We start from the raw sequence: 56121 nt of genomic DNA, 5'->3' as shown, positions 1-56121 counted from the left end.
ACACTTCGGGCTGGATGTCCTGAGGCAACCGGGCCAGCGCCTCGGGCAGCAATTTGTTCAATGGCTCCGCGCCCAGACTGCCGCCCAGTACCAGCAGACGCGCCTTGCGCCCGGCCAGCGTCTGACGCGGTGTTTCCAGAAACAGCTCGACACGCACCGGATTGCCGGTGGTGCGGCGTTTGGACGAGGCCGCAAAGGTGTTCGGGAACGCCTCGCACACGCGGCTGGCGAACGACGCCAGGCTGCGATTGGCTGTACCGGCAACGGCGTTCTGCTCGTGAATGATCAACGGTACGCCTGCCAGCTTCGCCGCCAGACCACCAGGGCCGGTGACATAGCCACCGAAGCCAACCACGCAGACCGGCTTCACCTGACGGACAACCTTGCGCGCCTGCATCAGGGCCTTGAGCAACATGAACGGCGCCTTGAGCAGCGACAGCCGGCCTTTGCCACGCAGCCCGGTGACATTGATCAGGTGCAGCGTCAAACCGGCCTGCGGGACCAGTTCGTTTTCGATTCCGCGTGGCGTGCCCAGCCAGTGGACCTTGTAGCCACGTGCCTGAAACTCGCGTGCACAAGCCAGCGCCGGGAATACATGCCCGCCGGTGCCGCCAGCCATGATCAGCACATTAGCGTCCATGGGGCGTCTCCTCGGCGAAGTCGCTTTCCTTGAACTCGGCTTCTTCACTGCCCATGTTGTTGCGCGATTCCCACTCGATGCGCAGCAGCAGGCCAAGACTCGCGCAGCAGATCACCAGCGAGCTGCCGCCGTAGCTGAGGAATGGCAGAGTCAGACCCTTGGTCGGCAGCAGACCAACGTTCACACCGATGTTGATCAGGAACTGACCGATCCACAGGAACGAAAGACCGTAGGCCACGTAGGCCCCGAAGAACTGCTTGGCGCGCTCGGCCCACATGCCGATGTACATACCGCGAATACTGACAAACAGAAACAGTGCGACGGTGATCAGCGAACCCACCACGCCCAGCTCTTCTGCAAGCACCGAGAACACGAAGTCGGTGTGCGCTTCCGGCAGATAGAACTGCTTCTGCACGCTGTTGCCCAGCCCGACGCCGAACCACTCGCCACGACCGAAGGCGATCAGCGCCTGGGTCAATTGATAACCGGAACCGAACTGGTCAGCCCACGGGTCGGTAAAGTTGGTCAGACGCGCCATCCGGTAGGGCTGGGCCTGGACCAGCACCACCACAGAAGCGACCGCCAGCACCACCATCAGCGAGAAGCGGAACAGGCCGACACCGCCGAGAAACAGCATGGCTGCCGCCGAGCCCATCATTACCACGGTCGCACCGAAGTCAGGTTCCATGAGCAGCAGCCCGGCCATCGGCAGCAGCACGATGAACGGCTTGAAAAAGCCCATCCAGCTTTCGCGAACTTCCTGCTGCTGACGGATCAGGTAGCCGGCAAGGAAGATCACCACGAATACCTTGGCGATTTCCGACGGCTGCACGTTGAACGCGCCGAAACCGATCCAGCGCATCGAACCGTTCACCTCGCGCCCGATTCCCGGCACCAGTACCAGCAGCAACAAGCCGAACGCGCCGAGCAGCATCATCCAGCCCAGACGTTGCCAGGTGGCGACCGGGATCATCATGGTCACGCCACAAGCACCCAGGCCGATCAACAGATAAACCAGGTGGCGGGTCATCATGTACAGCGTGTTGCCCGACTGAACTGCAGCAACTTCCGACGAGGCGGAAGTAATCATTACCAGCCCAAGGCCCAGCAACGCCAGACAGCCGACCAGCATCGGGAAGTCGAGGTCAATGCCGCGCCCGCTGATCAGTGGCGATGGATAAGGCTTGATCACACCGAAGATCATGACAAGCACTCCACTGCCTGCGCGAACACACGTCCGCGCTCTTCATAATTCTTGAACATGTCCAGGCTGGCGCATGCAGGCGAAAGCAATACCGCATCGCCCCGCTGCGCCAGCTTTGCACTGTGCTCGACAGCAGCCTGGACGGTGTCGACACGCACCAGAGGAACGGCATCACCCAATGCCTGGGCAATCAGCTCGGCGTCGCGGCCCAGTAACACCGCAGCGCGGCAATGCTCAGCGACTGGCGCACGCAATGCGCTGAAGTCAGCGCCTTTGCCATCGCCACCAGCGATCAGTACCAGCTTGCCGTCGATATCCGAACCCAGACCTTCGATGGCAGCCAGTGCGGCACCGACGTTGGTGGCCTTGGAGTCGTTGTAGTAATGAACGCCGTCATGCTCACGCAGCCACTGGCAGCGATGCTCCAGGCCGGTGAATTCGCGCAGGCTTGCAAGCATCGCATCGAACGGCAGGCCAACCGCATGCCCAAGCGCCAATGCAGCAAGGGCGTTGGCCTGATTGTGAGCACCACGAACTTTCAGCTCACGTACCGGCATCAGGTTTTCAAACTGGAACGCCAGGTATTTTTCGCCGTTTTCTTCACGCAGACCAAAGCCGTGGAAATCAGGCTTGTTGAGACCGAACGTCCAGCAAGGCAGGCCTTCACCAATCAGCGGACGGGACAGGGCATCCTGACGATTGACCACCACTTGCCGCGCGCCACGGAAAATCCGGTGCTTGGCCAGGTGGTAAGCCGGCAGGCCGCTGTAGCGGTCCATATGGTCTTCGCTGATGTTCAGCACGGTTGCCACTTCAGCATTGAGCTGGTCGGTGGTTTCGAGCTGAAAGCTGGACAGCTCCATTACGTACAGTTCGACATCGTCGCTGAGCAGGTCCAGCGCCGGAGTACCGAGGTTGCCCCCGACCGCAACGCGTTTGCCTGCAGCGACGGCCATTTCACCCACCAGCGTTGTCACCGTGCTTTTCGCATTCGAACCGGTGATGGCGATGACCGGCGCCTTCGCGTAACGCGCGAACAGCTCGATGTCGCCGGACAGCTTGACGCCACGCGCGTGCGCCTGCTGCAGGGCCGGGGTGGCCAGCGCCAGACCGGGGCTGACATACAACTCGTCGGCACGGCAGAGGAAATCCACGTCCAGCTCGCCACAACGCACTTCCACCTGCGGATAGTCACGACGCAAGGTCGCCAGCTCAGGAGGATTCTCCCGCGTGTCGGCCACGGCAAAGGACACGCCCCGGTTCGCCAGGAAGCGAACCAGGGACATGCCACTTTTGCCAAGCCCCACAACAATGCGGAAGCGGTCGGAGACGATCAGGGACACTCGTTCTACCTCAGTTTCAGTGTGGCAAGGCCAATGAGCACCAGAATCACGGTGATGATCCAGAAACGGACGATCACGCGTGGCTCGGGCCAGCCTTTGAGTTCAAAGTGATGGTGAATCGGCGCCATGCGGAACACGCGGCGACCGGTGAGTTTGAAAGACGCAACCTGAATGACCACTGAAAGGGTTTCCATCACGAACACGCCGCCCATGATGAACAGGACAATTTCCTGACGCACGATCACGGCCATGGTGCCGAGTGCAGCGCCCAGCGCCAGCGCACCGACGTCGCCCATGAATACCTGCGCCGGATAGGTGTTGAACCAGAGAAACCCGAGCCCCGCGCCAATCAGCGCACCAGAGAAGACAATCAGCTCGCCGGCCCCCGGTACGTAGGGAATCAGCAGGTATTCAGCAAACTTCACGTTACCCGACAGGTAGCAGAAGATGCCCAGCGCACCGCCCACCATCACCGTCGGCATGATCGCCAGACCGTCCAGGCCGTCAGTCAGGTTGACTGCGTTGCTGGAGCCGACGATCACGAAATAGGTCAGCACGATGAAACCGATACCCAACGGGATGCGCACATCCTTGAGCATCGGCACGATCAGCGTGGTTTCGGTAGCCGACGGTGCAGTCGTATAAAGGAAGATCGCTGCACAGAGGCCGAATACCGACTGCCAGAAATACTTCCAGCGGCTCGGCAGGCCACGCGAGTTCTTTTCGATCACTTTGCGGTAGTCATCGACCCAGCCGATGGCCCCGAACAGCAGTGTCACCAGCAACACAACCCAAACGTAACGATTGCTCAGGTCAGCCCACAACAGCGTACTGATACCGATGGACGAGAGGATCAGCGCGCCGCCCATGGTCGGCGTACCCGATTTGGACAAGTGCGACTGCGGACCGTCGTTGCGGACCGACTGGCCGATCTGGCGCATCTGCAAGGTGCGGATCATCCACGGGCCCAGGCACAGCGACAGCGTCAGTGCAGTGAGCACGCCAAGGATCCCGCGCAAGGACAGGTACTGAAAGACCGCGAAGCCTTTGTAGAACTGTTGTAAAAACTCGGCCAACAGCAGCAGCATTAATGTTTCTCCAGGCTAGAACCGCACAAGGCAGCCACGACGTTTTCCATCGCAGCGCTACGCGAGCCCTTGATCAATAAAGTGGTATTAGGGTCCTGCTCGGCGCCCAGCGCCGCGATCAGCTCTGCCTGACTGGCAAAGTGGTAAGCATGTTCACCAAAGGCGCTGACGGCATGAGTCATCAACGGGCCGACGGCATACAGCGCCGAGACCTTGCCAGCGGCATAGGCCCCTACGTCGCGATGGCCTTGTTCGGCCCACTCGCCCAGCTCGCCAATATCGCCCAGCACCAGCACGGTACGACCGGTAAAACCGGTAAGGATGTCGACGGCCGCGTTGATCGAGGCAGGGTTGGCGTTGTAGGTGTCATCAATGACGCGCGTGCCGTTGCTGGCGATTTGCGCAACCGCACGGCCCTTGACCGGCTGCACGTTGTTCAGGCCCGCAACAATACCTTCCAGCGTCACGCCCAGAGCGCAGGCTGCAGCCGCAGCTGCCAAAGCGTTGGCCACGTTGTGCGCGCCCAACAGATTCAACTGAACCTGGGCGACGCCGAGCGGGCTGTTCATGGTGAAGCCCGGGCAGCCGCGGGCATCACGACTGAGTTCACTGGCGTGCAGATCCGCCGCAGGGTCAGCCAGTGCGAAGGTCAGAATGTTGCGATTGCCGGCACGCTTGCGCCAGACAGGGAACGCCTTGTCTTCCAGATTCAGCACCGCAGTGCCGCTGGCATCAAGACCTTCCAGAATCTCGCCCTTGGCTTCGACAATTTTGTCCGGCCCGCCAAACTCGCCGACATGGGCGGTTCCGGCGTTGGTAATGATGGCAACGTGTGGCTTGGTCAGGCTCACGGTGAAGGCAATTTCGCCCACCCGCGATGCGCCCAGCTCGATGACCGCCGCACTGTGCTCTGGAGCCAGCTCCAGTAACGTCAATGGCACGCCCAGCTCGTTGTTCAGATTGCCACGAGTGGCCAGCACAGGTCCGCGCGTACGCAGGATGCTCGCGAGCATTTCCTTGACCGTGGTCTTGCCGCTGGAACCGGTCATCGCTGCAACCGGCTTGTCGATGAACGCATTGCGGTTCATTGCGCCCAGTTGCGCGAGCGCCTTGCGGGTATCGAGCACGACCAGTTGCGGCAGGCTTGCGCCCTGCACTTCGCGCTCGACCAAAGCACCTACCGCACCTTTGGCAGCCACCTGCTCAAGGTACTCATGGCCGTCGAAGCGCGGTCCGGTCAGGGCCACAAACAGCTGGCCCGGCTCGATGCCACGGCTGTCAGTGCTCACGCCGTCAAAGCTGCAGTCGCCAGCGACCAGACGGGCGTCAAGTGGCACGACCAGTTCGCTGAATGTCATTGGCTTAATCATTCGCAGGTCCCCATGCAGCAAGCGCCTTGGAAGCTTCTTGCAGGTCAGAGAACGGATGGCGCTGACCGTCGATTTCCTGATAGTCCTCGTGCCCTTTACCGGCCAGCACCACGACATCATCGGCACTGGCGCTGGCAATCAGCTCGGCAATGGCCTGGCCGCGACCTTCGATGAAGCGCACCTTGTCGACAGCAGTGAAGCCAGGGCGAATATCGTCAAAAATACTGGCTGGCGATTCGGAGCGCGGGTTGTCGTCGGTGACCCACGCACCGTCGGCCAGGCGTTCGACCACTTCAGCCATCAGCGGACGCTTGCCGCGATCACGATCACCGCCGCAGCCGAACAGGCACAGCAGGCGGCCTTTGGCGTGCGGGCGCAGTGCTTCGAGGACTTTTTCCAGCGCATCCGGAGTATGCGCGTAATCGACAACCACCAGCGGCTTGTCGGCACCACCCAGACGCTGCATGCGCCCGACCGGACCTTCGAGTTTCGGCAGCACCTTGAGAATTTCGTCCAGCGCGTAATCCAGGCCCAGCAAAGCACCGACCGCAGCCAGCACGTTGCTCAGGTTGAAGCGCCCCAGCAGGCTGCTGCGCAGGAAATGCTCGCCCTGAGGCGTGACCAGCGTAGCGCGCACGCCATCGTCATCGAATTTCGCATCGCGGCAATACAGGTAGGCCGAGCTGTCCAGCTGGCTGTAGGTGATCAACCGCGACTCTTGCTTGATACCGGCCAGTTCACGACCGAAAGCATCATCCAGGTTGATTACCCGGCATTTCAGGTTGGACCATGCAAACAGCTTGGCCTTGGCGGCAGCGTACGCTTCCATGGTGCCGTGATAATCCAGGTGATCACGGGACAGATTGGTCAGCACCGCCACATCAAACGCCAGCGCCGTCGCCCGCCCTTGATCCAGCCCATGAGACGAAACTTCCATCGCCACTGCACGCGCCCCGGACTTTTTCAGATCGGTCAGCGTCGCCTGAACGGCAATCGGGTCAGGCGTGGTATGACGGCCGCTTTGCAATGCGCCGTAGAAGCCTGTGCCCAGTGTGCCGACAATGCCGCAATGCTGACCCAGTGCATCAAGCGCCTGCGCAACCAGCTGGGTGACGCTGGTCTTGCCGTTGGTGCCGGTAACACCGACCAGATTCAGACTGCGGCTCGGGTCGCCGTAGAAGCGGCCGGCAATATCGGACAACTGCGCGGCGAGCCCCTTGACCGGGATCAGCGGCACGTCGGTGATCGGCAGAACGGTCGAGCCTTCGACTTCGTACGCCACAGCCGCAGCGCCACGCTTGAGCGCGTCGGCAATATGTGCACGGCCATCGACCTTGATACCCGGTATGGCTAGAAACAGATCACCCGGACGGACATTGCGGCTGTCGAGAGTCAACTCGCGAATCAGCGCATCGCGATCGGTGTGAGCGAAAATCTTGCTCAGATTAAAGGCCATCAACCACGCCCTCCTTTGGCTGCCGGTGCTGCATTGACTTGTTCCGGTGGGGCAAGGTTGTCAGGAGTGACGTTCATCAGACGCAACGTACCGGACATGACTTTGCTGAATACCGGAGCCGAAACCAGACCACCGTAGTAACCGCCCTTGCTCGGCTCATCGATGACCACGACGATGGCATAACGCGGGTTACTCATCGGGCCGAAACCGGCGAACAGGGAGCGATAGGAGTTCTCCGCATAGCCCTTGGTGCCGATCGACGTCTTACGCGCCGTACCGCTCTTGCCGCCGACGTGATAGGACGGCACACGGGCGCGATAAACGCCGCGCGGGTCTTCGATAACCTGCTGCAACATACCCTGCAGAGTCTTGGCGGTTTTCTCGGGAATAGCCTGGGTCGATTCCGGCTCTTTATCCGTTTTCAAAATGGTCAGTGGCACGATGCGGCCGTTATTGGCCAGCGCGCCATAGGCGTGTACCAGCTGCAAAGCGGTGACTGACAGACCGTAGCCATAGGACAGCGTGGCGGTTTCAGCCTTGCGCCATTCGCGGTAGTTGGGCAGGTTGCCGACGCGCTCGCCAGGGAAGCCGAGGCCGGTGTACTGACCAAAACCAACGCGTTGCATGGCACGGAAGATCGCTTCGCCGCCCACATCGAACGCGACCTTGCTCATGCCGACGTTACTGGAGTTGATCAGGATGCCGGTCAGATCGAGGATCGGGCCCTCGGTCTTGGTCACGTCACGAATAGTGTATTTGCCGATCTGCAGGGTGCCTGGATAGACCTCGACCTTGTCGGTAGGCTTCCAGCGGCCACTGTCCAGCGCTGCGGTCATGGAGATCGGCTTCATGGTCGAACCAGGTTCGAACACGTCAATGATGGCCCGGTTGCGCATGGCAGCAGGCACCATGGTGCGGCGATTGTTCGGGTTGTAGGTCGGCTGATTGACCATCGCCAGAACTTCACCGGTCTTGACGTCCATGATCACCATACTGCCTGCCTTGGCCTCGTTTTCCACGATGGCGTTGCGCAGCTCACGGGTTGCCAGGTATTGCAGGCGCAGGTCAATAGACAAAGCCAAGGTCTTTCCGGCCTTGGCATTCTTGGTCACCTGAACATCCTTGATCAGTCGGCCGCGCCGGTCCTTGATGACCTGACGCTTGCCGGGCACTCCCGCAAGCCAGTCGTCATATGCCAGCTCGACACCTTCGCGACCGTGGTCATCAAGGTCGGTAAAACCAACCATGTGCGCGGTAACATCCCCTGCCGGGTAGAAACGGCGGAACTCTTCGATGCCGTAAACGCCAGGGACTTTCAGATCCAGCGCTGCCTGACCCTGCTCCGGCGTCATGCCACGAACGAGGTAGATGAATTCCTTGGTGGATTGCGATTCCAGGCGATCAGTCAACGCTTTCAGATCCTGCCCGGTAGCCGCTGCGAGCATCGGCCACTTGGACTTGTCCTGCTGCATTTCGCGCGGGTTGGCCCACAGCGTCGTCACCGGAGTACTGACGGCAAGCGGCTCGCCATTGCGGTCGGTGATCAGGCCACGGTGAGCCGGAATCGGGATATGCCGCAGGCTGCGGGCATCGCCCTGCTCCTTGAGAAAGGTGTGGTCGATAACCTGCAGGTCAACGATGCGCCAGCAAATGGCGAGCACGAGGGACACCAGCAGCCCCACGACCACGCGAAAACGCCACGGATAAAGCGCGCCTTCAAGTTTCATCATGGCGCCACCATCCGCACTTCGGCAGCGCTTGGAATGCGCATTTTCAGCTGTTCGGTGGCCAGATTCTCGATGCGGCTATGTGCAGTCCAGGTGCTCTGCTCAAGAATCAGCCGGCCCCACTCTGCCTGCGCCTTGTCGCGCACGCTCATTTCCGAATACAGCGAGTTGAGCAGTTGACGATTCCAATGTGCGCTATAGGAAACGCCAATCGCTGAAATCAGGACAGCAATGAACAGCAGCAGCATAATGAAGCTGCCGCCGGGCAAAGGCTTCAGAAACAGACGGCTCACCTGAGCTTCTCCGCTACACGCATGACAGCACTGCGCGAACGCGGGTTGGCTTTGGTTTCGGTATCCGAGGCGAATTGAGCCTTACCGTGAATTTTGATTTTCGGTTCAAACGGCTTGAACTGGATCGGCAGATTGCGTGGCATGTTGTCGGCTTCGCCCTTGGCGAGCTTGCGCATGAACAGCTTGACGATGCGGTCTTCCAGCGAGTGAAAACTGATGACGACGAGGCGACCACCAACTTCAAGGGCATCCAGCGCGGCTTCGAGACCGGCTTCCAGATCGCCCAGCTCGTTGTTCACGTGAATACGCAGGCCCTGAAAGGCACGCGTTGCAGGATTCTTGCCCTTTTCCCAGGCAGGGTTGGCGACCTTGAGCACTTCTGCCAGATCAGCAGTACGCTCGAAAGGCTGGACTTCACGGCGCGCGACGACCGCATTGGCCATGCGTTTGGCAAATCGCTCTTCGCCGTATTCCTTGAATACGCGGGCAATTTCTTCAGCGGGCGCAGTCGCAATGAACTCGGCAGCGCTCACGCCACGGGTTGGGTCCATACGCATGTCCAGCGGGCCGTCGTTCATGAAGCTGAAACCGCGCTCGGGGTCATCCAGCTGCGGGGACGACACGCCCAGATCCAGCAAAATGCCACTGACCTTGCCCGCCAAACCGCGTTCCTGAGCCTCGGATCCCAATTCGGCAAAGCTGCGCTGCACAATGACAAAGCGGCCGTCTTCGGCCGCTAGCGCTTGCCCTGTGGCAATCGCTTGAGGGTCCTTGTCGAACCCCAGAAGCCGACCATCAGGACCAAGCTGGCTCAATATCAGACGACTATGCCCGCCACGTCCGAACGTGCCGTCCAGATAGCAGCCATCGGCACGCACCGCGAGAGCCTCCACGGCTTCTTCAAGCAGCACGGTGATGTGGGTAAAGCCGCTGTTCATAGTCACAGGATCAAATCACGTAATTCGTCGGGCATAGCGCCAGGTTTTTGAATGGCAGCCAGGTCAGCATCAGCAAGAGCATTCCAGGCGTCCTCGTCCCACAGTTGAAACTTGTTGAGTTGGCCCACCAGCATTACGCGCTTATCCAGCCTGGCGTATTCGCGCAAGCGTGGCGGCACCAGAAAACGCCCGCTGCCATCGAGTTCCAGATCGACAGCATTACCAATCAAAAGCCTTTGCAGACGACGGTTCTCTTCACGAAACGTCGCCAGATCACGAAGTTTTGCCTCTATCAGCTCCCATTCGGAAAGCGGATACAGGCAAAGACAGGGATCAACGGCATCAATGGTCACGATAAGTTGCCCGGCACTACGCGAATCCAACTCGTCACGGTACCGGCTCGGCATAGCGAGACGGCCCTTGGCATCGAGATTGATCGCGTTGGCACCACGGAACACAGGCGCATTCTCCGAATATTAGCTTTTTGCGCTGAAAAAACCCACTTCGTGCCACTTTCTGCCACTTGTGCACACTATAGGAACGCGCCCACCACACCGTCAAGGCACGGTCTTAAGGAAAACCCTTACATTTCGGAGATTTAGGAGAGGTATTGGGTATAAAAGGGTAATTTTACGAAGGCTCTGACAGATAAATCCCACATCACTCAAATCGTTGCGATTCAAAGTTAATGTGATTTATGAGCTGTAAGATTTTTTTGGTATTACGAGAGGGTTTTGCTGCTTGAAACGAAGGGTTGGAAAAAGGTGGAGAGTCGATCTGTAAGCCGGGTTCTGTCGAGAACAGTCATTCCTCTACGACGGCCATCACTGGACGTCTTTAGCAACCTACCCGGTTCCAGCGCGGGCCACGCCTAGGAACCCTATTTGGTCTTGCTCCGAGTGGGGTTTACCTTGCCACGAACTGTTACCAGACGTGCGGTGCGCTCTTACCGCACCTTTTCACCCTTACCGGCACCGAAGTGCTTAGGCGGTTATTTTCTGTGGCACTTTCCGTAGGCTCACGCCTCCCAGGCGTTACCTGGCACTCCGCCCTATGGAGCCCGGACTTTCCTCCCCCCCCTGTTGCGGAACAACAAGAGGCAGCGACTGTCCAATCGACTCTCCGCCGCCAAGGTTAGCGGCACATGCCTTCAAGAACAAGCTTTAATAGCACGTGGGGTGCGCTTGTCCCCGTTATCCACCCCTTTTGAAGGCAACCCATCATTCCTTCTGTTTCTCCAGCGCCACCTGATAAAGCAGGTTCTTGCGCACGCCGGTTATTTCGGCTGCCAAGGCTGCGGCGCGCTTGAGAGGCATCTCCGCAAGCAGTAAATCCAGTATGCGGCGCGCCTCCTCACCAATGACATCCTCGTCCTCGGGCGGTGTCCAGCCGGCTATCAGCACAACGCATTCGCCACGCTGCTGATTACTGTCGGCCTCGACAAAAGCCCGCAGCTCACCCAAAGGCAGACCCTTGAGCGTTTCAAAAGTTTTGGTTATTTCACGTGCCAGCAAGGCCTGACGGTCGGCACCAAAGACTTGCTCCATGTCTTGCAGACACTCAAGAATCCGGTGCGGAGCTTCATAATAAATAAGCGTGCGCGGCTCTTCCTTTACTCGCTCGAGTTTTGCCTTGCGCCCTGCTGCCTTGGCAGGAAGAAAGCCCTCGAAAATGAATCGGTCCGAAGGCAGCCCGGCCGCAGAAAGAGCGGCAATCAGGGCACAAGCGCCCGGCACAGGGACAACCGGCACACCCGCAGCACGCGCCTGGCGCACCAGGTGATAACCGGGATCAGAGATCAGCGGCGTGCCTGCGTCGGAAATCAGCGCCACATCGTCGCCAGCCAGCAGACGCGTTATGAACCGACTACCCTCATCACGTTCGTTATGCTCGTGACAGGCGGCCAGCGGAGTGGATATCCCGAAGTGCTGCATCAGCCGTGCAGAATGGCGCGTGTCTTCAGCCGCAATCAGCGCGACCTCACGCAACACCTTCAATGCCCGCACGCTCATGTCGTCCAGATTGCCGATAGGAGTCGCCACTACATAAAGCGAGCCCGGAGTGGAATTCGAAACAACCGGAACAGTCAAAACGCAAACCTCACAGGTTAAAGCTGATACTTGGAAAGAATGCATTGTACAGGCTGAAGCACGGCCGAGCGGTTCGCGCATCAGGGATGCCGATAAAAAAGGAATAAATACATGATCAAGGCCGGACACAACACAACGCAGCCCCCTCGAATTGAACGATTTGGCCGCCAGATGACCCTAACGCGACCAATATCACGGCTTTAAACACCTTCGACATCGCACCCCGGCCAGCGCTTGGGTACAATTCCCCGTTAATTCGCTCGAGTTTCAGGAACATACCAATGATCGCTTGTCTGCGGCTGCTCTCTGCCCTCTGCCTCGCTGCCCTTCTCGCAGCCTGTGCCAGCTCGCCCTCGTCCAGTCTTGGCGAGCTGCCTCGAACCCCTGACGCCAGCATCGAGCAGTTGCTTGATCAGGCCGCCACAGCCAAAACACCCGAGCAGGCTGCTACGCTGCGCTTGAGTGCGGCCGACCTGGCCGCCCGCCAGAATGACGCAGGACGCGCTGCGCAGATTCTCGGACAGGTGCAAATCGATCAACTCAAGCCTGGACTGCAGGTTTTCGCCAGCACATTGTCCGCAGAGCTGGCGATGGGCCGCAATCAGCCCAAGGCAGCACTGACCGCACTGAACCACCCGAGCATGCAACGCCTGGGCGAACTGTCGGTCGAGCAGCAGGTTCGCACCCACACGGTCAAGGCGCGCGCCCTGGAGGCCGATGGCCAGGCCCTGGCGGCCGTCAATGAGCGAGTATTCGCCGGCCCTCTGCTGCAAGGTGCAGAAGCCAGCGCCAACAATGATGCAATCTGGACGCTGGTGTCCGCTCTGCCGGCCGAGCAACTGCAAAGTACAGCCAGCGGCGATATGGGCGATTGGCTGAACCTGGCCCGCTCGATCAAAGGCGCAGGCACACTTGAGCAGCAACAGGCAGCCATCGACAACTGGAAAGCCCAGAACCCGAAACACCCTGCAGCACTGCAACTGCCTACCGCACTCGCCCAACTGCGCGCCCTGACCAGCGAGCCGATTACCAAAATCGCTCTGCTGCTGCCGCAGGATGGCCAGCTGGCCGCAGTTGCCAAAGCGTTGCGCGAAGGCTTCATGGCCGCGCACTTCCAGGCACAACAAGCAGGACAGAATCCACCCGCTATCCAGGTGTTCGACAGCTCGCGCGTTACCTCGATGGACGAGTTCTACCGTCAGGCTCAGGCCGCTGGCGTACAGCTGGTCGTCGGTCCGCTGGAAAAGAACCTCGTCAAACAGTTGAACAGCCGCCAGCAGCTCCCGATCACTACACTGGCGCTGAACTACAGCGACACCAGCAACGAAGGCCCCGCTCAGCTGTACCAGTTCGGCCTGGCTGCCGAAGACGAAGCCCGCGAAGTTGCACGTCGCGCCTGGGCCGATGGCAAGCGCAGCGCTGTAGCAATGGTGCCGAAAGGCGAATGGGGCGACCGCGTTCTGGATGCCTTCCGCAAGAGCTGGCAGGCCAAGGGCGGTACGCTGATCGCAGCCGAGCACGTCGACCAGCCTGTAGAACTGGCACAGCAGGTCGCCGATCTGTTCCAGTTGCGCAACAGCGAAGGTCGCGCCCAGCGTCTGCAGAGCACTGCCGGTACTCAGGTAGCCGCGCAGCCAAGCCGTCGCCAGGACATTGACTTCATGTTCCTCGCCGCCACGCCGCAACAGGCGCAGCAGATCAAGCCAACCATGGTTTTCCAGTACGCAGGCGATGTTCCGGTCTACGCCACCTCGCACCTATTCACCAACAGCAACGATCATGCGCAGTACATGGACCTCAACGGTGTGCGCTTCTGCGAGACGCCTTGGCTGCTGAACGCTGAAGACCCGCTGCGCCAGCAGGTGACCGCGCAATGGCCACAAGCTGCAGGCAGCCTTGGTCGCCTGTACGCAATGGGCATCGACGCCTACCGTCTGGCCCCACGCCTTGCGCAACTCAAGGCTATGCCTGACAGCCGCATCGATGGCCTGTCGGGTAGCCTGAGCATCAACCCTGGCCGTCGCGTCGAGCGTCAGTTGCCATGGGCGGAGTTCGTCGACGGCAAGATCCAGCGTCTGCCGGACACAGCGCCTTGATACCACGCAGCAGCCGCCAACAGGCAGGGCGCGAGGCTGAAGCCTTCGCCCTGCAGTTTTTGCAACAACAGGGGCTGCACCTGATTGAACAAAACTGGTTATGCAAACGCGGCGAGCTTGATCTAGTCATGCTTGACGGCGATACAGTAGTATTCGTCGAAGTTCGCTACCGGCGCCACTCAGGCTGGGGTGGAGCCATGGAAAGCGTTGATTTTCGCAAGCAGGCAAAACTTGTCACTGCCGCACAGCTTTTTCTGCAGCAAGCAACAGACTGGGCCAGTCACCCCTGTCGTTTCGACGTGATCGCCATTGAAGGCCAGCCTGGCAACACTGCACCGCTGAACTGGATCAAGAGTGCTTTTGACAGCTGACCTGCGCATGGGCACAGCAGCCCTGCCGTGTTAATGAACTGCAATAGCTTCTACGCTCATCGATTTCGCTATTTGTTTTGCCGGCTGCACACCTTGTGTGCCGGATAGCTCCCGGGAGAACCCGGCGCATCCGTCCCGCCGCCGTACGCTCTAATTAAGGTCACATTGATGGACATGCAATCCCGAATTCGCCGGCTGTTCCAGGCCAGCATCGAAACCAAGCAACAGTCGATGGAAGTCCTTGCACCCTATATCGAGCAAGCCAGTCAGGTCATGGTCAATGCCCTGCTCAACGAGGGCAAGATGCTCGCGTGCGGCAACGGCGGGTCGGCTGGCGATGCACAGCACTTCTCCTCGGAACTGCTCAACCGTTTCGAGCGCGAGCGGCCGAGCCTGCCAGCCATCGCCCTGACAACCGACAGCTCTACGATTACCTCGATTGCCAACGATTACAGCTACAACGAAATCTTTTCCAAGCAGATCCGCGCACTGGGCCAGCCAGGTGATGTGCTGCTGGCCATTTCCACCAGCGGTAACTCGGCAAATATTATTCAGGCCATCCAGGCCGCACATGATCGCGAAATGATTGTCGTAGCATTGACGGGACGCGACGGTGGCGGCATGGCTTCCCTGCTATTGCCCGAGGACGTGGAGATCCGCGTACCTGCCAATGTCACGGCACGCATACAAGAAGTCCATCTGCTGGCGATCCATTGCCTTTGCGATTTGATCGACAGCCAACTGTTCGGGAGTGAAGAATGACCCCTAATCGTCTCAGCCTACTGGTTCTGACACTGTGCCTCAGCATCACCGGATGCAGTTCGGTGATCACGGCCACTCGCGAAAAACCGATCGAAGACGATCGCGGCACCCGCACCTTCGGCAGCAAGATCGACGATTCACTGATCGAGACCAAGGCAGCCGTCAACATCTCCAAAGCCAACCCTGATCTCGCAGAAGGCTCACACATCGTTGTGACCAGCTTCAACGGCATCGTGCTGCTGGCTGGCCAGACACCCCGCGCCGACCTCAAGGCAATTGCCGAACAGGCCGCCAGCTCGGTCCAGCGCGTCAAGAAGGTCAACAACGAGCTGCAGGTCATGGCGCCCTCTTCGCTGCTGGCGCGTAACAACGATGCCTGGCTGACCACCAAGATCAAAAGCCAGATGATTGCCGACGCATCCATCCCCGGCTCACGCATCAAGGTGGTGACCGAGAACGGTATTGTGTTCCTGCTGGGCCTGGTGACCCAGGACGAAGCCAATCGCGCCACCAACCTGGTACAGGGCGTTTCCGGCGTGCAGAAGATCGTCAAACTGTTTGAGTACATCGACTGACGGGTAACCGGCAGGCGAAAAAAAAGGCGATCCGGAGATCGCCTTTTTTATTGCGCATTTTTTACTTCACGACCTTCAGACTCGGCCGGCCACTCGGGCGCGGTGGCTCGCTGTCGGGCGGGGTATCATCTTCGATCTCGATTTCCTCACCCTCATCCATGGAAGGCTCCAGATCGAAAACCATACCCTGACCGTTCTCACGGGCATAAATACCCAGGATGGCAGCTACAGGCACGTAAAGCGTATGCGGCACACCGCCGAAGCGGCCTTCGAAGCTGACAGCTTCGTTATCCATATGCAGATGACGCACCGCACTTGGCGAAACATTCAGGACAATCTGCCCGTCATTGGCAAACCCTTGCGGGACCTGCACCGAGGGGTAATCCGCATTGACCAGCACGTGCGGGGTGCAATCGTTATCGACGATCCACTCATAGAGAGCGCGAACAAGATAAGGGCGACTGGAGTTCATTAACGGCTCCTTAAGCCTTAGCGCATTTCACGTTCGGCAGCAGACAGACTCGTCTGAAAAGCCTCACGCGCAAATTGGCGCTCCATGTAATCAAGCAACGGCTTGGCAGGCCGTGGCAATTCAATACCCAAAATTGGCAAACGCCAGAGTATGGGGAGTAGACAGCAGTCAACAAGACTTAGCTCGTCGCTCATGAAAAAAGCTTTTTCCGCAAACAACGGTGAAACCCCGGTCAGACTTTCACGAAGCTCCTTGCGCGCCTGAACACGAGCAGGCTCTTTGCTGCGCGTATCGAGGATCAGGTCCACAAGACCACACCAGTCTCGCTGAATGCGATGGATCAGCAGACGGCTGTTGGCGCGAGCCACGGGATAGACAGGCAACAAGGGCGGATGCGGATAGCGCTCATCCAGGTATTCCATCACCACCGTCGACTCGTACAACGCCAGGTCACGATCAACGAGAGTCGGCAAGCTGCCATACGGATTTACTTCAATCAGCTGCGGCGGATGACGACCTGCCACAACCTCAATGATTTCGGCGCTGACACCCTTCTCGGCGAGCACAATACGCACACGATGAGAATAGTGGTCGGCGGGGTCGGAGTAGCAGGCCAACCGGTTGGTCACGCCCATGGCGATCCTCCTCGCTTGTTAAAATTTATCGGACAGACGAACGAACACGCCTTAAGGGCGCATCCGATAATGAACGCAACAGGACAGGTGTTCGTCGCGGGCCACAAGATAGCTCATTTACGCGATGTAAATTCTGTAATCTTCGCCGACAGGCTTATAAATCTCGCAATATCGACGTGACACGCCCAGCTTGAAAACACCTCAACCGCAAGAATCACGCCCATAAAAAAACGCCCAGCCCCGCGAGGGGATGGACGTTCTTTCTTTGAACGAAGAACGAATTAACGCTTCGAGTACTGCGGACGCTTACGCGCTTTACGCAGACCGACTTTCTTACGTTCAACTTCACGAGCATCGCGAGTCACGAAGCCTGCTTTACGCAGAGCGCCACGCAGAGTCTCGTCGTATTGCATCAGAGCGCGAGTGATACCGTGGCGGATTGCGCCAGCCTGACCACTTACACCGCCACCGATAACGGTGACGTAGATGTCGAACTTTTCAACTGTCTCGGTCAGTTCCAGCGGCTGACGAACTACCATGCGGGCAGTTTCGCGACCGAAGAAATTGTCCAGGGAGCGGTTGTTGATCGAGATGTTACCAGTACCCGGACGCAGGAAAACGCGAGCGGTTGCGGTCTTGCGACGGCCAGTGCCGTAATTTTGAGTCGCCGACATAATGAACTATTCCGTTAAAACTTCAGTTCTTGGGGCTGCTGAGCAGTATGAGGGTGTACAGCGCCCGCATAGACTTTCAGCTTACGATACATGTCGCGACCCAGCGGGTTCTTAGGCAGCATGCCTTTGACCGCGGTCTCGATCACGCGCTCAGGAGCTTTGGCGATCAGCTTTTCGAAGTTGATCGACTTGATCCCGCCCGGAAAACCGGAGTGTGAGTAGTAGATCTTGTCGGTGGTTTTGGCACCAGTAACGCGGATCTGCTCGGCATTGATCACGACGATGTAGTCGCCGGTATCAACGTGCGGAGTGTATTCCGGTTTGTGCTTGCCACGCAGACGGCTCGCGATTTCGGTGGCCAGACGACCCAGGGTCTGACCAGCAGCGTCGACGACGAACCAGTCGCGCTTAACTGTTTCCGGTTTAGCAGTAAAAGTTTTCATTCTTTATAGCCTCAGGGGCCGCCCTGAAAATTAGACGGCGGATCTTACTGAATAGTGCGTACTTTGACAAGTCAAAGGCAGCCGGAAACAGACGCTATCGGGGGCTCGGGTCAGCGCGTCCGTTATACGGCAAGATTCTTCGGCAGACGGCGCATCACTTCCACTGCAAAGAGCTGGCGGATTATACAGACTGTAAAAATAACCTCAACCGGATTTTTTGTTCACATTCTGTTTATTGCCTGCGGGGCGTGGATTGGCGGATATTTACCCGCTTAGCACAAAGCCATCATGCACACCTCTCGCAGAGATACTGGCATGAGGAGGCTGGACACACCTGACAAAAAATAAGACGATCCAGCCGTTGCTTGACCATTTACCCATATAAGAATAACGATTATGCCGATCCAACACGCCACTCTGCTGCGCCGCGTAAGCATTCTGACCACCGACAAGATGTTTGCCTCGACGGTCATGCAGGCCAAGGACTTCTTCCACCTGGCCAGCCTGCGCTACAGCAAACAACTGGGCCAGGGCCTGGTGCCCGCTTTCGAAACCCGCCTCGTCAGCCCGGACGGACTCTCCGTCAGCAGCTTCAGCGACGTCACACTGCCGGTCGACGGCGCGCTTTGCCAAAGCGACATCATCGTTATCCCGGCCTTTTGGGATGATTTTGAAACCCTGTGCGAACGCTACCCGCAGATTCTGCCCTGGCTGCGTGAGCAGCATGCCAACGGTGCCGTACTCTGCGCCGAGGCCACCGGGGTCTATTGGCTTGCCGAGGCAGGATTGCTCGACGGCAAGGAAGCGACTACCTACTGGCGCTTCTTCAGTGCATTTGCCGAACGCTACCCCAAGGTGCTGCTCAATCAGGAAAAGCACCTGACTGACGCCGATAACGTGTACTGCGCAGGGGGCACGACGTCAGCGTGCGACCTCTACATCTACCTGATCGAGCGGTTCTGCGGGGCCAACGTCGCCCAGGCCGTGGCCCGCGATATTCTTTACGAAGTGCGCCGCACCTACTCACCGGGCCGGATCGGCTTTGGCGGGCAGAAACTGCATCAGGACGTGGTCATCCTGCAGATTCAGCACTGGCTGGAAGAGCACTTTGCCGACAAGTTCCGCTTTGAAGATGTGGCCCGCGAGCACGGCATGAGCATTCGCAATTTCATGCGCCGCTTTCAGACCGCAACCGGCGACAAGCCGCTGCATTACCTGCAACGGCTGCGGATCGAAACGGCAAAGGGATTGCTGTCAGGGTCTCGCAAAAGCATCAAGACCATCAGCTACGAGGTGGGCTATGACGACGCCAGCTTCTTCGCCCGGCTGTTTCGCCAACACACCGAGCTGTCGCCCAACCAGTACCGGCAGCAGTTCGAGAGCCAAAAGGAAAAGCTGTGAGCTGCAAGCTGCGGCATGGGCGAGTTTCAAGCGTGTAGCTTGAAACTCGCCGCTTGCAGTCGCTGCTAGGGCTTGTGCGCCCGCGAGAGGAATTCGTGGGATTGCATTTCCAGCAGACGGCTCAGGGTGCGTTGAAACTCGAACATCAACCGGCCACCGGTGTACAGGTCCTTCAACTCAACCTCGGCTGAAATGATCAGCTTGACGTTGCGATCGTAGAACTCGTCGACCATGTTGATAAAACGCCGGGCGATGTCATCGGTAGAAACGTCCATCTGCTCGACGCCGCTGATCAGCACGGCATGAAAGATCTTGCCCAGCTCGATGTAGTCGTTCTGGCTGCGTGGCCCGTCGCACAGTTCGCGGAAGTCGAACCAGGCCACATCATCACAGGTACGCAGGGCGCGGATCTCGCGGTTTTCGATCATCATCACATCGTTTTCGATGGTTTCTGCGCAATCCGGGGTCAGGGCCTTGAAGCTTTTACGCAGGCTTTCCTGCGCAACTTCGTTGAGCGGGAAGTGAAACAGCTCAGCCTGTTCCAGGTGACGCAGACGGTAGTCGACGCCGCTGTCGACGTTGACGATGTCGGTGTTCTGCTTGATCAGCGCAATTGCAGGCAGGAAGCGCGCACGCTGCAGACCGTCCTTGTACAGGCCGTCTGGAACGATGTTGGAGGTTGCCACCAGCGTTACGCCATTTTTGAACAGCTCTTCCATCAGCGTGCCCAGGATCATGGCATCGGTGATGTCGGAAACAAAGAACTCGTCGAAACAGATAACCCGTGCCTCGTCGGAAAAACGCTTGGCGATGATCGTCAGCGGATTTCGCTCGCCCTTGAGGGTCTTCATCTCTTCGTGCACGCGCTTCATGAAGCGGTGGAAGTGTGTACGGACCTTGTCCTGAAACGGCAGCGCGTCAAAGAACGTGTCGACCAGATAGGTCTTGCCACGGCCTACGCCACCCCAGAAGTACAACCCCTTGACCAGGGTCGGCTCTTTCTTGCCGAACAGCTTGCCGAACAGACCGGGCTTGCTGTCGTGAGCGGCAACCAGATCGTCATACAGGCGCTGCAAATGGCGCACAGCGTTTTCCTGCGCGGCATCGTGAAAGAAGTCCGGGCGTTTCAGATCAGATTGATATCGTTCTAGGGGCGTCATAATTCGTTAGCAAGGCAACAAAAACGGGTCGTCACTGTAGCGACGACCCCGGGGATTGGCAATCAGTCCTGTTGAGGAGCAAGTGCCAGCTTAAGGGTTTGAATCGCGTTGTCGCGCGCAGTGGCATCGGCGAACACCGGGCTATCAGCCACACACTCACCGTCCAGCCACAGCGTGAAGCCATTGGTTTCACTGCGCAGATCCAGCTCACCGCCCTGCTGCAACTGCTTGCTGGCGATACCGGCTGCCTTGCCGTCGGCAAAATTGCGCGACAACAGCAGTTGCTCGCCATCGGCGGCCAGCAGGCGGAAACGGAAGCTGCCGTCGTCTTCACGGAAGCTGACGAAACGAGCGCCCTTGCTGGCCTTTTTCTTGCCGGTGTCGGCGTTTTGCACTGTGGCGCGGAACGAGCGCAGACCCACCGCCTCACGCAGTTCCTCCAGAAACGGCGTGGCAACCCGACGTGCCTTCTGCGCGCCGGCGAGCAGGATATCTTCGAGATCGGCAGGACGCTCGATCAGCCCCAGATATTTTTCACGGGGCTCGCTCAATTGCGCATCCAGCAAAGCGAACAGACGGTTCTTCGCTTCACCCCAGCCCAACCCCTGCAAAAGGTCGGAACGGAATTCAGCGCACTGCTCTGCCGTCGAGAAGGCTTGATACAGGGTGAACAGGTGCGAGGTATCCGGATCCTTCGCTTCACCCGGCGCACGCGAGTCGGTGACGATGCGTGATATAGCGCTTTTCATTTCCTTGGCACTGCTGAACAACGGGATGGTGTTGTCGTAGCTTTTAGACATCTTGCGCCCGTCCAGACCGGGCAGCGTGGCGACGCTCTCTTCGATCAAGGCCTCGGGCATGACAAAGAATTCCTTGCCATTGCCAAACAGGTGGTTGAACCGCTGGCCGATGTCGCGGGCCATTTCAACGTGCTGGATCTGGTCGCGACCCACCGGAACCTGATGCGCATTGAACATCAGAATGTCGGCGGCCATCAGCACCGGGTAGCTGTACAGCCCCATGGTGATGCCTGCATCCGGGTCCTCGCCACCTTCGACGTTCTTGTCCACCGATGCCTTGTAGGCGTGCGCGCGGTTAAGCAGGCCCTTGGCAGCCACACAGGTGAGCAGCCAGGTCAGTTCAGGGATCTCCGGAATGTCCGACTGGCGATAGAAGGTCACACGATCAACGTCCAGGCCAGCTGCCAGCCAGGTCGCAGCGATTTCCAGACGCGAACGCTGAATGCGCAGCGGGTCATCGCATTTGATCAACGCGTGGTAGTCGGCCAGAAAGTAGAACGAGTCGAAATCGCTCTGACGGCTGGCGACAATGGCCGGGCGAATCGCGCCCGCGTAGTTACCCAGATGGGGAGTGCCGGTGGTCGTGATACCGGTCAGGATACGAGTGGTCATGGCAGGTCGCTTATCTAAAGGATGCAATACGGGCTGCAATCAGTTGGAAAGTCGCGGCAGAAGCAGATCTTTCAGATCGGTCAGCTTGCCGTGAAAAAAGTGTCCGCATTCTGCCACTTTCAGCAGCTCATGGGGGCGTTGCAGCGCGGCCGACCATGCATAGACCGTTTCGGGATCGATCACTTCATCGTCTTCTGGCTGAATGATCGTCAGCGGGCAGGCTCGCGGCAAGACGCTTTGATCCTTGAGCCGCGAGGCCGCTGCAGCAATCAGAAACAAATGCGTCAGTTTTTCACCCTGCCCTTCAAGACGACCGCCCAGGTTGGCGGCAACGTAGCCACCGAAAGAAAAACCGAACAGAGTCATGGGCAGATCAGGATGTTGCGCGCGCAGCCATTGCGCGGCAGCCTGGGCATCATCGATCTCGCCTGGCCCGGCGACCGATGTACCGGCACTGGCACCGACACCGCGATAATTGAAGCGTAAGGTGATCAGACCTTGATCCCTTGCGGTACGCTGCAACGTCGAGACGACTTTATTGAGCATCGTTCCGCCCTGTATCGGGTTAGGATGGCAGATCAGTGCAACGCCTCGGGCGTCGGGTATATCCTGATACAGCGCTTCGAGCTGGCCTTCTGGGCCATCGATAAATAATGGGGTTTCACGCATGAGCAAAACAGAACTCCGTGACCTCGAAATGGGTCGACTCGTCTAGCTGATTGTCTGCGGCTTGCATATCAACGATACGTCGCGGGTATACAGCGCAGGTTCCAGCCGTTAACGTAAAGCAAAGCCGTTTATAGAGGAAGGACTCGTGGAACACTCGCTCTTAGTCTGGTTGTTGCCGACGCTCGCCCTGGTGGCCGGTGTCGTCATTGGTTTTCTGGTAGCACGCCTGCTGCCCAACACCGTTCCGAACAGCACCCAGCGCCAGCTGGACAACATTCAGGAGCGCTTCGACACCTATCAGAACGAGGTAGTCACGCACTTCAACAGCACGGCCAATCTGGTACAGAAGCTTTCGCAGAGCTATCAGGATGTTCAGGAACACCTTGCCGAGGGTGCCAATCGTCTGGCTCTCGACGAGCTGACCCGCCAACGCTTGCTGGCCGCCCTGCACCCTGAGGCCAATCATGCGCACCGCGATCATCGCGACCGCCTGACTCCTCCGCGCGACACCGAGACACCCAAGGACTACGCCCCCAAGGCGCCCAACACGCCTGGAATGCTGGATGAGCATTACGGCCTGAAAAGGTAAGGATTCACAGCGACACAAAAGCCCGCTGGCGAGAAAATCTCCAGCGGGCTTTTTTGTGCCCTACCCCTTCGCGAGCAATGCGGATCGCCGCCCCGGTCGCTCCCACAAGATCGTGCGTGCGCACCATTGTGGGAGCGAGCTTGCTCGCGAAAGGCCAATGCAGGGCGCTGAAGACCATTGGTCTCTCACGCCTGCATTCGTATCAGATCGCGCCGCGACTGCGCAGCAGATCCAGCACCTGTTTAACGCTTTCTTCCAGGTTGAGTGTCTGCGTGTCGATCACCAGATCGGCATTCAGCGGCACGTCATACGGGAAGGACTCGCCAGGAATGTTGTCGCCATCAGCGGCATACAGGCCTTGCGGGTCACGCTCGCGGCAGACCGCTGGCGACGCCTGAACATAGACGGTCAGCAGACGATCCTTGCCGATCAGCGCCTTGGCGCGCTCACGGCCCTCGGCATCCGGCGCAACAAAGGCAGCCAGGGTCAGCAGGCCCGCTTCGTTGAACTGGCGCGCCACGTGGGCGGCACGGCTCCAGTTCTCGGTACGCCCGGCACGGTCCTGTGGCAAGCCCTTGTTCAGGTCATGACGCAGGTTCTGACCATCCAGCACATAGACCGCACGGCCCATGTCGAACAGCTTGCGCTCGACTGCGTACGCCAACGTACTTTTACCTGCGCCGGACAGGCCGCTGAACAATACGGTGGCCGGTTGCTGGCCGAAACGCTGCGCACGCTCTTCAGTAGAGACGTGGGCCAGCTCGCCATGATGCAGCGAACCACCGCCTGAAACCGGCTTGGCAATGATCATGCCCGCAGCAACAGTGCCATTGGTCAGACGATCGATGACGATGAACGAGCCAGTGGTGGGGTTTCTGTCATAGCCGTCCAGCGCGATGGGCGCATCAAGGCTGACTTTGACGCGGCCGATCTCGTTCAACTGCAACGAGCTGGCAGGGCCTTCCTGCAGCGTGTTCACATCGACCCGATGAGTAATGCTGGCAATAGAGCCCGGCACATAGCTGGTAGCGCGCTTGATGTCGTATTTCTTGCCCGGCAGCATGGGCTCTTCGGCCATCCACACCAGCATGGCGTCGAACGCATCGCTGACCTGCGGGACGTTGTCGGCATGCACCAGCAGATCACCGCGGGAAATGTCGATCTCGTCTTCCATGGTCAGCGTCACGGCCTGACCCGGACCAGCCTGCTCCAGCTCGCCTTCAAAAGTGACGATGGACTTCACGCGACTACTCTTGCCCGATGGCAACACGACGATCTCGTCGCCCTTGTGGACGATGCCGCTGGCCAGTGTGCCAGCAAAACCGCGAAAGTTCAGGTTCGGACGGTTGACGTACTGCACCGGGAAACGCAGGTCCGTATAGTTGCGGTCGCTGGCGATTTCGACGGTCTCGAGAATTTCCATCAGCGACTGGCCGGTGTACCAGGGCGAACGCTCGCTCTTGTTCACCACGTTGTCGCCCTTGAGCGCCGACATTGGAACAAACGCCATGGTGGTCGGCTTGAACGCGATACCCTCGGCGAACTTCAGGTAATCGGCCTTGATCGATTCGAACACGCCCTCATCGAAGCCGTTGAGGTCCATCTTGTTGATGGCCACGACGATGTGCTTGATGCCCAGCAGCGAAGCGATGTAGCTGTGACGACGGGTCTGGGTCTGCACGCCATAGCGCGCGTCCACCAGAATGATCGCCAGGTCACAGGTCGAAGCGCCAGTCGCCATGTTGCGAGTGTACTGCTCATGGCCCGGCGTATCGGCAATGATGAACTTGCGCTTGGCCGTGGAGAAATAGCGATAGGCGACATCGATAGTGATGCCCTGCTCCCGCTCGGCCTGCAGACCATCCACCAGCAACGCCAGATCGACGTCATCGCCAGTGGTGCCGGACTTCTTCGAGTCACGGGTAATGGCTTCCAGGTGATCTTCGTAGATCATCTTCGAGTCATGCAGCAAACGCCCGATCAGCGTGCTCTTGCCGTCATCGACGTTGCCACAGGTAAGAAAGCGCAGCATTTCCTTGCGTTCGTGCTGGCCCAGATAGGCGAGGATGTCCTCGCTGATCAAATCAGATTGATGCGACATGTGACACCCCTTAGAAATAACCCTGACGTTTCTTTTCTTCCATCGAGCCTGCACCGTCGTGGTCAATGACCCGGCCCTGGCGTTCGGAAGTTCGCGTCAGCAGCATTTCCTGAATGATGTCGGTCAGGCTGGTCGCTTCGGACTCGACAGCGCCGGTCAGCGGATAGCAGCCCAGTGTGCGGAAACGGACCTTTTTCTTGACGATGCGCGACTTCTCTTCATCGGTGAGATGCTCGAGGATGCGCTCGTCGTCGATCATGATCAGCGTGCCGTTCTTCTCGATCACGTCGCGCTCGGCGGCGAAGTACAGCGGCACGATCGGGATGCCTTCAAGGTAGATGTACTGCCAGATGTCCAGCTCGGTCCAGTTGGAGAGCGGGAATACACGGATCGACTCGCCTTTGTTGACGTTGCCGTTGTAGACATTCCACAGCTCGGGGCGCTGGTTTTTCGGGTCCCAGCGGTGTTTGCTGTCGCGGAACGAATAAACGCGTTCCTTGGCCCGGGACTTCTCTTCGTCGCGTCGGGCACCGCCGAAAGCGGCATCGAAACCATGCTTGTCGAGCGCCTGCTTCAGGCCCTCGGTCTTCATGATGTCGGTATGTTTGGCGCTGCCGTGGGTGAAGGGGTTGATGCCCTGCGCCACGCCATCGGGATTGATGTGAGTGATCAGGTCCAGGCCCATTTCCTCGACCATCTTGTCGCGAAAACGATACATCTCCTGGAATTTCCAGCGAGTATCGACGTGCATGACCGGGAATGGCAACTTACCGGGGAAGAATGCCTTGCGCGCCAGGTGCAGCATCACGGCCGAATCCTTGCCGATCGAGTACAGCATCACCGGGTTATCGAACTCGGCGGCGACCTCGCGGATGATGTGGATGCTTTCCGCCTCCAGCTGTTTCAGATGCGTCAGTTTGTCAACCATGGCTACTCACGGATTGCGTTCGTTATGGACCGGGAAAACCCGGGGCGGCCTGCGGGCCGTATTCGAGCCGCGCACTTTAACATGCGTGATATCGCTAATCAGCGATGCAGCTAGATCGAAACGATCTATGCATATGCCCTGCCGTTTGATGGATCATATCGGGTTCGGGCAGTCGATGAAGATATGCTCGAGCGCAAAGCGTCGGGCCAGATAATCACCCAGGGCCTGAACGCCATACCGCTCGGTGGCGTGATGACCGGCCGCGATGAAGCTGATGTCGTTCTCCCGCGCGCTGTGGAATGTCTGCTCCGACGCTTCGCCACTCAGGAAAAGATCGACGCCTTCCAGCACTGCCTGATCAATGTAGTTCTGACCGCCACCGGTGCACCAGCCTACACGGCGAATCATCTGCGAGCCTTCGATGAGCAACGGCTCACGGCCCAGCGCATCCTGTACGCGACGGGCAAAATCCCGCGGGGTCATGGGTTCGGACAACGAACCGATCAAGCCGACCACTCGCGAATTTTCGGGGTCCAGCGGCCCTTCGACAGTGATATCCAGCTGACGCGCCAGCTGCACGTTATTGCCCACTTCGGGGTGCACATCCAGCGGCAGGTGATAGGCAAGCAGGCTGATGTCGTGCTTGAGCAGGGTTTTCAGGCGGCGCTGCTTCATACCGACCACACAGGGGTTTTCGCCTTTCCAGAAATAACCGTGATGGACCAGAATCAGATCAGCCTGAGCCTCTACGGCAGCGTCCAGCAATGCCTGGCTCGCCGTCACGCCGCTGACGATGCGCATCACTTGAGGCCGACCCTCGACCTGCAGGCCATTAGGGCAATAATCCTGAATCCGGGCACTGCTCAGATAGCGGTCGGCTTCTTCGACCAGGGTGCTCAGGGCAACAGCCATAAAAGACTCCTAAATATGCAGTTCAGAGCTGCGTTGTACTCGTATAATGCCCGCCATTATGGCGCACCCGTGGCAAAACTTTCTGCGCCCGCAACCATCAGGACTTGTTAAATGTTCAAGGCACTGCGTTTTTTCGGCTGGCCATTGCTGGCTGGCGTGCTTATCGCCCTGCTGATTATTCAGCGCTATCCGCAGTGGGTCGGCCTGCCGAGCATGGATGTCAATCTGCAACAGGCTCCGCAGACCACCAACGTCATGCAAGGTCCGTCGTCCTATGCCGATGCGGTCATTGCCGCAGCGCCCGCGGTGGTCAACCTCTACACCACCAAAATGGTCAACAAGGGCAACAACCCGCTTTTCGAAGACCCGCAGTTCCGGCGCTTCTTCGGCGACAACACGCCCAAGCAGAAGCGCATGGAGTCAAGCCTTGGCTCTGGCGTCATGATGAGCCCCGAAGGCTACATACTGACCAATAACCACGTCACCACCGGCGCGGACCAGATCGTGGTGGCACTGAAAGATGGCCGTGAAACCATTGCCAGAGTTATCGGCAATGACCCGGAAACCGATCTGGCAGTGCTCAAGATCGACCTGAAAAACCTTCCGGCAATCACCATCGCACGCTCTGACGGCATTCGCATCGGCGACGTTGCACTGGCCATCGGTAACCCGTTCGGGGTCGGTCAGACCGTGACCATGGGCATTATCAGTGCCACCGGACGCAATCAACTGGGCCTCAATACCTACGAAGACTTCATCCAGACCGACGCGGCCATCAACCCCGGCAACTCGGGCGGTGCACTGGTGGACGCCAGCGGCAACCTGATCGGTATCAATACCGCGATCTTTTCCAAGTCCGGCGGCTCGCAGGGCATCGGTTTTGCCATTCCGACCAAGCTGGCGATGGACGTCATGAAGTCGATCATCGAACACGGTCAGGTCATTCGTGGCTGGCTGGGCATCGAAGTTCAACCGCTGACCCAGGAACTGGCCGAGTCGTTCGGATTGAAGGACCGTCCCGGAATCGTTGTCGCGGGTATCTTCCGCGATGGACCGGCGCAGAAAGCCGGCCTGCAACTGGGTGACGTGATCCTGAGCATCAATGGCGAACCCGCTGGCGACGGTCGTCGCTCGATGAATCAGGTGGCGCGTACCAAACCCAAGGACAAGATTGCTATCGACGTGATGCGCAACGGCAAGGAAATGCGCTTGAGCGCCGAGGTCGGCCTGCGCCCGCCACCTGCACCGACACCTGCCGCAGCGCCCGAGTGATGCGCCAGTACCTGAAAGTGCGGTACAGCACAGATCTGTGACGCCGGGAATAAAGGGCGTCCGGGCTTCTGCCCGAAGGGCGTGGGGGGAGCTTGCTCGTGAAGAAAGTGTTTCAATCGATGCATTTTCGGCGCTTGTGCAGGCCCTTTCGCGAGCAAGCTCGCTCCCACAGGTCCGGAGTGTTTCAAGCCATGCGAGACACTCACACAGGTCCGAAGTGTTTCAAGCCATGTGGATGCTCTGCGGCAGCGTTGATCTTGTGGGAGCGAGCTTGCTCGCGAAGGCGGATTACCTGATCAATGGAGTTTCAGCGGCTGCGCGGGCTTCTTCGCGAGCAAGCTCGCTCCCGCAGACCCGGAATGTTTTCGAGCCATTTGGATTACTCACATAGGTCGGCGGTGTTTCCAGGCCATGCGGATGCTCTGCGGCATCGATGATCCTGTGGCAGCGCAAGGTCAGCCCGTTTTCGGGCTGACCGGTCCGCGTCTCAGATGTCGCTCAACCCTTCCAGCAACGCCTGATGCTGCTCTGGCGTGCCGATGCTGATGCGCAGGAACTGGGCGATACGCTGCTGTTTGAAGTGACGGACGATGACGCCCTGCTCGCGCAGTTTCGCAGCCAGGGCTGCGGCATCGTGCTGCGGGTGGCGAGCGAAGATGAAGTTGGCTGCCGAGGGCAGCACTTCGAAGCCTTTGCCCTGCAACTGTTCGACCAGCGCCTCGCGGCTTTCGATGACCTTGTTGCGCGTCGACTCGAAGTGCTCGCGGTCCTCGAAAGCTGCCGCACCACCCACATTGGCCATACGGTCCAGCGGATAGGAGTTGAAGCTGTTCTTGACCCTCTCCAGCGCTTCGATCAGATCAGGATGCCCCACCGCCAGGCCGACACGCAGACCGGCCAGCGAGCGCGACTTTGACAAGGTTTGAGTGACCAGCAGGTTCGGGTAGCGATCAACCAGCGTGATCGCGGTCTCGCCACCGAAGTCGATGTACGCTTCGTCAACGACGACCACTGAATCCGGGCTGGCCTTGATAATCTGCTCGACCTTGTCCAGACCGAGCAGGCAACCGGTCGGCGCATTCGGGTTGGGGAAGATGATCCCGGCATTGGGTCTGGCGTAGTCTTCGGCACGAATCTGGAACTGATCGTCCAGCGCGATCATTTCGTAATCGATCCCGTACAGACCGCAGTAGACCGGATAGAAGCTGTAGCTGATGTCCGGAAACAACAGCGGCGCATCGTGCTGAAACAAGGCGTGAAAGATATGCGCCAGCACTTCGTCTGAACCGTTGCCCAGGAACACCTGATTGGGCTGCACCTTGTAGTAATCGGCGACAGCGTGCTTGAGCAGGTCGCTGTTGGGGTCCGGGTACAGACGCAAGTCGTCGGTCAGCGCGGCACGCATGGCCTCGACAGCCTTGGGCGACGGGCCATACGGGTTTTCATTGGTATTGAGTTTGACCAGCCTGGTCAGCTTCGGCTGCTCGCCCGGCACATAAGGCACCAGACCGCTGACGAAAGGGCTCCAGAATTTGCTCATTATTTGCCGTCCTCTGTATTGCCTGCTTTCCAGTCGGGATCAGTAATTCGATATTCAGCACTGCGGGCATGGCCGCTCAGGGATTCGCCACGAGCCAGCACCGACGCTGTCTTGCCCAGCTCGGACGCACCCTGCGGCGAGCAGTAGATGATAGACGAGCGCTTCTGAAAATCGTAAACGCCCAGCGGCGAGGAAAAACGCGCCGTGCCGGAGGTCGGCAGTACGTGGTTGGGACCTGCGCAATAGTCGCCCAGTGCTTCGGAGGTGTGGCGCCCCATGAAGATCGCACCCGCATGGCGGATCTGCGGCAGCCAGGCTTCCGGATCGGCGACCGACAATTCAAGGTGCTCGGGCGCGATGCGATTGGCAACTTCGATGGCTTGCGCCATGTCTGCCACTTTTATCAAAGCGCCGCGACCGTTGATCGACGTTTCGACGATGGCCGCGCGCTCCATGGTTGGCAGCAGACGGGTGATGCTGGCCGCGACCTTGTCGAGGAATTCGGCATCCGGACTGACCAGAATGGCTTGGGCATCTTCGTCGTGCTCGGCCTGGGAGAACAGGTCCATGGCAATCCAGTCGGGATCGGTCTGACCGTCACACACCACCAGAATCTCGGAAGGACCGGCGATCATGTCGATCCCGACCTGACCGAATACGTGGCGCTTGGCGGTGGCCACATAAATGTTTCCGGGGCCGACAACCTTATCGACCTTCGGCACGCTTTCCGTGCCATAGGCCAGTGCTGCCACAGCTTGCGCACCGCCGATGGTGAACACCCGGTCGACACCCGCAATACAGGCAGCGGCCAGCACCAGCTCGTTGATCTCACCACGCGGTGTCGGCACGACCATGACCACCTCGGTCACGCCCGCCACTTTGGCCGGAATGGCATTCATCAATACCGAAGACGGGTACGAGGCTTTGCCACCGGGCACATACAGGCCTGCACGGTCCAGCGGTGTGACCTTCTGGCCCAGCACCGTGCCATCGGCCTCGGTGTAGCTCCAGGAATCCTGTTTCTGCTTCTCGTGATAGCTGCGCACACGCTCGGCGGCTTTTTCCAGTGCCTCGCGTTGAACCGGCGTGATGCGGGTCAACGCCAGCTCCAGACGCTCGCGAGGCAGGATCAGGTCGGCCATCGACGCGACCTGCAGCCCGTCAAACTTCTGGGTGAACTCGACCAACGCCGCGTCGCCGCGCTCACGTACCGCCTTGATGATGTCGAGCACGCGCTGGTTGACCGAGTCGTCAGACACGCTTTCCCAGCTCAGCAGGTGATCCAGATGTCGTGCGAAATCCGGGTCAGCAGCGTCGAGTCGGCGAATTGCAGTGGGCGTGGTCATAGCGGGGGCCTCAATAATTGGCGGATGCTCAGGAGCCTAAAGCTACCAAGCTATCCGCGCAGGCACCTGAGAAATTTGGCTATGACACGGATAGCTGGACGCAACTCAACGTTGCGTGGATGAATCAGCTACGGTGTCGCGACTCCACTGCCTTGCGCAGGGTGTCGATGAGGGCCTGAATGCGTGCGTGCTGCATCTTCATGGAAGCCTTGTTGACGACCAGACGCGAGCTGATGGTAGCGATCAGTTCCTGAGGCTCAAGGCCATTGGCTCGCAAGGTGTTACCGGTGTCGACCACGTCGATGATCTTGTCTGCCAGACCAATCAGCGGTGCCAGCTCCATGGAGCCGTACAGCTTGATGATGTCGACCTGACGACCCTGCTCGGCGTAGTAACGCTTGGCAACGTTGACGAACTTGGTCGCCACACGCAGACGGCCCTTGGGCTCGACCGCACCGATGGCACCGGCAGTCATCAGCTTGCACTTGGCAATTTGCAGGTCCAGAGGCTCGTAAAGGCCCTGGCCGGTATATTCCATCAACACATCCTTGCCCGCGACGCCCAGATCGGCGGCACCATGCTCGACATAGGTCGGCACGTCGGTGGCACGCACGATCAGCAGGCGTACGTCGGCCTGGGTCGTGGGGATGATGAGCTTGCGGCTCTTGTCCGGATTCTCGGTCGGCACGATGCCCGCTTCAGCGAGAAGCGGCAGGGTGTCGTCAAGAATGCGGCCCTTGGACAGTGCGATGGTCAACATGGGAAACGTAAGTCCTTATCAGGAAACTTTTGTCACGACGCAAGCGGCGCGTGACAACCCCCAGGCCTGTTCGGCCTGAAGTGAAACGAATCAGAAATCACACCCGCGACAGAACAGGCGGCCCCGATGCCACTGGCATCAGGGCCGCGCGCTACTAGCCCGGAACGCGGCGGATCTTGGCGCCCAGCATTTGCAGCTTCTCTTCGATGCACTCGTAACCACGGTCGATGTGGTAGATGCGGTCGATCAGCGTGTCGCCCTGGGCAACCAGCGCCGAGATCACCAGACTGGCCGATGCCCGCAGGTCGGTCGCCATGACTGGCGCGCCCTTGAGCATTTCGGTGCCGGTGACAATGGCAGTGTTGCCTTCAACCTGGATCTGAGCGCCCATGCGGTGCATTTCATACACGTGCATGAAACGGTTTTCAAAGATGGTCTCGATGACCGCTCCCGTACCTTCGGCAATCGCATTGAGCGAGATGAACTGCGCCTGCATGTCGGTCGGGAACGCTGGATACGGCGCGGTACGCACGTTGACAGCCTTCGGACGCTTGCCGTGCATGTTCAGCTCGATCCAGTCTTCACCGGTCGTGACTTCGGCACCGGCTTCCTGAAGCTTAAGCAGCACCGCTTCAAGGATGGTCGGATCAGTGTCCTTGACCTTGACGCGACCACCGGTAACGGCAGCGGCTACCAGGTAGGTGCCGGTCTCGATACGGTCAGGCATGACCTTGTAGGTGGCCGGGCCCAGACGTTTGACGCCATCGATAGTGATGGTGTCGGTGCCTGCGCCGTGAATTTTTGCACCCATCGCGATCAGGAAGTTGGCCAGATCGACAACCTCGGGCTCGCGCGCAGCGTTCTGCAGAACGCTGCGGCCGTTGGCGAGGCTGGCGGCCATCATGATGTTTTCAGTACCGGTCACGCTCACGGTATCGAAGAAGAAGTGGGCACCACGCAAGCCACCCTCGGGTGCCTTGGCCTTGATGTAGCCACCCTCGACATCGATGATCGCGCCCATGGCCTCAAGACCACGGATATGCAGATCAACCGGACGCGAACCAATGGCACAGCCACCTGGCAGCGCCACTTCGGCCTCACCGAAGCGAGCGACCATCGGACCCAGTACCAGAATCGACGCACGCATGGTTTTCACCAGTTCGTACGGAGCGACCAGAGTCTTGATGGTGCGCGGGTCGATCTCGACGCTGAGCTTTTCATCGATCACAGGCTCAATGCCCATGCGACCGAACAGCTCGATCATGGTGGTGATGTCGTGCAGGTGCGGCAGGTTCTGAACAGTAACCGGCCCATCAGCCAGCAACGTGGCGGCAAGGATCGGCAAGGCAGAGTTCTTTGCCCCGGAAATGCGAATTTCGCCATCAAGACGAACGCCGCCGGTAATAATCAATTTATCCATTAGAGTCTCGACACCAATTTGGCTCAGGAACGCTCGGCCCATGCAGCGCGGCTGAAAAATTTCATGGTCACCGCGTGGATGCTGCCATCGGCAATCCAGGGGTTCAGATGGGTATAAATCTGTTGCTGACGCTTGACCGGACTCAGGCCGGCCAACTCGTCGCTGATGATATTCAGCTGGAAGTTGCAGCCTTCGCCTTCGACTTCCACCTTGATTTCCGGCAGCTTTCCTTCAAGGAAGCTTTTAACTTCTACGGCCTGCATGCTTAACCTCGATCGGCGCTGTACGCGCGCGGGTCGGCCATCATACAAAAAAGCCCATGTTATGCGAAGCCCGACAAGCAGGTCCCGGATAAAGGGCTTCTTCGATGACGCCTGTCAGTGGGTGTCCAGTAGCTCGGTCAGACCTGATACACGGGCTATCTGACGCATGTCTTCAGGCAGCGAGCGGACGGTGATCGACTTGCCTGCTTCCTGTGCATCACGCATGAAAGCCAGCAGCAGGGCAAGGCCCACACTGCTGGACTTCTCGACGCCCGAGCAATCGAGTGTCAGATCGGCCAGATCACCCGACTTGATCAGTGCCGCACCCTGCTTGCGCAACTGCGGCCCGGTGCGGTAATCCAGCACACCGATCAGCCTGAGCTCGCCAGGCCCGACGAGACGGACGGCGGACTCTGTCATTGTGCAGGCTTCTGTGCAGCGTCTACGGTGGATTTGGTCTTGGCAACTTCGCCAGCCCAGTTGTTGATGGTGGTGTCCAGGTCGTTGCCATTACGCTGCATGGCGTCGGCGAACTGATCACGGAACAGTTTGCCGATATTGATACCGTTGATGACAACGTTACGCACCTTCCACTCGCCGTTCAGCTTGACCAGCGTGTAGGAAACCGGATAAAGCGCGCCGTTGTTGCCTTTGACCTGCATATCCACGCTGGTACGGTCATCACCTTCGTCCTTGGCAGGAGCTACGGTGATGCCCTGGTTGTTGAACTCAAGCAGCGCGTTACCGTAGAACTGCATCAGGCTGCGCTTGAAGTTTTCTTCAAAGCGCTTCACCTGCTCAGGCGTCGCCTTGCGGGAGTACTTGACGGTCATGATGCTTTTGGAAATGCCATCGGCATCGACGACCGGACCGACAATACGGTTCAGCGCATCATAGAACGCACTCGGATTGGACTTGTACTGTTCACGGTTGGTAGCCAGATCGCTCAACAGTTCCTTGGTGGTACGTTCCACCAGATCGTGAGCTGAGGGCGTTGCCGCAGCGTTGGCCAGCATCGGCAAGGTGGCCAGCAATATCAACAGACCACGGCGCAGGATAGAGATCATTTAAAGCTCCTTACTTGGCTTACTTGGCGTCTTTGCTTACGGTATTGAGCAGGAATTTCCCGATCAGGTCTTCCAGCACAAGCGACGACTGCGTGTCATGAATGGTTGCACCGTCTTTGAGCAGCTTGTCATCGCCACCGACGCTGAGACCAATGTACTTCTCACCCAGCAGGCCAGCAGTCAGGATCGACGCCGTGGAGTCGGAAGGCAGGTTATCGACCTTCTTTTGAATCTCCAGCGTGACGCGACCGGTGAAGGTGTCGTGATCCAGATCGATCGCCGTCACCTTGCCGATTGTGACGCCAGCCATGCTTACCTTGGCTCTGACAGTCAAACCGGCAATATTGTCGAAGTAGGCATAAAGTTTATAGGTGTCGGTGCTCGCACTGGTGCTCAGACCACTGACTCGCAGGGCCAGCAGGAGCAGAGCCAGTATCCCGGCCAGCAGGAACAGACCGACTCCGGTTTCGATGGCGCGGTTTTGCATCAGAAATCTCCAAACATCAAGGCGGTCAAAATAAAGTCCAGTCCCAGCACGGCCAACGAGGCGTAAACGACGGTTCTGGTCGTCGCGCGGCTGATCCCCTCGGAAGTAGGATCGCAATCGTACCCCTGGAAAACGGCAATCCACGTCACTACGAAGGCAAATACGACGCTTTTGATCACCCCATTGAGCACATCGTTCGTGAAAGAAACGCTGTTCTGCATGTTCGACCAGAAAGAACCGTCATAGACGCCCAGCCAATCGATCGCTACCCAGGAAGCGCCCCAGATACCGACCACACTGAAAATCATCGCCAGAATCGGCATCGAGATGAAACCTGCCCACAGGCGTGGCGCAACGATGTACTTGAGTGGATCGACACCGATCATCTCAAGGCTCGACAGCTGCTCAGTGGATTTCATGTTGCCGATCTCGGCGGTCAGCGCAGAACCTGCACGCCCGGCGAACAGCAGGGCTGTAACCACAGGCCCCAGTTCACGCAGCAGGGTCAGTGCGACCATCTGACCGACCGCCTGCTCGGAGCCGTACTTGGTCAGAATGCTGAAGCCCTGCAGCGCCAGCACCATGCCGATGAACATGCCGGACACCACAATGATGACCAGCGACATGACACCCACCGAATACAGCTGCCTTACCAGCAGTTGAAAACTGCTGCCCGCACCGCCGCGGCCAAGCAGGGCATTTACCAGAAACAGACCGGAACGCCCCAGAACAGTAACAATATCAATGGCCGAACGCCCCAACAGGCGTACCCGGTCCATCAGTGACTTATTGCGCATCAGCGCTTCCCCAATAGATCTTCGCGAAAATCCGGCGCCGGATAGTGGAACGGTACAGGGCCATCAGGCTCGCCGGTCATGAATTGACGAATGCGTGGGTTGTCCGAGGACATCAGTTCCTCAGGCGTGCCCTGCCCCAGCACCTGCCCGTCACCCACTACATAGAGATAGTCGGCAATGCTCGCTGTCTCGCTGAGGTCATGGGACACCACGATACTGGTGATGCCCAATGCATCGTTGAGCAAGCGGATCAGGCGTACGAGCACGCCCATCGCAATCGGGTCCTGCCCGACAAAGGGCTCGTCATACATGAGAATCTGCGGATCGAGAGCGATGGCCCGGGCCAGCGCGACACGACGCTTCATACCACCCGAGAGTTCATCGGGCATCAGTTCGACCGCACCGCGCAGGCCCACAGCCTGAAGCTTGAGCAGCACGATGTCGCGGATCATTTCTTCCGGCAGTTCAGTGTGCACGCGCAAGGGAAAAGCGACGTTTTCGAAAACGTCCAGATCGGTAAACAGTGCTCCGCTCTGAAACAACACGCCCATCTGCTTGCGAGCATCGAACAGATCACTGCGCGACAGCTCAGGCAGGTTCTGACCATTGACCCACACCTGCCCTTCGCTTGGACGCAACTGAGCCCCCATCAAGCGCAGCAAGGTAGTCTTGCCACAACCGGACGGCCCCATGATCCCGGTGACCTTGCCACGTGGAATACGAATATCAACGTTATTGAAAATGCTGCGCGTACCGCGTTTGAAAGACACACCTTTCAACTCGACCGCATAGGCGTCATCAGGACTCATCTAAACTCCTTGCGATACAGCCTCCGCCCTCAGCCGTCGGTTCTTGGAGGCCGACCAGCTGTCCAGGCGCGCCGAACAGGCCGCGAACTATACCACCGCCGCCACCCGCCCCCAAGAAGAGAACCGAGCGGTTCAGGTAATCGTTGAATTATTCTGTACCACAATGTTATGGCATCAGGCGTGGATACAGACCCTCAAGCGCGTAGGAAATTCGTTTAAAAACAACACAACGACGATCAGACGTGAGGGAATCGTTCATTACCGCTATAATCGCCGCCTTTCAGCAGGCTGACCCTTTCCAGACATGAACCAATCCAGTGACCTGATCCAATCGGCGCAACGCACCATTCGCCTTGAGATAGAAGCCATACAAGGCTTGCTTGAACGTCTTGACGGCGATTTTGTGCGCGCGTGCGAAATGATCCTCGCCAGCAAGGGCCGAGTCGTTGTGGTCGGTATGGGCAAGTCCGGACACATCGGCAACAAGATCGCCGCCACGCTGGCAAGCACGGGCACTACCTCTTTTTTCGTGCACCCGGCTGAAGCCAGTCATGGCGACATGGGCATGATCACGCGCGATGACATCATTCTGGCCCTGTCGAACTCCGGCAGCACCAACGAGATCGTGACCCTGCTGCCGCTGATCAAGCGTCTGGGCATAAAGATGATCAGCCTGACCGGCGACCCCGAGTCCATTCTGGCCAAGGCTGCCGATATCAATCTCAACGCCCACGTCGTGCACGAGGCCTGCCCGCTCAATCTGGCACCGACCTCTTCGACCACCGCGGCACTGGTCATGGGCGACGCTCTGGCCGTGGCGCTGCTGGACGCACGGGGTTTCACCGCCGAAGACTTTGCATTCTCCCATCCAGGCGGCGCGCTGGGTCGTCGTCTGCTGCTCAAGGTCGAGAATGTCATGCACTCCGGCGACGCGCTGCCCAGCGTTCAACGCGGCACCCTGCTCAGGGATGCGCTGCTGGAAATGACCCGCAAGGGCCTGGGCATGACCGCGATTGTCGAAGCTGACGGCACACTGGCCGGCATCTTCACCGATGGTGATTTGCGCAGAACACTGGACCGCCCTGTCGATATTCGCCAGACCATCATTGATGAAGTCATGACCCTTCATGGCAAGACGGCCCATGCAGAAATGCTGGCCGCCGAAGCGCTGAAAATCATGGAGGACAACAAAATCAGTGCGCTTGTTGTCGTAGACCAGTACGACCGGCCGGTTGGCGCTTTCAACTTGCAGGATCTTTTGCGCGCAGGCGTCATGTAATGGAAACCGAAACGATGACCCAGGACCTCATGCAGCGCGGCAAGGCTATCAAGCTGGCCGTTTTCGATGTCGATGGCGTACTGACCGATGGCCGCCTTTACTTCATGGAAGATGGCAGCGAGATCAAGACATTCAACACTCTCGACGGCCAAGGCATAAAAATGCTGATAGCCTCAGGCGTCACAACAGCCATTATCAGCGGCCGCAAGACTGCGATAGTCGAGCGGCGGGCAAAGAGCCTGGGCATTGAACACCTGTTTCAGGGACGTGAAGACAAGTTGGTAGTACTGGACAAACTGCTCGCAGAACTCCAGCTTGGTTACGAACAAGTCGCCTATCTGGGTGATGATCTGCCAGACTTGCCAGTCATCAGGCGCGTCGGTCTGGGCATGGCGGTTGCCAATGCCGCGAGTTTTGTACGCGAGCATGCACACGGAATAACCAGGGCGCGAGGCGGCGAAGGTGCGGCACGCGAATTCTGCGAACTGATTCTGAGTGCGCAAGGCAACCTTGAAGCGGCTCACTCCGTCTATTTATAGAAGCCATTATGTTCACTAAAAAAATTCGCAAGTTCCTGCTGCTCGGGGTACTGGCGCTGCTGCTGGCAGCGGTCGGTTACTGGAATATCAGCCCGGAAAGCTTTATGGATCAGCCGGTATCGACCGTTGACGACACGGTCATCGACTACTATGCAATCAATGCGCACAGCGTGCAGTACCTGCCCGATGGCACGCTCCAGTACGACATGACCTCCGATAAGGTCGAGCACGTGAAAGCCACTGACGTGACCCTGTTGACCACGCCCGACCTGCATATGTACCGCGGCGGCGAGTTTCCATGGCACGTACAGAGCAAGAAAGGCGAAGTTTCGTCCGGCGGCGACCAGGTCGAGCTGATCGATTCCGTTCGTGTCGAGCGTACCGATGAAAAACAACGTACGACTATTATCACTACCAGTCGAATGACCGTATTCCCTCAGAAGCAATATGCGCAGACCGAGCAAGACGTTAGAATCGACGGCGCCGGCGGTGTGACTACGGCCAAGGGAATGAAAGCATATTTGAAAGACAGCAGGATGGACCTGCTGTCCAACGTAAGAGGACAGTATGAGGCTCGTTAAAACTCTTCCTTTATTGCTCGGCCTGGGCGCAGCACTGGGAAGCGCGAGCGCCTGGTCCCTGCCAACCGACCGCGATCAGCCGATCCACATCCAGTCTGACGATGCTCAGCTCGATGACAAGAAAGGCGTAGCAACCTACAAGGGCAACGTCATCATCACCCAGGGCTCGATGAAGATCACCGGTAACACTGTGACGATCACGCGTAATGCCCAGGGCGAAGTGGATGTGTTCACCTCTGTCGGCAATCTTGCCTATTACGAGCAGAAGCCTGCCGTAGACAAACCGATTGTGCAGGCCTATGCCGTCACTATTCAGTACTACGCCGGGCAGGACCGTATCGTCCTCATTGACAAGGCCAAGGTCATCAATGATGGCAATACTTCCGAAGGCGAGAAAATCGTTTATGACACGGTCAGACAGGTCGTCAGCGCCGGTCGGGCCAATGGCGGTGCCAAGGTGACCACACCACGTCCGCGTATCGACATGGTCATCCAGCCGAAAAAGAAAACCGACCAACCTCAGAAGGCCCAGTAAATGGCGACGCTCAAAGCCCAGCATCTGGCTAAAAGCTACAAAAGCCGGCAGGTCGTGCGCGATGTGAGCATTTCCATCGACAGCGGCCAGATCGTCGGCCTGCTGGGCCCCAACGGTGCCGGCAAGACTACCTGCTTCTACATGATCGTAGGTTTGGTCCAGGCTGATCAGGGTCGCGTGCTGATTGACGATCTGGATGTCAGCCATCAACCCATGCACGGTCGCGCCCGAGCCGGCATCGGCTACCTGCCGCAGGAAGCCTCGATTTTCCGCAAGCTGTCAGTGTCCGACAATATCATGGCGATTCTCGAGACCCGCAAGGAACTCGATGCCGGAGCACGCCGCAAGGAGCTCGAAAGCCTTTTGCAGGAGTTTCACATCACCCACATTCGCGACAACCTGGGCATGAGCCTGTCGGGCGGCGAGCGCCGCCGTGTTGAAATTGCTCGCGCCCTGGCCACTGCGCCGAAATTCATCCTGCTGGATGAACCGTTCGCAGGCGTAGACCCTATTTCGGTAGGTGATATCAAGCAGATCATTCACCACCTCAAGGCCAAGGGTATCGGCGTGCTGATCACTGACCACAACGTCCGTGAAACGCTGGACATCTGCGAAACTGCCTACATCGTCAACGATGGACAGCTGATCGCAGAAGGCGATTCCGAGACCATTCTGGCGAATCAACTGGTGAAAGAGGTCTACCTCGGCCACGAATTCCGCCTTTAATCGACTGCCCTTTGCGCTTGGCGGCCGATTGATGCCAGTGCAGTGTGTTGACAATATTTTATTTGTCATATCACTCTAGGCAAAGGTACAGGTTTCAGGCATATAATTTGCTTAAGTTGGCGCTCCGGCGCCTGTAGTAGATGGCGCATGCGCGCCGGCGAATAAGGTGTTTAGCCCCTGCCATGAAACCATCGCTAGTCTTGAGAATGGGCCAGCAGCTGACGATGACACCGCAGCTGCAACAGGCAATCCGCTTACTTCAGCTTTCCACACTGGACCTCCAGCAGGAGATCCAGGAGGCGCTGGAGTCAAACCCCATGCTGGAAAGGCAGGAAGAAGGCGACGACTTCGACAACTCCGACCCGCTTGCCGACAACATCGAACAAAAGCCCAATCCCGACGTTCAAGAGCCGACCTATCAGGAATCCGCACCTACTGTGGATAACCTTGAAGATGGCGAATGGAGCGAGCGCATTCCCAATGAGCTGCCTGTCGATACCGCCTGGGAAGACATTTACCAGACCAGCGCCAGCAGCCTGCCAAGCAACGATGATGACGAGTGGGACTTCACCACACGCACGTCTGCAGGCGAGAGCCTGCAAAGCCACCTGCTGTGGCAGTTGAACGTCGCTCCGATGTCCGACAAGGACCGCCTGGTGGCAGTCACGCTGATCGACTGCATCAATAACCAGGGCTATCTGGACGAAACCCTCGATGAAATTCTCGAGTCTTTCGATCCCGAGCTGGACATCGAGCTCGACGAAATCGAAGCCGTACTGCACCGCATCCAGCAGTTTGAACCGGCAGGCATCGGTGCCCGAAACCTGAGCGAATGCCTGCTCCTGCAACTGCGTCAGTTGCCAGCGAAAACACCCTGGCTGGCGGAAGCGCAACGACTGGTCACCGACTACATCGACCTGCTGGGAAGCCGCGACTACGGCCAGTTGATGCGGCGCATGAAGATCAAGGAAGACGAGCTGCGCCAGGTCATCGAGCTGGTCCAGAGCCTCAACCCGCGCCCTGGCTCACAAATCGAATCCACAGAAGCCGAGTACGTCATTCCCGATGTAATCGTGCGCAAGGACAATGAGCGCTGGCTGGTCGAGCTCAATCAGGAGTCCGTACCGCGCCTGCGCGTCAATCCGCAATACGCAGGTTTTGTGCGCCGGGCCGATACCAGCGCAGACAACACGTTCATGCGCAACCAGTTGCAAGAGGCGCGCTGGTTCATCAAGAGCCTGCAAAGCCGCAACGAGACACTGATGAAGGTCGCCACCCAGATCGTCGAGCATCAGCGCGGCTTTCTTGAGTACGGCGACGAGGCGATGAAGCCGCTTGTTCTGCACGACATTGCCGAGGCAGTGGGCATGCATGAGTCGACCATCTCGCGCGTGACCACCCAGAAGTTCATGCACACGCCACGCGGCATTTACGAGCTGAAATACTTCTTCTCGAGCCATGTGAGCACTTCCGAGGGCGGTGAATGCTCGTCCACGGCAATTCGCGCAATCATCAAAAAACTGGTTGCGGCGGAAAATCAGAAAAAGCCGTTGAGTGATAGCAAGATCGCTGGTTTACTGGAGGCACAAGGCATTCAAGTAGCCCGTCGCACAGTCGCCAAGTACCGCGAGTCACTCGGGATAGCGCCTTCCAGTGAGCGTAAGCGGCTGATGTGATGCAGGCCCAGCCACAGCGTCCCAGAGACAGGCGCCATGCCTGTCTCTTTATGCACTGGCAAAGGAGAAAGCTGTATGCAAGTCAACATCAGTGGACACCAACTGGAAGTGACCAAACCCCTTCGTGAATACGTTGAGCTCAAGCTCAAAAAGCTCGAGGGGCATTTTGACAAGATTACCAACGTGCAGGTCACGATGACGGTCGAAAAGCTCAAGCAGAAGATCGAAGCCACGTTGCACATCCATGGTGGAGAGGTCGTTGCCAATGCTGAACATGACGACATGTATGCTGCCATCGACCTGCTCACTGACAAGCTAGACCGACAATTGCTCAAGCATAAGGAAAAGCAGCAAAGCATCCTCAAAGGTGCGGCCGCTCGCTAACGCCCATTTAAATGATCCGAATCGAAAATATCCTGACCCCCGACCGCTCCCTTGTGAACGTGTCGGGTGGCAGTAAAAAGCGTGTACTCGAAGAAATTGCCAAACTGATCGGTCGTAAAGTACCGGGCATGGCTTCGGGCACAGTATTCGCAAGTCTTGTTGCCCGCGAAAAACTGGGTTCAACCGGTTTCGGCCACGGTATTGCCATCCCTCATTGCCGCCTTGCTGACTGCAGCGAGCCTGTCAGTGCAGTCATTCACCTCGCTACCCCCGTGGATTTCGACGCCATCGATGGCGCGCCGGTTGACCTGCTGTTTGTATTGCTGGTCCCGCAGGCTGCTACCGATGAGCACCTGGAGTTACTGCGCCAGATCGCCAGCATGCTTGATGACAAAGATGTGCGTAAGCGCCTGCGCAGTGCCAAAAGTGCTGAAGCGCTTTATCAAGTGGTGCTGGACGTGCAGAACGGAAACTGAACATGCGCATGATCATCGTCAGCGGCCGTTCCGGCTCGGGTAAAAGTACAGCCCTCGACGTGTTGGAAGACAACGGTTTTTACTGTGTCGACAACCTGCCGGCCGGATTGCTGCCGGAACTGGCCGAGCGAGCGCTGATCAATACTGAACTGGCCGAGCCCTTGCTGGCGGTGTCCATCGATGCGCGAAACCTGCCCAGTCACCTGACCCGCTTTCCGCAAATGCTGGATGAAGTCCGCTCACGCAACATCCAGTGCGACGTGCTTTACCTGGATGCGGATGAAGCAACCCTTCTCAAGCGCTTCTCGGAAACCAGGCGTCGTCATCCTTTGAGCACGGCAGATCGTTCGCTGGCCGAGGCGATACGCGACGAGACAACGCTGCTGGGCCCGATCATCGACCTGGCCGACCTGAAGATCAACACCACCCACCTGAACCTCTATCAGTTGCGCGACGCGCTCAAGCTTCGCCTGCTGAACAAACCCGAGCCAGGCACCGCGTTTCTGATCGAATCCTTTGGTTTCAAGCGTGGCATGCCCGTCGACGCAGATCTGGTGTTCGATGTGCGCTGCCTGCCCAACCCGTACTGGAAGCCTGAACTGCGCGACCATTCCGGGCTTGAACAACCGGTTATCGACTACCTGTCGGTGCAGCCCGATGTTGAAGAGATGTTTCAGGACATCTTCGCTTATCTGAACAAATGGTTGCCCCGGTTTGCAGCCAGCAACCGTTCTTACGTTACCATTGCCATCGGCTGCACCGGCGGACATCACCGCTCCGTCTACTTGACCGAACGGCTCGGCCAGGTCTTGCAACAATCACTCAAGAACGTTCAGGTTCGCCACCGCGACCTTAGCTGAAAGGATTTTCACTGCGATGCCCGCTCGTCAAATCACCATCATCAACAAATTGGGCCTGCATGCCCGCGCTGCCGCCAAATTCGTCGGCGTCGCAGGCAAGTTCCCTTGCACGATCAGGGTTGGCCGCTCTGAGCAGACCATGGTCGATGGTAAAAGCATCATGGCCGTGATGATGCTGGCGGCAGGCAAAGGTACCGAGATCCATCTGAAAACCGAAGGCGAATTCGAGCAGGAAGCGCTCGATGGCCTGGTTGAACTGATCAACAACAAGTTTGATGAGGGCGAGTAAGCCCTCAAACACGCCCCTTCCATGATCACCAGCAGTGCATCCGCAACCAGCTCAAACCGTGAGCAATCAGTAACGCCATACCGGCCAACAGCAGCCCGGTGCCTACGACGAGCCGCAACAACCGCACACTGCTGATAGCGAATATTCCTGAGCGCATAAGCTGCCTTGGGCCCGGTTAATGGAGTCAGACCAGAGCGGCCTGATAACGTCGAGACACTTCATCCCAATTGATCACGTTGTAGAACGCGTTGATGTATTCGGGGCGACGGTTCTGATAGCGCAGGTAGTAAGCGTGCTCCCATACGTCCAGACCCAGAATCGGCGTATTGCCATTCATCAACGGGCTGTCCTGATTACCGCTGCTTTCAACCACCAGCTTTTTGTCAGGGGTGACGCTCAGCCATGCCCAGCCGCTGCCGAAACGAGTCAATGCGGCTTTGGTAAACGCCTCTTTGAAGCTGTCGTAGCCGCCCAGCTGCTCGTCGATGGCCAAGGCGACAGGGCCTTTTGGCAAACCGCCCCCGCCTGGCACCATTACCTCCCAGAACAACGAATGATTCGCGTGACCGCCACCCTGGTTGATGACCGCCGGACGCAGGTTTTCAGGCAACTGCTTGATGCTGGCCACCAGTTTCTCGACGGACCAGTCAGCAAACTCCGTACCTTCGACCGCCGCATTAAGGTTGTTGATGTAGGTCTGGTGATGCTTGGTGTAATGAATCTCCATGGTTTGCGCATCGATGTGCGGCTCCAGGGCGTCGTATGCGTAAGGCAGTGCAGGCAAGGTATAGGGCATTTCAATGTGCTCCGTAGAAAAGTCCGGAAGTGGCTGCCGAGTTGCGCTGCAACGATGAGCGCGTGTGCTCGCTGCTGCTGTTCAGCAACCGATGAGTGCGCGGGTATTCGCCGTGTTCACTGATAAAGCTCAGCAACTCGGCGTAGGTTTTGCTGCTGTGGCGTAAGGCTGCCTCACGGAGCGCCGGAGGAAGACGCTGATCCTGCATGGTCCGCAACAGATGTTGATGAATGGCACACAGGTATTCGGCGCTTTCCTCAGGCTGACCGAGGCTCAGGTGCAGGTCCGCCAGGTTGTGGTGAGAAATCACACAGGCTGCGACGGCTTCGTCGACATCCGCCCAACGCTCGAACAACACCTGCGCCAACGCCAGCGCCTGAAGGTACAGCTCGCGGGCTTCGACCCACTCGCCCAGATTGAAACAGCGATTGGCCTGCTCGATGGTGCGTTTCCAATGCTGCATGGTCATACCTCCAGGGGACGTTGGCTGGCTGGAATCAAATACCGCCAGCGGTGAGTTTTTCAGGGTTGAGCAACACTTCCAGTTCGCTACGTTGCAAATCGGTGTGCTCAAGGGCGACGTCAATGACCGGACGGCCCTGCTTGTAAGCGGTCTTGGCAATTTCGGCGGCTTTCTGATAGCCAATGATCGGGTTGAGGGCCGTCACCAGAATCGGATTACGCGACAGCGCTTCCTTGAGCTTGGATTCATTGACCTTGAAGCTCGCAATCGCCTTGTCAGCCAGCAGCCGACTGGAGTTGGCCAGCAGCTCGATGCTGCTGAGCAGGTTCTGGGCGATGATCGGCAGCATCACGTTAAGTTCGAAGTTGCCAGACTGCCCCGCCACGGTAATCGTCGCGTCGTTGCCAATCACCTGCGCGGCAACCATGGCGGTGGCTTCCGGAATGACCGGGTTGACCTTGCCCGGCATGATCGATGAACCCGGCTGCAAAGCCTCCAGCTCGATCTCACCCAGCCCTGCCAGTGGCCCCGAATTCATCCAGCGGAGGTCGTTGGCAATTTTCATCAGCGACACCGCCGTGGCTTTGAGCTGGCCGGATACCGCAACTGCGGTGTCCTGCGAACCGATCAACGCGAACAGGTTCTTGCCGGGCGCGAATTGCACACCGGTCAACGTGCTCAACTGACGACTGAAACGAGCCGCAAATTCGGGATGCGCGTTGATCCCGGTACCGACTGCGGTGCCGCCCTGCGCCAATGACTGCAGACTCGGCTGGAGACCTTGCAGATGCTCGACGTTGGCGCGAATCTGCTGTGACCAGCCGTTGAGCACCTGGCTCATGCGCACGGGCATGGCGTCCATCAGATGCGTACGGCCGGTCTTGACGAAGGCATGGACCTGCCCGGCTTTGTGTTCAGTCACTTGCACCAGATGGGCCAGCGCAGGCAGCAGTTGTTCGTGCAGGGCCAGTGCAGCGCTCACATGAATCGTGGTCGGGATGATGTCGTTGCTGCTCTGCCCGCAGTTGACGTGGTCATTGGGATTGACCTCTTCGCCCAGCACGCGCGTGGCCAGCGTGGCGATCACCTCGTTGGCGTTCATGTTGGTACTGGTGCCGGAACCGGTCTGAAAGATATCGACCGGGAAATGCGCCATGTAGTCACTGGCCAGCAGGTCCTTCACGGCACTGACAATCGCCCTGCTCTGCCCCTCGCTGATCTGCTCCAGCTCCAGGTTCGCCTGCGCTGCGGCCGCCTTGGCCAGCAACAGGGCGCGAATGAATTGCCGGGGCATACGCTGATGGCTGATCGGAAAGTTTTCCACCGCACGCTGAGTCTGCGCGCCGTAAAGGGCCTCGGCCGGGACCTGTAGCTGGCCCATGCTGTCGCGTTCGATACGGGTATTACTCATCGCAATGTCCTTGCACCAGTTCAGAGAGGGAAATAGAGGGCTGTAGCACGCAGGTCGCCAGTTGATGAACACAGGCTTGCCAGCGCTGACGCCGCGCAGGCGTGGAGGCGATTGCCTGTAAATCACGCAGTGGACGCCAGGCCTGATCCAGACACAGGCAGCGCCAGTGCCACGGCAATGCCGTATCGCGTGCGGTGTCTATCAAAAGACGGAAAGTGGTTTCGGCAATCATGGGCTGGGGCGTGGCGGTAAAACGCGCCAGATAGCGCCCTTCGGCGAGGTAATGCTCGATCAGCCGAGGCTCGTCGGGCTCAAGGGCGCAACGAATCCGCAGACTCAATCCACGCCAGTTTTCCAGATAAGACATCTCGTGCAGAACAGACCCCATGACCGCAGCTCATTTTAGAAATGATATTCATTATTAAATGAGATATGAACTCAATACAAGAGCGCAGATTTTCGGGATCGGGCCTTAAAGTGATATGCATGCCCCGGAGGTGCCGGAAAACAGGCCTGGAGCTGTCCGAGATGAGGTGCGCGATGCGCGCGTGGATGTGTGACGCAGAGCGTCACGAAATGCATTCCTACGCTGGAGCGTGAGGAACGATATTTTCGCAACTATCGTGCCCATGCTCCGCGTGGGTATGCAGGTCTGGACGCTCTGCGTCCAGGGGCACGATAGTCAGGCGAAGGTAGCGGTCAGGTCAGCTACCCGCTACGGTCATACGCTCGATCAGCACCGAGCCGGTACGGATGTTGCTGCGCAGTTCAAGATCGCTGCCAACGGCGACGATCTGCTTGAACATGTCACGCATGTTGCCGGCAATGGTCACTTCCTGAACCGGGAATTGTATTTCACCGTTTTCGACCCAGAAACCTGCTGCGCCCCGCGAATAGTCGCCGGTAACCATGTTCAGTCCGCTGCCCATCAATTCGGTCACCAGCAAGCCACGGCCCATACGTCGAATCAGCGCGGCCTGATCTTCCGAACCATGGGTGACGAACAGGTTATGCACCCCGCCCGCATTGGCGGTGCTCGGCATGCCCAGCTTGCGACCGGAATAAGTACTCAGCACATAGGAAACCAGATCGCCGCCTTCCACGAACGGCTTGGCAAACGTCGCCAGACCATCGCTGTCGAACGCCGAACTGCCCATTGCATGCTTCAGGTGCGGGCGCTCATCAATGGTCATCCACTCAGGGAACAGCCGCTGACCCAGGGCCCCCTCCAGAAATGACGATTTACGGTACAGATTGCCACCGGAAATGGCACCGAGAAAGCTGCCGAACAGGCCACCTGCCAGTTCTGCGGCAAACAGCACAGGCACTTCACAGGTCGGCACAGGACGCGCGCCCAGACGGCTCGCCGCACGCAACGCAGCCTTGCGACCAATGCTCTGGGCATCGGCCAGCAACTCGCCCTGGCGATTGACGTCGTACCAGTAATCACGCTGCATCTGGCCTTCGCCCTCGGCGATCATCACGCAACTGAGGCTGTGCCGCGTTGATGCATAACCGCCGATGAAGCCGTTGCTGTTGCCATACACACGGCAGCCCTGATGGGTATTGAGCGTGGTGCCGTCGGCGTTCTTGATCCGGCTGTCGGCGTCGAAGGCCGCGGCTTCGCAGATCAGCGCTTTCTCGATGGCCTGCTCAGGCGTTATGTCCCAGGTGTGATAAAGGTCGAAATCCATGACCTCTTTGGCCATCAGCGCAGCATCAGCCAGCCCGGAGCTTTCGTCTTCGGAGGTGTGCTCGGCAATCGCCAGAGCGGCGGCGACGGTTTCACGAATGGCATCGGCACCCGTGGCCGAGGTGCTGGCAGAGCCTTTACGCTGCCCGACATACAGGGTGATACCGAAACCCTGATCGCGGTTGAACTCGACGGTTTCAACTTCACGCTGACGGACCGATGTCGACAGCCCCTGATCCACCGACACTGCGACTTCGCAGGCGCTGGCGCCCTGACGCCGGGCTTCGGCGATAATCTGCTCGACCTGTTCCTGCAGTTCGGGCAAGGCTTGCGGGCCGACGCTTTGGGTTGCACTCATGACTTTCTCCATCAAATTCTTCTTTCAGCACAGGCCGAATACCGACCGGGCCGGACAAGCGGCCCACGACTGGTTATCATGGCGGCGTTTCTTTGCGGACTGCCCCCATGGTTGATTCTTACGACGACTCCCTCGACGGGGAGAAAAGCAAAACCCAGGTCAAACGAGAGCTGCATGCTCTGGTCGACCTCGGCGAGCGACTGACAACACTCAAAGCCGATGTGCTGGCCAAGCTGCCGCTGACCGACGCTTTGCGCAAGGCCTTGGCCGAAGCGCCCAAGCACACGGCGAACATCGCGCGAAAGCGGCATATTCTGTTCATTGGCAAGCTGATGCGCGATCAGGACCAGGAAGCCATTCTGGTGTTGCTGGACCAACTCGATGCCTCCACTCGCCAATACAACGAACGTTTTCACAATCTGGAGCGCTGGCGTGATCGCCTGATCGCGGGTGATGACGCCGACCTCGAGAAATTCGTTGTTGAATACCCCGATGCCGACCGTCAGCAGCTGCGCTCGCTGATCCGTCAGGCGCAACACGAAGTTGCACGTAACAAACCGCCGGCCACCAGCCGCAAAATCTTCAAATACATCCGTGAGCTGGACGAACTTCAACGCGGTCTGCGTTGATTTCAACCGCGGGGCCGGCAGCAACAGGCAGCCGGCCCCGGCTCATATTCAGCTACCCGTACCACCCACCGTGATCGCGTCGATTTTCAGCGTAGGCTGACCCACACCGACCGGCAGCGACTGGCCGTCCTTCCCGCAGGTACCGACGCCGCTGTCCAGCGACAGATCGTTACCCACCATCGACACCCTGCTCATGGCTTCCGGCCCATTACCGATCAAGGTCGCTCCTTTGACCGGCGCGGTGATCTTGCCGTCTTCGATCAAATAAGCCTCGCTGGTCGAAAACACGAACTTGCCGCTGGTGATATCCACCTGACCGCCACCCAGATTGGCGCAGTAAATACCGCGCTTCACCGAGGCGATGATTTCCTGCGGGTCGCTCTGCCCGCCCAGCATGTAGGTATTGGTCATGCGTGGCATCGGCAGGTGAGCGTAGGACTCTCGACGACCGTTACCAGTGCGTGCGACACCCATCAAGCGGGCATTGAGTTTGTCCTGCATGTAGCCCTTGAGCACGCCATTCTCAATCAGTGTGGTGCACTCGGTTGGTGTGCCTTCGTCATCGACACTCAGCGAGCCGCGACGCCCTGCAAGGGTACCGTCGTCAACAATCGTGCAAAGTTTCGATGCAACCATCTCGCCCATGCGCCCGCTGTAGGCCGAGCTGCCCTTGCGGTTGAAGTCACCTTCAAGACCGTGGCCAACCGCCTCGTGCAGCAGCACGCCGGACCAGCCGGAACCCAGTACCACCGGCAATGTGCCTGCCGGAGCAGGAATAGCTTCCAGGTTGACCAGCGCCTGACGTAGCGCTTCACGCGCGTAGCCCATGGCACGATCATCGGTCAGGAAATAACGGTAGTCCGTACGCCCGCCACCGCCATGCCCGCCCCGCTCGCGGCGGCCGTTCTGCTCGACAATGACACTGACGTTGAAGCGCACCAGCGGACGCACATCGGCGGCCAGACTGCCATCGGCGGCGGCCACCAGAATGCGCTCCCAGACACCGGCCATGCTCACCGACACCTGCTGGATACGCGAGTCCAGCGCGCGCGTCGCGACGTCAATGCGTTTGAGCAGTTCGACCTTCTCGGCGCGGCTCAGCACTTCCAGAGGATTATCCGGGGCGTACAACTGGGCCACATCCTGCGAGGTAAAAGCCTGCACCCGGCCATTCTGCCCAGCGCGGGAGATGGAACGGGCAGCACGGGCAGCGGTGCGCAGTGCGTCCTCAGTGATAGCGTTGCTGTAAGCGAAACCAGTCTTTTCGCCCGATTGAGCGCGCACGCCCACGCCTTGATCGAGATTGAAACTGCCTTCCTTGACAATGCCGTCTTCGAGCGACCAGGACTCGGAGATCATGCCCTGAAAATACAGATCAGCCGCGTCGATACCCGGCCCGGCAAGCTCTCCGAGCACCGATTGCAGGCTGTCGAGGCTCAGGCCACCAGGGGCCAGAAGGTGTTCGCTGACTGAGGACAGATCACTCATATTCACTCCGAAGCAGGCCGCATGGCGTCCTGCGAAAAAAAGCGCCGGTGACTGGACACCGGCATCCGCGCCCGTATGGACGCCTGTTCTTCACTGTCGCGCTTGGCCAGCAGCACGGCTTCACCCTGTGCCTGCTCGGCCAGTACGCGGCCCCATGGATCAACGATGGCCGCGTGCCCGTAAGTCTCACGAGGCCCCGGATGGACCCCGCCCTGTGCCGCCGCCAGCACGTAACACTGGGTTTCGATGGCGCGCGCCCGGATCAGAATGTCCCAGTGCGCAGCGCCCGTTACCGCAGTAAAAGCTGACGGCGCGGTAATCAGTTCAGCACCGGCCTCCCGCAGCGCGGTGTACAGCTCGGGGAAGCGCAAGTCATAACAGACTGTCAGCCCCACGCGCCCTACAGGTGTATCGGCCACCACCACATTGTTTCCGTGAGCATAGTCATCGGATTCACGGTAGCGGCCCCGATTGTCAGCAACATCCACATCAAACAGATGCAGCTTGTCATACCGGGCCACCTGCTCACCGTGTTCATCGATCAGCAACGAACACGCCGTCACCTTGCCATCGGGTCGCTCATCCGGCGGCAGTGGCAAGGTTCCGGCAACAATCCATAACTTGAGGTCGCGAGCGGCCAGTTTCAACCATGGCAGGATCGGCCCATGCCCATGAGCTTCGGCACGACCGATGTCGGCCACGTCACGCCGCCCCATGGCAACAAAGTTTTCGGGCAGCACCGCGAGCCGCGCGCCACCTTCGGCTGCCTGCTCCAGCAAGCGGCGAGCGCTGACCAGATTAGCCTGGACATCGCTTTGACTGACCATCTGAATCACAGCAAAGGACATGGCGACCCGCTCCTTGATGACCTGGCCACCACTGTACTCCATGAGGCGCTACTGGGGCTTTTCAAATGGCTTGTCGAACGTGATCTTCGGCTCTTTCCAGGGCCCTTCGACCTTGTATTGCACGCTGGCGAAGCGGGCAACCCTGTCACCCAGCAGCTTGTCGACCAGGAACAGCGCGCCGCCAATGGCGGGCGCACCGACAATCAATGCCGCGATCGGCAGGTTGTTGGTCACCGGCAAGGTCACCAGCAGCTTCGCATCAACGCGGTCGCGGACCATGTCCAGCGTACCGTTGAGCTCAAGATTACTCGACGGCCCGGTCAGGGTAATCGGGTTGCGCGTCACATAAACACCGTCGCTGGCGACCAGCAGCCCTTTGACCCGGTCGTAACTGAGCCCTTTGCCCAGCAGGTCGGAGAAGTCCAGGCGCAAGCGACGGCCGATGGAGTTGAAATTCAACAATCCAAACACCCGCAGCGCCTGAGCACCGCCTTCTACCTCGACAAACTGGCCTCTGTTCAACGTCGCATCCAGGCTGCCGGAATAGCGCTTGAGGCCCACCCAGGCAGGCGAACCCGGCCAGCGTCCGTCGACATTCATTTCGAAACTTTCACTGGTGACCGTCGGCGCGAAGTTCCAGGCCTTGAGCACGTCGGCCAGATTCTTGCCTGCCACACGCCCCTTGAACGAGCTGCTGCTGGAGCCCGGAGTGCCCTCCCAGGCACCATCGCCCTCGAGCAAAATACCTTTGAGCCCCAGACTCAGGTCGGACATGCGCATACCGGTCGCCGTCGGGCGGGTTTTCAGCGACCAGGCACCCAGTAACTGGTCGCCCTGAAACAGCTGGGCAATCTTCACGTCCAGCGCCGGAATATTGTGCGGGTCGATATCCGCCAGAGGGTCAGGCGCGTTCTCGACCACCGCTGCATTCGGATCAGAGGCAGGCAGTCGCACGTAGAGCATGTTGATACCGATCGGCGCGGACTTCGCGTCGGGTAGCAAAGCAGTGCCCTTGGCCAGCGCGCTGTCCAGCGACAAGGCCCAGGCCGCAGCATTGCGCTGCAATTGAACACGTACGTTATCCAGCGTGGTGCCCATCGCCGTCAGCTTGCCGATCTGCAGGTCGACGCTGTTGAGCAGTTGTTTTGCGCTGCCGCCAGGATCATTGCCGGTATATCGTCCAGCCAGCTCCTGCCAGGGCGCTACGTCCAGTTCAGACAATTCGCCACGAATCCGCAGCCCTTTGGCGTCCGGCACTATCGCCCCGCCGCGCCCGAGATAAAGCTCGCCGCGACCGTCGGCGAACTTGCCATTCGGTGCGGCAAAAGCAAAGTTGGCCTGATCGTTATACGCCGCGCCAAGCCTGCGCTCCGCGCCTTGCAGGGTCATGCGGAACTCGCTGGGACGCTCCTCCTCGGCAGTCTTGCCAAACGGTGCAGGCAGATCGATTGCCACGCCCTTGAGCGTGGAGTTGATCACCAGCGGGCTGTCCTTGCTGTCCAGAGTCAATTGCAGCTGATACGGCAAGTCACCCGACACCGGCAGCGGTTGGGTAACGCTCAGCCAGTCGGTCAGCCGCTTCACGGTAATCTGCCCGCTTGCCACAATGCGTGTCACGTTGTCGCCTGGCTTGCCTTCGGCGGAGATTTCTGCGGTCACGGGACGATCAAATGCTTGCGCCTTGATGCCCTTGCCGCTCAGCCCTTTGGCGCTGTCAAAGCGGAAATCGCCCTTGAGGCGAGTCAATTCCAGCACCGGGTCGACCAGCTTCAGACGCGCATTGTCGGTACTGAAATCCACCACAACCTTTGGCTCGACGCCCTTGGCCAGCGGAATATCCAGCTTCAGCTTGCCATCCAGCGGACCTTCCCCGGTCCAGCCGGCAAACGTGCTGGCCGTGCCGATGGGCGCTTGCTGGAGAATCTTCAGGCCATCGATCAGATTGCCGGAGAAACTGCCATCGACCAGCAGGTGGCTGTCCTGACCTGCCGGGACGTGGGGAATATTGACCAGCACGTTGCTTACTTTGGTATCAAGCAACTGCCCTTTGCTTGCCTTGACTCGCACGCCGCTGTTTTCGACGTAGACCTTGCCGTCGACCCCGGTCAACGAAGGCCAGCCCGGCTGGAAAGCCAGCGTTGCGTTGCTGACATCGAAAAACAGGCTGATGACGCGCGCGGTGTCGGGCGAACTCTTGTTCAGCGACCCTTGATACTGAAAGAAACCCTGCTTGACCGCACCACTCACCACGGCGGTGCGCAGCCAGTGATCAAGCTCAGGACTGAGGGCTGTAGGCAGGTACTTGCTGGTGTAACGGCCATCGCCGTCGACCATGCCGACCCGCAGGTCCATGTAGTCTTCCTGCTCATGGCTGAGATGAATCCTGATCAGAAAGTCTGCCGCGATCTTGCCTTCGTCGCCGAGCACCTTGATATACGGCGCGATCAGGGTGAATGCCTGATCATCGAGCTTCCAGGTCAGACGGGCATTGGCCTTCTGGTAGCGCCAGGGCTTGGCGAAGATAGGGTCCAGATGAAGCATAAAGTCATGGGTGTCGAGCCGCAGTTCGCCCTGGCCCAGATCGCCGCTGATGGCACCGGTGACATTTCCGGCCGCCGGGGCCCCGCGATAGGCGTTGAACCCCACCTTGTCCAGATTGGCGGCAAAGCTCAGGCGCTTGTCGCCGGTTGCCTGTGGCCGGTAATCCAGCAATACGTTACGCAGCCCGCCCGTCACCTTGAGACCGTCGACCACTGCCATGGCTTTCTCCGGCAACGGCGCGAGGGAGTCGATCAGCGGCGTGAGCGGCGTCAGGTCCAGGCGATCGGCCTGCACATGCCAGAGTTCTTCGCTGTCGGGCGTCGCAGCGGTTTGCGTGAGTTGCAGGCGGCTTTCCCAGCGCTTGTCGCCCAGGCTCATCGCCAGTGAATCGAGGTTCAGGTCGAAACCTGTGTCGGTGCGCGCAAACCAGGCGTTGAGCGCGAGGTTGTCGACCGTCGAGGGTTTGCGACCGGCATAAACGCCTTTGACATGCGGCGCATTAAGCCGCGCAGTCGCGCTTTGCACAGTGCCCTTGCCCCAACTCATCCACAGCTCGCCACCGGCCTGCAGCTTCGACAGTGTCCATTCCCGCGTGAGGCTTTTTGGCAGCCACTTGGCCCAGTCGCTTTGCGGCAGGCTGGCGTAGACATCTGCCTCGCCGTCCTTCCACTGACTGGCCTGGATACGCGAACGCACATTCAGCGAAAACGGCTGGCCATCCGGCAGCGTCAGGCGCGCATCAAGGCGCTGGTGATAACTGCCAGTGGCCAGACTGAGGTTCACATAGGTCAGGGTCAGCGGCGCGGCGTCAAACGGTTGCACAGTGACCTGGCTGTCGAGCAGCGACAAGTGCGAGACCATCTGCATCTGCTCAAGCACTTGCCCGGGGTCGAACGGGCTGTCGTTGCGCACTGGCAAGCCCTGTACCGACCAGTTGCCCTCCTTGTCCTGCCTGAGCATGAACTGCAGGCCGTCCACCTCGAGATGAGCAATACGCACTTGACGCGCCAGCAGGCTTTCCCAGAGGTCGGGAACAACCCTCACACGATCAAGACGCACAGCACTGGAACCTTCCCCGACCATGACGTCGTGAGCCAGAAATACCGGGGCAAACCGGCTCCAGCTGCCTTCCAGGCTACCAATACTCAACGGCATGCCCAGCGCGCTGCTGGCCCTGGTTTCCACATCGACACGGTATTCGGCAACCAGCGGCGCAAGCTGACGCCCGAGGCTTACGTACAACGCCGCGAGCACCAAAATCAGTGCGCACAGGCTCAGGCCCCAACGGGTCAGGGTTGCAACAAGACGAGGAAGACGTCCCATCTCAGGATGCCCTCCGCTGCGGGATGCAAGCAGCGGAATCAGCGAATCGATTCCGGCTCAGGTGTGCAGGTGCGTTCAGGTACAGGTTTTGCTCGTTTCCCACGCATCATTCTCGA

General features: G+C 58.8%; 57 protein-coding genes and 1 other RNA gene (1 of these 58 cut by a window edge). 18 read left to right on the top strand and 40 right to left on the bottom strand.

What is annotated here, in order from left to right:
* The 12 genes from murG to rsmI form a co-directional block, all read right to left on the bottom strand.
* A protein-coding gene (gene murG / locus RYB09_RS07185; protein ID WP_316887726.1) for an undecaprenyldiphospho-muramoylpentapeptide beta-N-acetylglucosaminyltransferase crosses the window boundary here: on the bottom strand, positions 1–640 show its 5' portion. The gene continues 431 nt to the left of window position 1, outside the view; only the first 640 of its 1071 coding nucleotides appear in the window; its start codon is at positions 638–640; its stop codon lies beyond the left edge, outside the window.
* A complete protein-coding gene (gene ftsW, locus RYB09_RS07180; protein ID WP_002555047.1) occupies positions 630–1844 on the bottom strand; it encodes a putative lipid II flippase FtsW in 1215 nt (404 codons plus the stop codon). Before ftsW ends, murG begins: the two co-directional genes overlap by 11 nt.
* Positions 1841–3187, bottom strand: a complete 1347-nt coding sequence (gene murD, locus RYB09_RS07175; RefSeq protein ID WP_044323150.1) for a UDP-N-acetylmuramoyl-L-alanine--D-glutamate ligase — start codon at positions 3185–3187, stop codon at positions 1841–1843. Before murD ends, ftsW begins: the two co-directional genes overlap by 4 nt.
* Positions 3188–3192: 5 nt before the next feature.
* The gene (gene mraY / locus RYB09_RS07170) at positions 3193–4275 is read right to left on the bottom strand and encodes a phospho-N-acetylmuramoyl-pentapeptide-transferase (protein WP_002555049.1); all 1083 of its coding nucleotides are present in this window, start codon (positions 4273–4275) and stop codon (positions 3193–3195) included.
* Positions 4275–5645 (bottom strand): UDP-N-acetylmuramoyl-tripeptide--D-alanyl-D-alanine ligase, encoded by a 1371-nt coding sequence (locus RYB09_RS07165; protein WP_316887723.1) that lies wholly within the window; start codon positions 5643–5645, stop codon positions 4275–4277. The genes mraY and RYB09_RS07165 overlap by 1 nt, the downstream gene beginning before the upstream one ends.
* Positions 5638–7101: a UDP-N-acetylmuramoyl-L-alanyl-D-glutamate--2,6-diaminopimelate ligase gene (locus RYB09_RS07160; RefSeq protein WP_316887721.1), complete on the bottom strand. Its 1464-nt coding sequence runs from the start codon at positions 7099–7101 to the stop codon at positions 5638–5640. Before RYB09_RS07160 ends, RYB09_RS07165 begins: the two co-directional genes overlap by 8 nt.
* A complete protein-coding gene (locus tag RYB09_RS07155; protein WP_004666184.1) occupies positions 7101–8828 on the bottom strand; it encodes a peptidoglycan D,D-transpeptidase FtsI family protein in 1728 nt (575 codons plus the stop codon). The genes RYB09_RS07160 and RYB09_RS07155 overlap by 1 nt, the downstream gene beginning before the upstream one ends.
* Positions 8828–9121, bottom strand: coding sequence for a cell division protein FtsL (gene ftsL / locus RYB09_RS07150; RefSeq protein WP_002555053.1), 294 nt, complete (start codon positions 9119–9121; stop codon positions 8828–8830). Before ftsL ends, RYB09_RS07155 begins: the two co-directional genes overlap by 1 nt.
* The gene (rsmH, locus tag RYB09_RS07145; protein WP_002555054.1) at positions 9118–10059 is read right to left on the bottom strand and encodes a 16S rRNA (cytosine(1402)-N(4))-methyltransferase RsmH; all 942 of its coding nucleotides are present in this window, start codon (positions 10057–10059) and stop codon (positions 9118–9120) included. The genes ftsL and rsmH overlap by 4 nt, the downstream gene beginning before the upstream one ends.
* Before the next feature lie 2 nt (positions 10060–10061).
* Entirely contained in the window at positions 10062–10517 is a 456-nt protein-coding gene (mraZ, locus tag RYB09_RS07140) for a division/cell wall cluster transcriptional repressor MraZ (protein WP_002555055.1), read from the bottom strand.
* A gap of 306 nt (positions 10518–10823) precedes the next feature.
* Positions 10824–11181: RNase P RNA component class A (rnpB, locus tag RYB09_RS07135), an RNA gene on the bottom strand.
* A 98-nt stretch (positions 11182–11279) separates the two neighbouring features.
* The gene (gene rsmI, locus RYB09_RS07130) at positions 11280–12149 is read right to left on the bottom strand and encodes a 16S rRNA (cytidine(1402)-2'-O)-methyltransferase (protein ID WP_316887854.1); all 870 of its coding nucleotides are present in this window, start codon (positions 12147–12149) and stop codon (positions 11280–11282) included.
* Between the two features lie 281 nt (positions 12150–12430).
* Here rsmI and RYB09_RS07125 point away from each other — a divergent pair, with 281 nt between their 5' ends.
* The 4 genes from RYB09_RS07125 to RYB09_RS07110 all read left to right on the top strand — a co-directional run bounded on the left by RYB09_RS07125 (position 12431) and on the right by RYB09_RS07110 (position 15953).
* Entirely contained in the window at positions 12431–14245 is a 1815-nt protein-coding gene (locus RYB09_RS07125; RefSeq protein WP_316887719.1) for a penicillin-binding protein activator, read from the top strand.
* A complete protein-coding gene (locus tag RYB09_RS07120; RefSeq protein ID WP_177342351.1) occupies positions 14242–14616 on the top strand; it encodes a YraN family protein in 375 nt (124 codons plus the stop codon). The genes RYB09_RS07125 and RYB09_RS07120 overlap by 4 nt, the downstream gene beginning before the upstream one ends.
* Positions 14617–14784: 168 nt before the next feature.
* Complete coding sequence (locus RYB09_RS07115; RefSeq protein WP_002555059.1) at positions 14785–15378, top strand: phosphoheptose isomerase; 594 nt, start codon at positions 14785–14787, stop codon at positions 15376–15378.
* Positions 15375–15953: a BON domain-containing protein gene (locus tag RYB09_RS07110; RefSeq protein WP_057403079.1), complete on the top strand. Its 579-nt coding sequence runs from the start codon at positions 15375–15377 to the stop codon at positions 15951–15953. Before RYB09_RS07115 ends, RYB09_RS07110 begins: the two co-directional genes overlap by 4 nt.
* A 61-nt stretch (positions 15954–16014) precedes the next feature.
* Here the strand turns inward: RYB09_RS07110 and RYB09_RS07105 are convergent, their stop codons facing one another.
* The 4 genes from RYB09_RS07105 to rplM form a co-directional block, all read right to left on the bottom strand.
* Positions 16015–16425: a ClpXP protease specificity-enhancing factor gene (locus RYB09_RS07105; protein WP_004656546.1), complete on the bottom strand. Its 411-nt coding sequence runs from the start codon at positions 16423–16425 to the stop codon at positions 16015–16017.
* Between the two features lie 17 nt (positions 16426–16442).
* Positions 16443–17060, bottom strand: a complete 618-nt coding sequence (locus RYB09_RS07100) for a glutathione S-transferase N-terminal domain-containing protein (protein ID WP_044323144.1) — start codon at positions 17058–17060, stop codon at positions 16443–16445.
* A 281-nt stretch (positions 17061–17341) separates the two neighbouring features.
* Entirely contained in the window at positions 17342–17734 is a 393-nt protein-coding gene (rpsI, locus tag RYB09_RS07095; protein ID WP_002555064.1) for a 30S ribosomal protein S9, read from the bottom strand.
* A 14-nt stretch (positions 17735–17748) separates the two neighbouring features.
* Complete coding sequence (gene rplM, locus RYB09_RS07090) at positions 17749–18177, bottom strand: 50S ribosomal protein L13 (RefSeq protein ID WP_002555065.1); 429 nt, start codon at positions 18175–18177, stop codon at positions 17749–17751.
* Between the two features lie 495 nt (positions 18178–18672).
* Between rplM and RYB09_RS07085 the strand changes: the two genes are divergently transcribed.
* A complete protein-coding gene (locus RYB09_RS07085; RefSeq protein ID WP_162839824.1) occupies positions 18673–19578 on the top strand; it encodes a GlxA family transcriptional regulator in 906 nt (301 codons plus the stop codon).
* Between the two features lie 65 nt (positions 19579–19643).
* Here RYB09_RS07085 and zapE read toward each other — a convergent pair whose 3' ends face one another.
* The 3 genes from zapE to RYB09_RS07070 all read right to left on the bottom strand — a co-directional run bounded on the left by zapE (position 19644) and on the right by RYB09_RS07070 (position 22819).
* The gene (zapE, locus tag RYB09_RS07080) at positions 19644–20738 is read right to left on the bottom strand and encodes a cell division protein ZapE (protein ID WP_316887713.1); all 1095 of its coding nucleotides are present in this window, start codon (positions 20736–20738) and stop codon (positions 19644–19646) included.
* 62 nt (positions 20739–20800) lie between these two features.
* On the bottom strand, positions 20801–22150 hold the full coding sequence (locus tag RYB09_RS07075) for a tryptophan--tRNA ligase (RefSeq protein ID WP_316887711.1): 1350 nt from the start codon (positions 22148–22150) through the stop codon (positions 20801–20803).
* Between the two features lie 39 nt (positions 22151–22189).
* Positions 22190–22819, bottom strand: a complete 630-nt coding sequence (locus RYB09_RS07070) for an alpha/beta hydrolase (RefSeq protein WP_230016791.1) — start codon at positions 22817–22819, stop codon at positions 22190–22192.
* A gap of 145 nt (positions 22820–22964) precedes the next feature.
* Here RYB09_RS07070 and RYB09_RS07065 point away from each other — a divergent pair, with 145 nt between their 5' ends.
* On the top strand, positions 22965–23408 hold the full coding sequence (locus tag RYB09_RS07065; protein ID WP_058400712.1) for a YhcB family protein: 444 nt from the start codon (positions 22965–22967) through the stop codon (positions 23406–23408).
* Between the two features lie 202 nt (positions 23409–23610).
* On the opposite strand, the gene cysN is transcribed toward RYB09_RS07065, so the two are convergent.
* The 3 genes from cysN to RYB09_RS07050 all read right to left on the bottom strand — a co-directional run bounded on the left by cysN (position 23611) and on the right by RYB09_RS07050 (position 27349).
* Positions 23611–25509 carry a sulfate adenylyltransferase subunit CysN gene (cysN, locus tag RYB09_RS07060; RefSeq protein WP_122280588.1) on the bottom strand — a complete coding sequence of 633 codons (1899 nt, stop codon included), beginning with the start codon at positions 25507–25509 and terminating at the stop codon, positions 23611–23613.
* 10 nt (positions 25510–25519) lie between these two features.
* The gene (gene cysD / locus RYB09_RS07055; RefSeq protein WP_002555071.1) at positions 25520–26437 is read right to left on the bottom strand and encodes a sulfate adenylyltransferase subunit CysD; all 918 of its coding nucleotides are present in this window, start codon (positions 26435–26437) and stop codon (positions 25520–25522) included.
* A 153-nt stretch (positions 26438–26590) separates the two neighbouring features.
* Positions 26591–27349, bottom strand: a complete 759-nt coding sequence (locus RYB09_RS07050) for a Nif3-like dinuclear metal center hexameric protein (RefSeq protein ID WP_058400710.1) — start codon at positions 27347–27349, stop codon at positions 26591–26593.
* Between the two features lie 111 nt (positions 27350–27460).
* Between RYB09_RS07050 and algW the strand changes: the two genes are divergently transcribed.
* Complete coding sequence (gene algW, locus RYB09_RS07045) at positions 27461–28621, top strand: Do family serine endopeptidase AlgW (RefSeq protein WP_058407953.1); 1161 nt, start codon at positions 27461–27463, stop codon at positions 28619–28621.
* 487 nt (positions 28622–29108) lie between these two features.
* Here algW and hisC read toward each other — a convergent pair whose 3' ends face one another.
* The 10 genes from hisC to RYB09_RS06995 form a co-directional block, all read right to left on the bottom strand.
* A complete protein-coding gene (gene hisC / locus RYB09_RS07040) occupies positions 29109–30161 on the bottom strand; it encodes a histidinol-phosphate transaminase (RefSeq protein ID WP_058407954.1) in 1053 nt (350 codons plus the stop codon).
* Positions 30161–31507, bottom strand: a complete 1347-nt coding sequence (hisD, locus tag RYB09_RS07035) for a histidinol dehydrogenase (RefSeq protein ID WP_003400252.1) — start codon at positions 31505–31507, stop codon at positions 30161–30163. Before hisD ends, hisC begins: the two co-directional genes overlap by 1 nt.
* Positions 31508–31631: 124 nt before the next feature.
* Positions 31632–32267, bottom strand: a complete 636-nt coding sequence (hisG, locus tag RYB09_RS07030) for an ATP phosphoribosyltransferase (protein WP_002555077.1) — start codon at positions 32265–32267, stop codon at positions 31632–31634.
* Between the two features lie 154 nt (positions 32268–32421).
* Positions 32422–33687 (bottom strand): UDP-N-acetylglucosamine 1-carboxyvinyltransferase, encoded by a 1266-nt coding sequence (murA, locus tag RYB09_RS07025; protein WP_058400834.1) that lies wholly within the window; start codon positions 33685–33687, stop codon positions 32422–32424.
* A gap of 23 nt (positions 33688–33710) precedes the next feature.
* On the bottom strand, positions 33711–33950 hold the full coding sequence (locus tag RYB09_RS07020) for a BolA family protein (RefSeq protein ID WP_002555079.1): 240 nt from the start codon (positions 33948–33950) through the stop codon (positions 33711–33713).
* Positions 33951–34064: 114 nt separating this feature from the next.
* Positions 34065–34370 carry a lipid asymmetry maintenance protein MlaB gene (locus RYB09_RS07015; RefSeq protein WP_005744995.1) on the bottom strand — a complete coding sequence of 102 codons (306 nt, stop codon included), beginning with the start codon at positions 34368–34370 and terminating at the stop codon, positions 34065–34067.
* Complete coding sequence (locus RYB09_RS07010) at positions 34367–35017, bottom strand: phospholipid-binding protein MlaC (protein ID WP_058400705.1); 651 nt, start codon at positions 35015–35017, stop codon at positions 34367–34369. Before RYB09_RS07010 ends, RYB09_RS07015 begins: the two co-directional genes overlap by 4 nt.
* Positions 35018–35036: 19 nt before the next feature.
* The gene (gene mlaD / locus RYB09_RS07005; protein WP_002555082.1) at positions 35037–35504 is read right to left on the bottom strand and encodes an outer membrane lipid asymmetry maintenance protein MlaD; all 468 of its coding nucleotides are present in this window, start codon (positions 35502–35504) and stop codon (positions 35037–35039) included.
* Positions 35504–36301, bottom strand: coding sequence for a lipid asymmetry maintenance ABC transporter permease subunit MlaE (gene mlaE / locus RYB09_RS07000; protein WP_002555083.1), 798 nt, complete (start codon positions 36299–36301; stop codon positions 35504–35506). The genes mlaD and mlaE overlap by 1 nt, the downstream gene beginning before the upstream one ends.
* Positions 36301–37110, bottom strand: a complete 810-nt coding sequence (locus RYB09_RS06995) for an ATP-binding cassette domain-containing protein (protein ID WP_004656592.1) — start codon at positions 37108–37110, stop codon at positions 36301–36303. Before RYB09_RS06995 ends, mlaE begins: the two co-directional genes overlap by 1 nt.
* A gap of 304 nt (positions 37111–37414) precedes the next feature.
* On the opposite strand from RYB09_RS06995, the gene RYB09_RS06990 reads away from it, so the two are divergent.
* From RYB09_RS06990 to RYB09_RS06945, 10 genes are all read left to right on the top strand, one after another.
* Entirely contained in the window at positions 37415–38389 is a 975-nt protein-coding gene (locus tag RYB09_RS06990) for a KpsF/GutQ family sugar-phosphate isomerase (RefSeq protein WP_122259132.1), read from the top strand.
* A complete protein-coding gene (locus tag RYB09_RS06985) occupies positions 38389–38928 on the top strand; it encodes a KdsC family phosphatase (RefSeq protein WP_004666191.1) in 540 nt (179 codons plus the stop codon). Before RYB09_RS06990 ends, RYB09_RS06985 begins: the two co-directional genes overlap by 1 nt.
* Before the next feature lie 8 nt (positions 38929–38936).
* Entirely contained in the window at positions 38937–39509 is a 573-nt protein-coding gene (gene lptC, locus RYB09_RS06980) for an LPS export ABC transporter periplasmic protein LptC (RefSeq protein ID WP_002555087.1), read from the top strand.
* Positions 39496–40044 (top strand): lipopolysaccharide transport periplasmic protein LptA, encoded by a 549-nt coding sequence (gene lptA, locus RYB09_RS06975; protein WP_002555088.1) that lies wholly within the window; start codon positions 39496–39498, stop codon positions 40042–40044. Before lptC ends, lptA begins: the two co-directional genes overlap by 14 nt.
* Positions 40045–40770, top strand: a complete 726-nt coding sequence (lptB, locus tag RYB09_RS06970) for an LPS export ABC transporter ATP-binding protein (RefSeq protein ID WP_002555089.1) — start codon at positions 40045–40047, stop codon at positions 40768–40770. It abuts the gene before it with no gap.
* 182 nt (positions 40771–40952) lie between these two features.
* Positions 40953–42446 carry an RNA polymerase factor sigma-54 gene (locus RYB09_RS06965; protein WP_058400703.1) on the top strand — a complete coding sequence of 498 codons (1494 nt, stop codon included), beginning with the start codon at positions 40953–40955 and terminating at the stop codon, positions 42444–42446.
* Between the two features lie 75 nt (positions 42447–42521).
* Complete coding sequence (gene hpf / locus RYB09_RS06960; protein ID WP_002555091.1) at positions 42522–42830, top strand: ribosome hibernation-promoting factor, HPF/YfiA family; 309 nt, start codon at positions 42522–42524, stop codon at positions 42828–42830.
* Between the two features lie 11 nt (positions 42831–42841).
* The gene (gene ptsN, locus RYB09_RS06955) at positions 42842–43306 is read left to right on the top strand and encodes a PTS IIA-like nitrogen regulatory protein PtsN (protein WP_057403086.1); all 465 of its coding nucleotides are present in this window, start codon (positions 42842–42844) and stop codon (positions 43304–43306) included.
* A gap of 2 nt (positions 43307–43308) precedes the next feature.
* Positions 43309–44166 (top strand): RNase adapter RapZ, encoded by an 858-nt coding sequence (rapZ, locus tag RYB09_RS06950; RefSeq protein ID WP_002555093.1) that lies wholly within the window; start codon positions 43309–43311, stop codon positions 44164–44166.
* Between the two features lie 16 nt (positions 44167–44182).
* Positions 44183–44455 carry an HPr family phosphocarrier protein gene (locus RYB09_RS06945; protein WP_002555094.1) on the top strand — a complete coding sequence of 91 codons (273 nt, stop codon included), beginning with the start codon at positions 44183–44185 and terminating at the stop codon, positions 44453–44455.
* A 184-nt stretch (positions 44456–44639) separates the two neighbouring features.
* Here the strand turns inward: RYB09_RS06945 and RYB09_RS06940 are convergent, their stop codons facing one another.
* The 5 genes from RYB09_RS06940 to pmbA form a co-directional block, all read right to left on the bottom strand.
* Positions 44640–45251, bottom strand: a complete 612-nt coding sequence (locus tag RYB09_RS06940) for a superoxide dismutase (RefSeq protein WP_058400702.1) — start codon at positions 45249–45251, stop codon at positions 44640–44642.
* A gap of 1 nt (position 45252) precedes the next feature.
* Positions 45253–45714: a DUF2753 domain-containing protein gene (locus tag RYB09_RS06935; RefSeq protein WP_219170182.1), complete on the bottom strand. Its 462-nt coding sequence runs from the start codon at positions 45712–45714 to the stop codon at positions 45253–45255.
* Between the two features lie 34 nt (positions 45715–45748).
* Positions 45749–47125: a class II fumarate hydratase gene (locus RYB09_RS06930; protein ID WP_122259129.1), complete on the bottom strand. Its 1377-nt coding sequence runs from the start codon at positions 47123–47125 to the stop codon at positions 45749–45751.
* Entirely contained in the window at positions 47118–47513 is a 396-nt protein-coding gene (locus RYB09_RS06925) for a FagA protein (RefSeq protein ID WP_230016797.1), read from the bottom strand. Before RYB09_RS06925 ends, RYB09_RS06930 begins: the two co-directional genes overlap by 8 nt.
* A 316-nt stretch (positions 47514–47829) precedes the next feature.
* Entirely contained in the window at positions 47830–49176 is a 1347-nt protein-coding gene (gene pmbA / locus RYB09_RS06920; protein WP_029240913.1) for a metalloprotease PmbA, read from the bottom strand.
* Between the two features lie 107 nt (positions 49177–49283).
* On the opposite strand from pmbA, the gene yjgA reads away from it, so the two are divergent.
* Complete coding sequence (gene yjgA, locus RYB09_RS06915) at positions 49284–49805, top strand: ribosome biogenesis factor YjgA (protein ID WP_003364101.1); 522 nt, start codon at positions 49284–49286, stop codon at positions 49803–49805.
* Between the two features lie 48 nt (positions 49806–49853).
* On the opposite strand, the gene tldD is transcribed toward yjgA, so the two are convergent.
* From tldD to RYB09_RS06900, 3 genes are read right to left on the bottom strand one after another with little or no spacing between them, the layout of a single operon-like run.
* Positions 49854–51293 carry a metalloprotease TldD gene (gene tldD, locus RYB09_RS06910; protein ID WP_002555101.1) on the bottom strand — a complete coding sequence of 480 codons (1440 nt, stop codon included), beginning with the start codon at positions 51291–51293 and terminating at the stop codon, positions 49854–49856.
* A 2-nt stretch (positions 51294–51295) separates the two neighbouring features.
* Positions 51296–52141: a carbon-nitrogen hydrolase family protein gene (locus RYB09_RS06905; protein ID WP_011169439.1), complete on the bottom strand. Its 846-nt coding sequence runs from the start codon at positions 52139–52141 to the stop codon at positions 51296–51298.
* A 48-nt stretch (positions 52142–52189) separates the two neighbouring features.
* Positions 52190–56005 carry a YhdP family protein gene (locus RYB09_RS06900; RefSeq protein ID WP_316887701.1) on the bottom strand — a complete coding sequence of 1272 codons (3816 nt, stop codon included), beginning with the start codon at positions 56003–56005 and terminating at the stop codon, positions 52190–52192.
* Between the last annotated feature and the right edge of the window lie 116 nt (positions 56006–56121).

This window comes from Pseudomonas syringae group sp. J254-4, from assembly GCF_032586855.1.
Taxonomy (GTDB): Bacteria; Pseudomonadota; Gammaproteobacteria; order Pseudomonadales; family Pseudomonadaceae; genus Aquipseudomonas; species Aquipseudomonas amygdali.
The sequence above is the reverse complement of the archived record's forward strand: the minus strand, read 5'-3'. Positions and strand labels throughout refer to the sequence as shown.

Coding starts and splice junctions, on each gene's coding strand:
- RYB09_RS07105 (WP_004656546.1), bottom strand. CDS start 16,425: ATGAACTCCAGTCGCCCTTATCTTGTTCGCGCTCTCTATGAGTGGATC.
- RYB09_RS07160 (WP_316887721.1), bottom strand. CDS start 7,101: ATGGCCTTTAATCTGAGCAAGATTTTCGCTCACACCGATCGCGATGCG.
- lptB (WP_002555089.1), top strand. CDS start 40,045: ATGGCGACGCTCAAAGCCCAGCATCTGGCTAAAAGCTACAAAAGCCGG.
- RYB09_RS07010 (WP_058400705.1), bottom strand. CDS start 35,017: ATGATCTCTATCCTGCGCCGTGGTCTGTTGATATTGCTGGCCACCTTG.
- rapZ (WP_002555093.1), top strand. CDS start 43,309: ATGCGCATGATCATCGTCAGCGGCCGTTCCGGCTCGGGTAAAAGTACA.
- RYB09_RS06945 (WP_002555094.1), top strand. CDS start 44,183: ATGCCCGCTCGTCAAATCACCATCATCAACAAATTGGGCCTGCATGCC.
- hisD (WP_003400252.1), bottom strand. CDS start 31,507: ATGACCACGCCCACTGCAATTCGCCGACTCGACGCTGCTGACCCGGAT.
- algW (WP_058407953.1), top strand. CDS start 27,461: ATGTTCAAGGCACTGCGTTTTTTCGGCTGGCCATTGCTGGCTGGCGTG.
- ftsW (WP_002555047.1), bottom strand. CDS start 1,844: ATGATCTTCGGTGTGATCAAGCCTTATCCATCGCCACTGATCAGCGGG.
- lptC (WP_002555087.1), top strand. CDS start 38,937: ATGTTCACTAAAAAAATTCGCAAGTTCCTGCTGCTCGGGGTACTGGCG.
- RYB09_RS07070 (WP_230016791.1), bottom strand. CDS start 22,819: ATGCGTGAAACCCCATTATTTATCGATGGCCCAGAAGGCCAGCTCGAA.
- RYB09_RS07165 (WP_316887723.1), bottom strand. CDS start 5,645: ATGATTAAGCCAATGACATTCAGCGAACTGGTCGTGCCACTTGACGCC.
- rsmH (WP_002555054.1), bottom strand. CDS start 10,059: ATGAACAGCGGCTTTACCCACATCACCGTGCTGCTTGAAGAAGCCGTG.
- RYB09_RS07155 (WP_004666184.1), bottom strand. CDS start 8,828: ATGAAACTTGAAGGCGCGCTTTATCCGTGGCGTTTTCGCGTGGTCGTG.
- hisC (WP_058407954.1), bottom strand. CDS start 30,161: ATGAGCAAATTCTGGAGCCCTTTCGTCAGCGGTCTGGTGCCTTATGTG.
- RYB09_RS07110 (WP_057403079.1), top strand. CDS start 15,375: ATGACCCCTAATCGTCTCAGCCTACTGGTTCTGACACTGTGCCTCAGC.
- RYB09_RS07075 (WP_316887711.1), bottom strand. CDS start 22,150: ATGACCACTCGTATCCTGACCGGTATCACGACCACCGGCACTCCCCAT.
- zapE (WP_316887713.1), bottom strand. CDS start 20,738: ATGACGCCCCTAGAACGATATCAATCTGATCTGAAACGCCCGGACTTC.
- RYB09_RS06990 (WP_122259132.1), top strand. CDS start 37,415: ATGAACCAATCCAGTGACCTGATCCAATCGGCGCAACGCACCATTCGC.
- RYB09_RS06965 (WP_058400703.1), top strand. CDS start 40,953: ATGAAACCATCGCTAGTCTTGAGAATGGGCCAGCAGCTGACGATGACA.
- pmbA (WP_029240913.1), bottom strand. CDS start 49,176: ATGAGTGCAACCCAAAGCGTCGGCCCGCAAGCCTTGCCCGAACTGCAG.
- hisG (WP_002555077.1), bottom strand. CDS start 32,267: ATGTTGACCATCGCACTGTCCAAGGGCCGCATTCTTGACGACACCCTG.
- tldD (WP_002555101.1), bottom strand. CDS start 51,293: ATGAGTGATCTGTCCTCAGTCAGCGAACACCTTCTGGCCCCTGGTGGC.
- RYB09_RS07015 (WP_005744995.1), bottom strand. CDS start 34,370: ATGACAGAGTCCGCCGTCCGTCTCGTCGGGCCTGGCGAGCTCAGGCTG.
- ptsN (WP_057403086.1), top strand. CDS start 42,842: ATGATCCGAATCGAAAATATCCTGACCCCCGACCGCTCCCTTGTGAAC.
- cysN (WP_122280588.1), bottom strand. CDS start 25,509: ATGTCGCATCAATCTGATTTGATCAGCGAGGACATCCTCGCCTATCTG.
- mlaE (WP_002555083.1), bottom strand. CDS start 36,301: ATGCGCAATAAGTCACTGATGGACCGGGTACGCCTGTTGGGGCGTTCG.
- cysD (WP_002555071.1), bottom strand. CDS start 26,437: ATGGTTGACAAACTGACGCATCTGAAACAGCTGGAGGCGGAAAGCATC.
- RYB09_RS07100 (WP_044323144.1), bottom strand. CDS start 17,060: ATGGGCGTGACCAACCGGTTGGCCTGCTACTCCGACCCCGCCGACCAC.
- mlaD (WP_002555082.1), bottom strand. CDS start 35,504: ATGCAAAACCGCGCCATCGAAACCGGAGTCGGTCTGTTCCTGCTGGCC.
- RYB09_RS07050 (WP_058400710.1), bottom strand. CDS start 27,349: ATGGCTGTTGCCCTGAGCACCCTGGTCGAAGAAGCCGACCGCTATCTG.
- RYB09_RS07125 (WP_316887719.1), top strand. CDS start 12,431: ATGATCGCTTGTCTGCGGCTGCTCTCTGCCCTCTGCCTCGCTGCCCTT.
- RYB09_RS06940 (WP_058400702.1), bottom strand. CDS start 45,251: ATGCCCTATACCTTGCCTGCACTGCCTTACGCATACGACGCCCTGGAG.
- RYB09_RS07020 (WP_002555079.1), bottom strand. CDS start 33,950: ATGCAGGCCGTAGAAGTTAAAAGCTTCCTTGAAGGAAAGCTGCCGGAA.
- hpf (WP_002555091.1), top strand. CDS start 42,522: ATGCAAGTCAACATCAGTGGACACCAACTGGAAGTGACCAAACCCCTT.
- RYB09_RS06900 (WP_316887701.1), bottom strand. CDS start 56,005: ATGGGACGTCTTCCTCGTCTTGTTGCAACCCTGACCCGTTGGGGCCTG.
- RYB09_RS06995 (WP_004656592.1), bottom strand. CDS start 37,110: ATGAGTCCTGATGACGCCTATGCGGTCGAGTTGAAAGGTGTGTCTTTC.
- yjgA (WP_003364101.1), top strand. CDS start 49,284: ATGGTTGATTCTTACGACGACTCCCTCGACGGGGAGAAAAGCAAAACC.
- rpsI (WP_002555064.1), bottom strand. CDS start 17,734: ATGTCGGCGACTCAAAATTACGGCACTGGCCGTCGCAAGACCGCAACC.
- RYB09_RS06985 (WP_004666191.1), top strand. CDS start 38,389: ATGGAAACCGAAACGATGACCCAGGACCTCATGCAGCGCGGCAAGGCT.
- RYB09_RS06925 (WP_230016797.1), bottom strand. CDS start 47,513: ATGGGGTCTGTTCTGCACGAGATGTCTTATCTGGAAAACTGGCGTGGA.
- RYB09_RS06930 (WP_122259129.1), bottom strand. CDS start 47,125: ATGAGTAATACCCGTATCGAACGCGACAGCATGGGCCAGCTACAGGTC.
- lptA (WP_002555088.1), top strand. CDS start 39,496: ATGAGGCTCGTTAAAACTCTTCCTTTATTGCTCGGCCTGGGCGCAGCA.
- rplM (WP_002555065.1), bottom strand. CDS start 18,177: ATGAAAACTTTTACTGCTAAACCGGAAACAGTTAAGCGCGACTGGTTC.
- RYB09_RS06935 (WP_219170182.1), bottom strand. CDS start 45,714: ATGCAGCATTGGAAACGCACCATCGAGCAGGCCAATCGCTGTTTCAAT.
- murA (WP_058400834.1), bottom strand. CDS start 33,687: ATGGATAAATTGATTATTACCGGCGGCGTTCGTCTTGATGGCGAAATT.
- RYB09_RS07115 (WP_002555059.1), top strand. CDS start 14,785: ATGGACATGCAATCCCGAATTCGCCGGCTGTTCCAGGCCAGCATCGAA.
- mraY (WP_002555049.1), bottom strand. CDS start 4,275: ATGCTGCTGCTGTTGGCCGAGTTTTTACAACAGTTCTACAAAGGCTTC.
- RYB09_RS06905 (WP_011169439.1), bottom strand. CDS start 52,141: ATGTCCTTTGCTGTGATTCAGATGGTCAGTCAAAGCGATGTCCAGGCT.